We start from the raw sequence: 57671 nt of genomic DNA, 5'->3' as shown, positions 1-57671 counted from the left end.
CCAGGTGTAGCGGGCGCCGAGGCCGGATTCGGGCCCGGTGTAGGTGCGGGCCAGCTGCGGGTCGGCGTCCTCCCAGGGCGACCACAGTCGCCACTGGCGGAAGTTGTCGATGAAACCGTGGATTCGCGCGGGGTCGGCGGCGATGGTCGTGCGCCGGGTCACCTCGAAGTCGCCCATGCGCAGCAGCCTAAGCCCGACCGGTGACAATTTCGTGGCGCGCGCGGACCGCTGTGTCGGCTGGTCCGCGCGAACCGGGAGCCCGTCGGCGCACTCGCCTACGATGACTTGCGGCATGTCTGCACAGCACCTCGGCCCGGACGGGCCGCATTCCACCGTGTCGGTGGCGGTTTCCCACCCGGTCGTGGGTGTGCTCGGCGTGATCGCGATCCGGCGCGGCGAGGAGCTGGTCGCGCTGCCCGGCGCCCGGGCGCGGGTGCTGCTCACCGCGCTGGCGGTGCGGCCGGGCCGGGCCCGCAGCGCGCAGAGCCTCGTCGACGAAGTGTGGGGCGATCAGCCGCCTCGCGCACCCATGAACGCGCTGCATACCCAGGTCTCCCGGCTGCGGGCGCTGCTGCCCGAGGGCGCGCTGGAGATCGGCCCGGCCGGGTATCGGCTCACCCTGCCCACCGACGCCGTCGACCTGACCGCGGCCGCCGCTCTGGCCCGCCGGGCCGACGAACTGCTCGCGGCCGGTGACATCGACGCCGGTCTGACCGCGATCGGTGCCGCGCGTGCCCTCTGGCGTGGTGAGCCCGGCGCCGACCTGCCCGACTCCGGCCCCGCCGAGGACCTGCGCGCCGCCGCCGGCCAGCTGGGCCGCGACCTCACCCGCGTCGCTCTCGCCGCCCACACGGCCCGTGGGGACCTGGCCGCCGCGCTGCCCCTGGCCCGCGCCGAAGCCGCCGCGAACCCACTGGACGAGGCTGCCCACACCACCCTCATCCGGCTGCTCGCCGCCGACGGCCGCGCCGCCGACGCCCTCGACACCTTCGCCGCCTACCGGATCCGCCTGATCGAGGAACTCGGCGCCGACCCCGGACCTGCGCTGATCGCCTTGAACACCGCCGTCCTGCGCGGCGAACCGATCGAGCTGCCGGGAGCCCGCTCAGTGCGCTCCGGTGCCGTCACCCAGCCCGGCGAGCAGGCGGTCGCGCGCACCGGGCCGACCCCTCCGGATCCCCCCGCACGCCCCCAGGCCGCCGCCGTGCCCGGCCACGGCGAGCCCCGATCGCCAGTTGAGCCCGGAACCGCAGACGCCCACGGAACAGCAGACGCGTCCGGCCCGGCAAGCCCGGCCCGAACACCCGACACTTTCGGCCACCCGGGGGACCTGCTCGACGCGGCCGGTACCGCGGGCCCGGCGGGCGCGTACGGAACGTCCGGTACCGCGGGCCCGGCGGGCGCGTACGGAACGTCCGGTACCGCAGGCTCGGCGGGCGCGTACGGAACGCCCGTGACGGCAGGCTCGGCGGGCGCGTACGGAACGTCCGGTATGTCAGGCGCGGTGGATGGGGGCGCCGTCGCAGGTGTGGTCGACGCGAGGGCGGCCGAGGGCCGCACGCCGTCGCTGTCCGCGCTCGGCTTGCGTGCCGCGCCCAACGAGCTGCTCGGCCGGGCCGCGGATCTGGACGCGATCGCCGAGCTGACCCGGCGCTCGCGGGTGACGACCGTGCTCGGACCGGGCGGCACCGGCAAGACCAGGGTCGCGAACGCGGTCGGTGAGCGGTTCGCGGGCATGCTGCCGGTGGTGCTGGTGGAGCTGGCGCCGGTGCAGGCCGAGTCGGCGAGCACGAAGGCGCGGGCCGACATCGAGGCCGCCATCGGTCACGTGATGGGACTCGGTGAGGTGATGCGTGAGCCGGGCGGATTGCGGCTCGGCCTGCAGATCGACGCGCGCAGGCGGTTGCAGGAGGCGCTCGACGCCCGGCCGATGCTGCTGATCCTGGACAACTGTGAGCACGTGGTCGAGTCGGCCGCCGAACTCGTCGCCGATCTGGTCGGCAGCTGCGCGCAGCTGACCGTGCTCACCACCAGCCGGTCACCGCTGGCGATCACCGCCGAATCCGTCTACCCGCTGGCGCCGTTGGCGATCGACGCGGCGGGTTCGCCCGCGACCGACCTGTTCTCGGCGCGGGCCCGCGCGGTCCGCCCGGACGTGCGGCTGGACCCGGAGACCGTGGTCCGGCTGTGCCGCACACTCGACGGCCTGCCGCTGGCGATCGAACTGGCGGCGGCCCGGGTGCGCACGATGAGCGTCGCCGAGATCGAATCCCGCCTCGACCACCGGTTCGCCCTGCTGCGCAGCGGTGACCGGACCGCGCCGCACCGGCACCGCACCCTGCACGCGGTGATCGCGTGGAGCTGGAATCTGCTCGACCCCGATCAGCAGGTGGTGCTGCGCAGGCTGTCGCGGTTCCCGGGCGGATTCACGCTGTCCGCGGCCGAGGTGGTCGGCGCGGGGCCCGAGGTACCCGACGTGGCCGCCGCCATCGAGGGCCTGGTGGGACAGTCGCTGCTCACCGTGCTCGACGATCCCGACGGCACCGGCATCCGCTACCGCATGCTCGAGACGGTGCGCGAATTCGGCGCCGAACAGCTCGACGCGATCGACGCCACCTCGGCGGGCGCCGAGACGGCGCTGGTGCGTGATCGGATGGCCCGCTGGGCCCGCGGATTCGTGCGTGAGGCCGTCGCAAAATACCGGGCCGGGGAGCAGGTTCCCGTCGTGCTGGCGGTGACCGCCGAACTCGACAACCTGGTCGCCATCCTGCGCACCGCCACCGCGCACGCCGACGTCGAGACCGTGTACACGGTGTTCCCGGTGACCGCGACCGTGTGGGTGATGCGCGGCGCGCACCTGGAGTTCATCGGCTGGGCGGTGCGCCTGGTCGCGATCGCGCCGCCCACACCCGTGTCCGGGCTGGACGCGGATCTGCAGATGGTGACGCACATGCTCACCTGCCTGCATCTGATGTTCCACAACGGCGGTGACGTCCGCCCGGTCGCGATTGCCCGGCTGCGTGCCCGGCGGCTGCTCGCCCACCCCGGCCTCGATCCGGGGCTGCGCCTGCTCGGCAGGCTGATCACGGTGCGGCTCAACCGCGGACGCATCGGCAGGCTGCTCGCCGACGGCGTCCGCTCGCCGGAGCCGACCGCGCGCGTGGCCGCGCTGGTGGCCCGCGCCAACTTCTGGGAGAACGCGGGCAATGTGGTCGGGTCGACCCGGGACTCGCTGCTCGCGCTGACCGATCTGGAGAGCGGGGACGTCTGGGGCACGTCCATGGTGTGCCAGCACCTGGCCCAGCTGTGCGGCCAGTCCGCCCGCTACGCCGAGTCGGTCACCTACTACCGCCGCGCGCTGACCCAGATGCATCGCCTGCGGGTGCACGACGAGATCCTGGAGAGCCGCTGCTACCTGGCCGCCGCCCTGATCGGCTGCGGCCGGCGCGAAGAGGCGAGGGCGGAACTCGATCTCGTCGTCCACTCCGCGGACTCCGGCCTCGGCCAGGTCGACGACCCCACCATCCGCCGCAACCACCGGCTCTCCGGCGTCGCCACCGCGCTCGCCGAACTGGAGCTCGCCGACGGCGAGATCGACGCGGGCCTGCGGCACTACCGCCGCTCGCTGGAACTGATCGGCTGGCCGGAATTCGAGCTGAGCCCCGGCCCGGGCGCGATGATGGTGTCGGCCGCCGCGGTCAGCGCGCACGTCCTGCACGGCAGGGCCGCCGACGCCGCGGACCTGGTGACCCAGATCGTCGCGACCACCGACCGGCGGTTGTCGCAGTACCTGGACCTGCCGCAGATCGGCGGGGTCGCCTGCGCGGTCGGCTCCTATCTGCTGGCGACCGAACCGGGTCGTCCGGAAGGACTCGAACTGCTCACCCTCGCGGTGACTTCGGTGGCCCGGCAGGACTATCCGTCGATGGAGATGGCGCGCCACCTCGCCTTCCACCGCGACACGGTGGGCGCGGAAGCGCTGGCCGAAGCCGTGCGGCGGTCGACCGGCATCCGCCGTCTCGACGCGGCCGCCCGCATCGTCGCGCTCACCATCGGCCTGGACCGACGCGACAGCGGCACCCGACCCTGACGGGTCGGATGCCGCTGGGGGCGTGCCGGATTCAGGCCCGGCGCATGTAGGCGCGGACGGTGAGCGGCGCGAACACCGCGATCACCAGCAGCGAGCCGAGCAGCGACCACACCAGGTCACTGCTGTAGATGTTGGCGTTCATCAGGTCTCGGCAGGTGTTGACCATGTAGTACACCGGATTGGCGTGGTTGATCGCCTGCATCCAGCCCGGCATGGTGCTCACCGGGGCGAAGGCGCCGGACATGAACGTCAGCGGGAACATCACCATCATCGAGATGCCCTGTACCGACGCGGCGCTCTTACCGGTGACGCCGACCAGCGCCCACACCCAGCTGATGGCGAACGAGCACACCACGACCACCAGGCAGGCCGCGACGACGCCGGCGAAGCCGCCACCGGGCCGGTAGCCCAGGCACAGCCCGACGATGATCGTCAGCGTGGAGGCGATGCCGTAGCGCACCATGTCGGCCAGCAGCGCGCCCGCCAGGGCCGAGACCCGGGCGATGGGCAGGGATTTGAAGCGATCGAACACGCCCTTGTCCATGTCCTCGCGCAGCTGGGTGCCGGTGACCACCGAGGTGAGCACGACGGTCTGCACGAGGATGCCGGGGATGAGGACGGGCAGGTAGTTGTCGACGCTGCCCGAGATCGCGCCGCCGAAGATGTAGGTGAACAGCGCGGTGAACAGGATCGGCTGCACTGTCACATCGAACAGCTGCTCGGGATTGTGCTTGATCTTGAGCAGGCCGCGGTAGGCCATGGTGAACGAGGTGGAGATCGTCTCGCGCAGGCCCACCCGGTCGCTGACCTGGGCGACGTCGGGGGTGGCCGCGGGAGCGGTGAGGACAGCGGTCATGCCGCGCTCCGTTCGGTGTCGTCGGATTCGTCGGCCGGGTGGCCTGTGATGGTGAGGAAGACCTCGTCGAGGGTGGGCTTGGAGACGGTGATCTCCTCGACCCCGATCTCCCAGTCGCGCAGGCGGATCAGCAGGTCGGCGGTGAGGTTCGGATCCGGCAGCGGCGCGGTGAGCCTGCCCGCCTCCGGGCTGATCTGCGCGGCCACGCCGAGGAAGTCGCCGACGATGCGGCGGGCCTCGTCGAGCTGGGCGCGGTCGAGCAGCGTCAGGTGCACCGAGGAGCCGCCGATGGAGGCCTTGAGCTCGTCGGCGGTGCCGTCGGCGATCACCCGGCCGTGGTCGATCACCGCGATCCGGTCGGCCAGCTGGTCGGCCTCGTCGAGGTACTGGGTGGTCAGCAGGACCGTGGCGCCCTCGCGGACCAGCCTGCGGATGGTGTCCCACATCTGCGCGCGGGTGCGCGGATCGAGACCGGTGGTCGGCTCGTCGAGGAACAGCAGGGGCGGGGTGGAGATCAGGCTAGCCGCGAGGTCCAGCCGCCTGCGCATGCCGCCGGAGAAGTTCTTCAGCGGCTTGTTCGCGGCCTCGGCGAGGTCGAACTCGTCGAGCAGTTCGACGGCCCTGCGGCGGGCGTCGGCCCGGCTCAGGCCGAGCAGCCGGGCGAAGATGATCAGGTTCTCGGTGGCGGAGAGTTCCTCGTCGACCGAGGCGTACTGGCCGGTGACGCCGATCAGCGAGCGCACCGCGTTGGGCCGTTCGACCACGTCGTGGCCGAAGATCCGCGCGCTACCGCCGTCGGGACGCAGCAGCGTCGCCAGCATCCTGATGGTCGTCGTCTTGCCCGCGCCGTTCGGTCCGAGCACGCCGTAGACCGAGCCGCGCGGCACGGCCAGGCTCACTCCGTCCACGGCGCGCTGCTTGCCGAACACCTTGACCAGGCCGTCCGCCTCGACGGCCGGTGCTGTGGTGGGTGTGTAAGTCATGCGACCTACGGTGCCGGGCCCGTCTTGCACGGCCCTTGCGTGGCGATGGCGTCGGCCACGCAAGGGGACGGGGAGTCAGTGTCGCGAGTTCGCCAGCAAGTGTTCGCGCAGGGCCACCCGGTCGGGCTTGCCCGGACCGCGCAGCGGGAGTTCGGCCAGCACCGCCAGCTCCCGGGGCGCGGCGATGGAGTCGAGTTCGGCCACCACATGCGCCCGGATCTCGTCCAGGGTCGGCGCGGCGCCCGGCGCGGGCACGATGGCGACCGCCACCCGCTGACCCAGCCGTTCGTCGGGCAGACCGAGCACCACGCATTCGCTGATCCCGGGGTGATTGGCCAGCACGGCCTCCACCACCTGCGGAATCACCAGCAGGCCGCCGGTCATGATGGCCTCGTCGAGACGACCGGTGATCGAGAGCACGCCGTCGGTGTAGACGCCCGCGTCCTCGGTGCGGAACCAGCCGGGCTCGGCGAAGGCCGGATGATCGGGCAGGTTGCGGTAGCCGCGCGCGATCATGGCGCCACCGAGCAGGACCCGGCCGTCCTCGATGCGCACCTCGGTGCCGTCCAGCGGCACGCCCTCGTAGACGCAGCCGCCGCAGGTCTCGCTCATGCCGTAGGTGCGCACGACGGTGATGCCCGCCTCGCGCGCGCGTTCGTAGACGGGCAGCGGCGTGGCCGCCCCGCCGACGAGCACGCCGTCGAGCTCGGCCAGCGCCTTGGCCGCCACCGGCGAATCCAGCGACTTGATCAGCTGCGTCGGGACCAGCGCGGTGTAGCGGCGCGGCCCGCGCATCGCGGCGACCGCACCGGCCAGCGCCTCGGGCAGGAAACCACCCGACACGTCGAGGACCGTCGGTTCGGTTCCGGCCAGGATGCTGCGCAGCAGCACCTGGATGCCGGCGATGTGATGGGTCGGCAGGGCCAGCAGCCAGCTGCCCGGCCCGCCGAGCCGGTCGTGGGTGGCGTTTCCGCTGGCCCGCAGGGCCTCCGCGCCCAGCAGCGCGCCCTTGGGGATGCCGGTGGTGCCCGAGGTGGTCACCACCAGGGCCACGTCGTCGTCGATCGGGTCGCCAGGCTTCAGCGCGTCGGAGAGCCTGCGCGCCTCACGGCGATCGGTCGTGGGGATGGGCAGCCAGGCCGGGCCGTTGCCGTCGAGGGCCTGGCGCAGATGGGGAAGCACTTCGCCGACACCGGAACCGGTCGGCATCTGCAGCGTCCGCAGTGTCCTACTCACGCCACCACCTCCCGATACAGCCTGTTGCGCTCCCTCACGGCTTCGATCGTGTCATGTGGCCGACGAGACCCGGCCAACGGGTCGGTTTGCCGGGAAACGGTACGAAAGGCATAGCGGCTGCGATTCAGTAGACGGACAGAACTCGCACTGCGGTCCGGACGACGACGGTCGGGCGCTTGCTCGCAGCTATCGTGCGCGGCCGGACCCGGTTCGGCAACTCGGGTCCGGCTCCACAGCCCCTCGTTCACTCCGCCGACCAGCGCGGATCCCGCCGAATCGGGTGTTCGGCGGGAACCTGTACCAGCACGATGGCCACGCCGTCGGGGTCACGCAGCCACATCTCCCACAGACCCCACGGCTCGAGCACGGGCGCGCGCTCGATCGGAATTCCCTTCAGCGCCAACTCCGCCGCCGCGTCGGCGACATCGCGCACCTGCAACCAGATCGCGCCGTCGAAGCGGCCGGGTTCGCCGCTGCCACCGTGCGCGGCGACCTCGAGCAGCCCCTGACCGGCGAAGAACACCGTGCCGCCCGGGTACTCCCTGGCGATCGCCAGGCCGAGGCCGTCCCGGTAGAACGCCAGCGTGGCGGCATAGTCGCTGGGCCGCACGATGATCCGGCTGTTGAGAATGTCCATGGCAGTCCGTTCTCAGAAGTACCAGGGGTAGGGGGTCCAGTCGGGCTCGCGCTTCTCCAGGAACGAGTCGCGGCCCTCCACGGCCTCATCGGTCATATAGGCCATTCTGGTCGCTTCGCCCGCGAAAAGCTGCTGGCCGACCAGGCCGTCGTCGAGCAGGTTGAACGCGTACTTCAGCATCCGTTGCGCCTGGGGCGATTTGCCGTTGATGTCGGCGGTCCACTCCAGGGCGACGTTCTCCAGTTCGGCGTGGTCGACGACCTTGTTCACCGCGCCCATCTGGTGCATCTCCTCGGCCGTGTACGGCCTGCCGAGGAAGAAGATCTCGCGGGCGAACTTCTGCCCGACCATCTTGGCCAGGTAGGCGCTGCCGTACCCGCCGTCGAACGAGCCGACGTCGGCGTCGGTCTGCTTGAACCGCGCGTGCTCGCGCGAGGCCAGCGTCAGATCGCAGACCACGTGCAGGCTGTGGCCGCCGCCGGCCGCCCAGCCGTTCACCAGCGCGATGACGACCTTCGGCATGAAGCGGATCAGCCGCTGCACCTCGAGGATGTGTAACCGGCCCGCGCGGGCCGCGTCGACGGTGTCGGCGGTCTCGCCGCTGGCGTACCGATAGCCGTTGCGGCCGCGGATGCGCTGGTCGCCGCCGGAGCAGAAGGCCCAGCCGCCGTCCTTCGGGCTCGGTCCGTTGCCGGTGAGCAGCACCGCGCCCACATCCGAGGACATCCGCGCGTGATCGAGCGCACGGTAGAGCTCGTCGACGGTGTGTGGACGGAACGCGTTGCGCACCTCCGGCCGGTCGAACGCCACCCGCACCGTGCCCTGCTCGATATGTCGGTGGTAGGTGATGTCGGTCAGGTCCTCGAACCCGGGGACGGGCCGCCACAGCTTCGGATCGAAAGTCACGACCACGATTATTGCCCTACCGTCCGGCGGACCGGTACGAGGTCGTAACACCGCAGCTCGAGCGGTCGGCGCGTGTTTCGCCGACCCTGTGCGTATAGTTGCGGCTGCTCGTTCAACGAACCGATCCGGAGGAACCTGAAAGTGGTTGCAGCGCTGTCTGAATCCCTGCTCGACGACACCAAGCGTCCGGCTTTCCTTGCCGACGCCGTCGAGGTTCTCGACGCCGAGGTCTCGGACAAAGGTGGTGCGTCCGGCCTGGCCGTGAAGGGTGGCTACGCGGCGGTCAAGAAGATCAGCCCGACCATCGTCCCCGACGCGCTGGCCTCGCTGGCGCCGAAGCTGCTCGACCAGCTCCAGCCGTACTGGGCCGAATTCACCACCTCGGGCACCGGCACCTTCGCCGACCTGCTGACCTCGAAGTCCGACGAGGTCGCCGAGTCGCTGCTGGCCGTGACCGACGCCCGCGCCGACGCGTCGAGCCGTCCCGCCCTGCAGAAGGTGTACTCCTCCATGCGTGGTTCGGCCAAGAAGCACGTCGTCGAGGCCCTGCCGCGCGTGGCCGACCTGGTGCAGAAGCACGCGGGCTGAGTCCCCAGCGGGGCGGCCCCCGCGCTGAGATCGTCACGAGAGGCCGGTGCGTGATCGGGTGTCCACCCGGATCGCACCGGCCTTTCGCGTGCCGGGGTGACCACACTCACGCCGGTTTCCGCCGCGCGGGCGCAGGCCCGGTCGGAGCGTGATTCCGGGCGCCGGGCTGTGAGCGAGCACACCCCCGGGGTGAACAGCAGGAAAAATGCGGGTTGCCGTCTTTTCCGTCGGCTCGCGAACGACTGGCTAATGCCGCATCCGATCGATTACGTTGCCCTCGAGCGGTTCGATACAGCTATTTCCCCGGAAATGTTCCTTCCGCTCGGTACGGACGTAAATGACTGCATTGCGCAGGTCGAAAGGAAGTCAGGTTTCATGATCTCTCGCAAGACCCTCGCCGCCGCCGGTTTCACCGCTGCCGCCGCCGTCATGCTCGTCGGCCCGGCCGCCGCCAACGCCGAGACGGGCTCGGGCACCGGATCCGCCGAGCTCGCCGGGCTGTCCTCGGGCTCGGCCGACGTGCTCAGCGGCTCGGCCGCCGGTTCGAGCGTGCTGGAGTCCGGCAGCGGTGCCGTCGACAGCGCCACCTCCGCGGTGCTCAACATCATCGAGTCCGTGACCGGCCTCCAGGGCCTCGCCGCGCCCGCCGAATGATCTGATCGTGCAGTGCCGGCCGCTATTGTTCGACGCGGCCGATAAATCCGGCGGCGGGTGCCGAACCCGCCGCCGGATTTCTTTTCTTTTACCTTCTTATTGCAAAGCTGTGAAAATGCGAGAACCTGTGTCCGGCTATTCTCCGGTATTCGTCGGCCGTGTTCATGGTGGTGCCCTGCGCGGACCCGGTGACGTAGACAACGCGGGCCGGGGGCAGACGGGTGCCGACCGGTCTGACAGTCTGGGATTGTGAATCCGTCAACTGCGCAGGCACGAGTGGTCGTCGACGAGCTCGTGCGCGGCGGCGTCCGCGAGGTGGTGCTGTGTCCCGGATCGCGTAACGCCCCACTGGCCTTCGCCCTGCAGGCAGCCGACGCGGCGGGCCGGTTGCGGCTGCACATGCGCATCGACGAGCGCACCGCGGGCTTCCTCGCGGTCGGCCTGGCGGTGTCGTCCGGACGGCCGGTGCCGGTGGTGATGACCTCGGGTACCGCCGTCGCCAACCTGGGCCCCGCGGTCCTGGAAGCCAACTACGCGCGGGTGCCGCTGATCGTGGTGAGCGCCAACCGGCCCTACGAGATGCTGGGCACCGGCGCCAACCAGACCGTGGAGCAGCTCGGGCTGTTCGGCTCGCAGGTGCGCGCCACCATCAGCCTGGGTCTGGCCGAGGCCGAGGCGGGGGAGTCGGTGTACCCGCGCCAGAACAGCGTGTGGCGATCCTCGGTGTGCCGGGTGCTGGCCGCGGCCCGCGGCACCAGATCCGGCAACGCCGGGCCGGTGCAGTTCGACATCCCGCTGCGGGAACCGCTGGTGCCGGAGCTGTCCGACGATCCGCTGCCCGCAGGCCGCGACGCCGACCGGCCGTGGACCGCCACCCAGTACGCCACCCTCGACGTGCCCCTCGACATCGACCTGACGCCCGACACGGTGGTCATCTCCGGTCACGGCGCGCGGTTGCTGCCCGAACTCGCCGAGCTGCCGACGGTGGCCGAACCCACCGCACCCATGCACGGCCCGGCCCTGCACCCGCTCGCGCTGCCGCTGCTGAAGCCGACGCAGGCGATCATCACCGGCAGGCCCACCCTGCACCGGCAGGTCTCGCGGGTACTGGCCGATCCCGAGGTCACCGTCTTCGCGCTCACCACCGGTCCGCGCTGGCCCGATGTCTCCGGCAATGTCGTCGGCACCGGTACCCGCGCGGTCACCACCGGCGCGCCGCGACCGGAATGGCTCACGCGCTGCGCCGAACTGAACCGGCAGGCCCAGGACGTGGTGCGCGACGAACTCGCGACCCATCCCAAGGCCACCGGCCTGCATGTGGCGGCCGTCGTCATGGACGCGCTGCGGGAGGGCGATCAGCTGCTGCTCGGTGCGTCCAATCCGGTGCGCGACGCCGCGCTGGTCTCCCATCCCCGGCCCGGCGTGCGGGTGCTGTCCAACCGCGGCGTCGCCGGGATCGACGGCACCGTCTCCGGCGCGGTCGGCGCGGCACTGGCCCATCCGGGTCGCACGGTCGCGCTGATGGGCGACCTCACCTTCCTGCACGACGCGTCCGGCCTGCTCATCGGACGCGGCGAACCGCGCCCCGACAACCTGACGATCGTGGTCGCCAACGACGACGGCGGCGGCATCTTCGAGCTGCTCGAACAGGGCGACCCGCAGTACGCGGGCGTCTTCGAGCGGGTCTTCGGTACCCCGCACGGCATGGATCTGGCCGCGCTGTGCGCGGCCTACCGCATCCCACACCGGCAGGTGGACCCCGAGGAACTGGCGGTCGAACTGACCGCGGACGCGCACGGGCTGCGCGTGCTCGAGGTCGCCACCGAGCGGTCCAGCCTGCGCGAACTGCACGCCACCGTGCGCGCGAAGATCGAGGGCTAGGGCTCCTCGCCCTCGTCGAATTCGTCGTCGTAGGGGACCTCGATGGTCTGCTCGAGCACATCGGCCGGATTGGCTCTGTCGGCGTCGCGGTCGACGGTGGCGGCCACCTCGTCGGAGTATTCGGCGGTGTCGAGGTACGCGGGATCGTCCGGATCGTTGCCGGCGAAGGCGGACTGCTCCTGCTCGATCCGGTCGGCCTCGGGGACCTCGTCCAGCGGTCGGGCGGATTCGTAGTCGATCATCGGGTGCTCCTCGGTCGGCGGTCGCACGGGTGTCGCTGATCGTTCCGCCTACCAGGGTGCGCCGATCCCGGCCGCTCGGCAACCCGCTCGGCGATGAGTTCGCGGCGCCCGTGTCGTCTGTACCGGTGTAGGAGTCCGTCTCGTTCAGGAGCGCCCATGGAACCGCAGTTCGACTTCGCCCCCGCCGCCCACACTCTCGGCGCGGTGGTCGCCGGGATCGCCGACGACCAGCTCGACGCGCCCACCCCGTGCGCCGACACCTCGGTGCGCCAGTTGCTCGCCCACGTCGTCGGGCTGACCGAGGCCTTCCGGCAGGCCGCCACCAAGGAATCCGCGGGCAACTCCGCGCCGCCGAGCCTGGACGACGCGTTGCCCGCCGAGTGGCGCGCGCTGATCCCCGCCCACCTCGCGGCGCTCACCGAGGCCTGGCGCGTCCCGGCCGCCTGGGACGGCGACGCGGAGGCGGGCGGCGTGGTGATGCCCGCGCCCGTCATGGCGATGGTCGCGCTCGACGAGGTCACCATCCACGCGTGGGACCTGGCCAGTGCCACCGGGCAAGCCGTGACCGTCGATCCCGGCTACCTGCCGATCCTGCACGAATTCCTGCGCGACACCGACCCGTCGGGCACGCCCGGTCTGTTCGGCCCGGTGGTCGCGGTGCCCGACGACGCGCCCGCCCTCGAACGGCTGCTCGGTCTGACCGGGCGCGACCCCGGTTGGCGCCTCGCTGCGGACCGGGGGGTTTGATACGGTCGCAGCACGTTCGACGTAAAACCTGGGGGGTTTTGTTGTGCTGCAAGTTGTTCTGATTCTGATGGGCCTGGCCGGGTTGTTCTCCTGGATGGCCTTCACCAGTGGCAGTGCGGTGGTGGGGGTGATCTTCGCGCTGCTCGCGCTCGCACCGATCATCGCGATCGTCGTCGTGACGGTGCGCAAACGCACCGGCGCCACCGGTCCGCTGTTCGGCAGGCAATCGCGCGCGGTGGGGGTGATCGCGCTGGTCGTCGTCCTCGGCGCGGTGGGCTACGCGGTGTACTGGACGTTCTGGACGCCCAAGGCGTACGAGGGCACGCTGGCCGAAGTACGCGACATGGAGTCGGCCTGTCACGACATGGGCGGGAAGTTCTTCCCCGGCTCGGCCGAATTCACCGGGCCCGCACCGCATCCGGTGGTCGCCTTCGTGCAGGACCAGGTCGGCGTCTCGCAGGCGGAGCTCGGCGGTTCGCAGACGCCGCGCGAATGGGGCGGCAGCGGCCTGAAACCGGCCGATGTGCAGCTCATCGCCTGCCTCGACGAACCCGACGACGGCCCGTTCCTCACCGACTGCAAGTTCACCAGCAGCAGCCTGCCGCTCTACCAGGGCCGCTACGAGGTGACCATCCGCGAGGCCAGGACCGGCCGCGAGGTCGCCACGGTGCGGATGTCGGGCAAGTCGACGCCCGACTGCCCGTATTCGGTGCTCACCAAGGGCGAGGACCCGAAGATCCACACCGAGCCCGATCTCGCCGAATACCAGCGCGTACTGGGCGGATTCGTCACCAAGTAGCTAGCGGACGAAGGCGCCCCCGATGGTGGCGAGGGTGGCCGCCCGCGCCGACTGGTCGGCGGCCGCCTCGTCGATGGGGTCGCCGCTGGCCAGCAGCCGGTAGTACAGCGGCGCGGAAACCGCCGACAGCACCGCCCTCGGGTCGGTGCCCGGCGGCGCCTCGCCGCGCTCGACGGCGGCCGCCACGCACGGCGCCCACTCGGTGAGCCGGGTGTCGTAGAAGGTGTGCAGTGCGGTGGCGGTGAGTTCGTCGGCGGTGGCCGCGGCGATGACCGCGCGGAACAGGTTGCCCTGGCGGGGATCGGCGAGGGTCTGCGCGACCAGCCGGGCGTTGGCGGTGAGGTCGTCGAGCAGGCTGCCCGCGTCGGAGCGGGGCAGCGACGTCTCGGCCATGTCGACGAGCAGATCGGCGACCAGGCCCGCCGGGGTGCGCCAGCGGCGGTAGACCGTCGTCTTGCCCACGCCCGCCGTCGCGGCGATCTCGGTGAGATCGAGCTGGGCGAAGCCGCGATCGGCGAGCAGGTCCCCGGCCACCTGCAACACCGATTCGCGGACCCGGGCGGTGCGCCCACCTGGGCGAACAGAGCCCGGCCAGGCGATGTCGTGATTCATAACGGAACTCCAGTTTCATTTAGCGCGCGACAGGTGTACTGTCCGAAGTGTTAACGGAACTATAGACCCTTTAGGAGTTCTCATGGAGTACCGGCGGCTCGGCGCATCGGGTCTGATGGTTCCCGCGCTCGGTTTCGGCGCGGGCACCTTCGGCGGACGCGGCGCCCTGTTCAGCGCCTGGGGCGACACCGACGCGGCGCAGGCCAGGCGTCTGGTCGACATCAGCTTGGAGGCGGGCGTCACGCTCTTCGACACGGCCGATGTCTACTCCGAGGGCGCCTCGGAGGAGGTGCTCGGCGCGGCGATCAAGGGCCGGCGCGAGCAGGTGCTGCTGTCCACCAAGTCGGCCCTGCCCACCGGTCCCGGCCCGCACGAGGCGGGCGCGGGCCGGGCCCGGCTGATCCGCGCGGTCGAGGCGTCGCTGCGCCGCCTCGATACCGACTACTTGGACCTGTTCCAGCTGCACGCCTTCGACGCGGGCACCCCGCTGGCCGAAACTCTCACCGCGCTGGACGATCTCGTGCGGGCGGGCAAGATCCGCTACGTCGGCGTCTCCAACTTCGCCGGCTGGGAACTGATGAAGACGCTGTCCACGGCCGAGGCGCTCGGCCTGGAGAAGCCGGTCGCGCACCAGGTGTACTACTCGCTCGTCGGTCGCGACTACGAGTGGGAACTGATGCCGCTGGGCGTCGATCAGGGTGTCGGCGCGATCGTGTGGAGCCCGCTGGGCTGGGGCAGGCTCACCGGCAAGGTGCGCCGGGGTCAGCCGCTCCCCGCGGGCAGCAGGCTGCACGAGACCGCGCAGGCGGGTCCGCCCGTCGAGGACGAGCACCTCTACGACATCGTCGACGTGCTCGACCGGATCGCCGAGGAGACCGGCCGCAGCGTCCCGCAGATCTCGCTCAACTGGCTGCTCACCCGGCCCACGGTCGCCAGCGTTCTCATCGGTGCCCGCAACGAGGAGCAGCTACGCCAGAACCTGGGTGCCGTCGGCTGGCAGCTCGAGCCGGAACACCTGGCCGCGCTCGACGCCGCCAGTGCCACCACGCCGCCGTACCCGTACTACCCGTACCACCGGCTGCCCGACTTCGCCCGGCTGAACCCGCCCGCGGTCCGGGCGGCGTGAATCAGTACACGTCGCGGACGTAGCGCTTCTCGGCGACGAGCTGCTTCTTGAAGGCCAGGGCGCCCGCCTCGTCCAGCTTGCCGTGGATCCGGGCGATCTTCAGCAGGGTGTCGTCGACGTCCTTGGCCATCCGGGCGGCGTCACCGCACACATAGAAGTAGCCGCCCTCGCGCAGCCACGACCACAGCTCGGCGCCGTGCTCGATCATCCGGTGCTGCACGTAGATCCGCTCCCGCTGGTCACGGGAGAAGGCCAGGTCGAGACGGGTCAGGAAGCCGGAACGGAACATGTCCTCGAGTTCGGTCCGGTAGTAGAAGTTCTGGGCGGCGTGCTGGTCGCCGAAGAACAGCCAGTTGCGTCCGGTCGCCCCGACGGCCCGGCGTTCGTGCAGGAACCCACGGAAAGGAGCGATGCCGGTGCCCGGACCGACCATGATCATCGGGGCGTTCGGGTCCAGCGGCGGCCGGAAATGCGGTGCGCGCTGCAGGAAGATCGGCACCTCGGCGCCGGCCCGATCGGCGAGGAAGGTCGAGCACACTCCGCCGCGGCGCGCGGTGTCGCCGGCCGGTTCGCCGTAGCGAACCACACCGACGGTCAGCTGTACCTCGTCCGGGGTGGTCAGCGGGCTCGATGAGATCGAATACTGGCGCGGCTGCAGCTTTTTCAGCGTGCCGAGCCAGTCGACCAGGTCGGTGCGCACCGGGAAGTCACGCAGCACGTCCACCGCCTGGCGGTCCCACAGATAGTTGGCGAGCTCGTTGCGGTTGTCCCGGCGCAGCAGCTTGGCCAGCTGGGGGTGTGGGTTGCGTTCGGCGATGAAGCCGAGCAGGTCCTGGCTCACCTTGGTGATGTCGTAGTGCGACCGCAGCGCCTCGGTGAGGGTGAGTTCACGGTCGTCGAGTTCGATCACGCGGCGACCGTCCAGGCCGGTGGCGGTCAGCCACTCGGTGACCAGCTCGGGGCCGTTGGCGGGCAGCACGCCGAGCGAATCGCCGACCTCATAGCTGGCGTCCAGGTCGTGCAGGTCGAAACCGAAGCGGCGCACCTCTTTCGGCGAGCCGGGCGAGCTGAGGATCTCATTGCGCATGAGCGTCGCGCGCACCGGGGAGTGGCGGGTGAACGGTGCGGGTGCAGACCGCTGGGCGCGGGCGGGTGCGGGGGTGGGGGTGGGTGCGAGTGGGCGTTCCAGCACGATCGCTCCGCCACGGCCCGCAGGCTGCGGCAGCGTGGGGCCCGACACCGGCTGCGGGGCGGGGGAACCGAGGCCGCCGGAGCCGGGCTCGTCCGGCGCGGTGGAGTCGTCCGGGGCGGCGCTGCCGAGTGCGGCGAGCACCTCGTCGAGCCAGCGGTCGGCGGCGTCGGCGAAATCGGGCTCGCTGTCGACGCGGGCCGCCAGCGGCTTGGCGCCACGTTCGGCGAAGAGCCGGTCGAGTTTGCGGCCGTGGCCGCAGAAGTCGTCGTAGGACGAGTCGCCCAGGGCGAACACCGCGTAGCGGACACCGTTGAGCCGGACGATGCTGTCCTCGAGGCGGGTCCAGAAGTCGGCGCCGTTGTCCGGCGGGCCGCCATCGCCGAAGGTGCTGGTGACCAGGAGGATGTCGCCGGTCAGCGCGGACAGTTCGCAGGAATCCATGTCCAGCAGCGTGGGCAGGAAGCCGGCGGCCGACAGGCGTGCGGCGACGGTGGCCGCCAGCTCCTCGGCATTGCCCGTCTGGGAGGCCCACAGCACGGTCACCGGGGCGGCGGGCGTGGGCTCGGTGGCGGGGTCGGCCGCCGTGCGTGAGTACATGCCGGCCAGCAACCCGTCGACCCACAGCCGGGACTGCGCCGACAGCGGTGCGCCGGCCGGTAGCACCGGCTGGCCGGTCACCGGCAGCGATTGCAGGGCGGCCAGGTAGCCGCCGAGGTAGATGCGTTCGGTTTCGCTGAGCGTCGGCGCGGTGCCCGCGTCCAGGCCGAGGATCCCGGCCAGCGGGTGCGGGCCCGGCTGCGCGGGCAGCTGGACGGGCTGGGCCGGTGCCTGCTCGGGCGCGGTGGCCGGGCCCACCCGGCGCAGCGCCACCGCGCACGCCTTGAACTCCGGCTGGAGCGAGGCGGGGTCGACGGCGTCGTTGGTGACCGCGTTGATCGTCAGATATTCGCCCTGTTCGTCGTTCCAATGGAAAGGAGCAAAGCAATCACCGGGACGAACCCGATCACTGATCTGCACCGGCAGCACGGCGCGGCCGCGGCGCGAGGCGATCTCGAGCTGATCGCCGGAGGCGAGGCCGAGGCGCTGCGCGTCGTCGGGATGCACCTCGACGAACGGCGTGCCGTTGAGCTTGGTCAGCTTGGCGACCTTGCCGGTCTTGGTCATGGTGTGCCACTGATGCTGCAGGCGGCCCGTGTTCAGCAGGAACGGATAGTCGTCGTCGGGCAGCTCGGCGGCGGGCAGGTGCGGGCGCGCGAAGAACACGGCCCGCCTGCTCGGGGTCGCGAAGGCCAGGCGCGGCACGGTGCCGTCGGCGGCCGTGTGCAGCGGCTGGTGCACACCGTCGTTGACGTAGCGGATCGGGTTGCGCGGCGTCTCGGCGTCGGCGCACGGCCACTGCATCGGGCCCTCGCGCAGCCGGTCGTAGCTCATGCCGCTCAGGTCGTAGCCGGTGGCCGGGTTGGTGAAGCGGCGCAGTTCGTCGAACACGTCGGCGCTGGAGGCGAAGTCGAAGCCGGGGAAGCCCATGGCCGTGGCGACCTGCGCGATCAGCAGCCAGTCCGGGCGCGCGTCGCCGACCGGGTCCACCGACTGCCGCAGCAGCGTCACGTTGCGTTCCGAATTCACCATCACCGCGTCGGCTTCGGCCCACAGTGTGGCGGGCAGCAGCAGGTCGGCGTAGGCGTTGGTGGCCGTTTCGGTGTAGGCGTCCTGCACCACCACCAGTTCGGCCGCTTCCAGCCCCGCGATCACGGTCTTGCGGTTGGCCACGGTGGCGACGGGGTTGGTGCAGATGATCCAGGCGCCTTTGATCTCGCCGTCGGCCAGCCCGCGGAACATGTCGATGGTGCCGGGGCCGGCCTCGGTCCGCAGTGTGCCCGCGGGCAGGTCCCACGCGGTCTCGACGAAGGTGCGATCGGCGGGGGAGAGCAGGCTGCGCTGACCGGGCAGGCCGGGGCCCATGTACCCCATCTCGCGGCCGCCCATGGCGTTGGGCTGGCCGGTGAGCGAGAACGGACCGCTGCCGGGGCGGCAGATGGCGCCGGTCGCCAGGTGCAGGTTGACCAGGGCGTTGGTGTTCCAGGTGCCGTGGGTGGACTGGTTCAGTCCCATCGTCCACAGCGACATCCACTCACCCGCCTCGGCGATCATCGTGGCCGCGGTCCGGATGTCGGCCTCGGCCAGCCCGGTCAGCTCGGCGACCCGGGCGGGCGGGTAGTCGGCGAGGAACTCGGGCATGGCGTCCCAGCCCTCGGTGTGCTCGGCGATGAAGCCGGCGTCGATCGCGCCGTCGGCGACGAGCAGGTGCAGCAGGCCGTTGAGCAGTGCCAGGTCGGTGCCGGGCGCGATCTGCAGGAACAGGTCGGCGCGCGCCGCGGTCTCGGTGCGGCGCGGGTCCACCACGATGAGCTTGGCGCCCGCCTTGAGCCGCTCGGCCATCCGCAGGAACAGGATCGGGTGGCAGTCGGCCATGTTCGCGCCGGAGACGAAGAACAGGTCGGCGTGTTCGAAGTCGTCGTAGGAGCCGGGCGGGCCGTCGGCGCCGAGCGACTGCTTGTAGCCGGTGCCGGCACTGGCCATGCACAGCCGCGAATTGGCCTCGATGTGTTTGGTGCGCAGGTAGCCCTTGGCCAGCTTGGTCGCCAGGTACTGGGCCTCCAGCGACATCTGCCCGGAGACATAGAGGGCGATGGCGTCGGGGCCGTGCTCGTCCAGGATCGCGCGCAGCCGGGCCGCGGTCTCGTGGACGGCCTCGTCGACCGGGAGCGGCACGGGCACCTGGCCGCGCTCGGGGCGGTGATAGGCGGTCTCCATGCGACCCGGCGCGGCCATCATCTCGGCATGGGTGGCGCCCTTGGTGCACAGCCTGCCCGCGTTCGCCGGATGCAGCTTGTCGCCGCTGACCTTCGCGATCAACCGCGCGCCCGACTGATCAGTCTTGGTCTGGACGCTGATGCCGCAGCCGACGCCGCAGTACGAACACTGTGTCCGCACAGTGTCCGCGTCGCGGAAGTCAGCTCCTGTCATGGCTCCGATCATCCGCACCTGTCGTTGCGCTCGATTTACCGAACGTTATGTCCAGGTGACAATCGACCTCACACGTCAGAATTTTCCCTGTGAGGTCGCGCCGTGAATATCGGCCCTGATCAGGGCGCATTCCGGTGGGCGGGCACGGTGACGCGGCGGCCCGGGGTGACGGGACTCACCCCGGGACATCCGGGTGCGTCAGCCCAGTTTGTAGCCGCGGTGCAACGCCACCACGCCACCGGTGAGGTCACGCCACTGCACCGAATCCCAGCCCGCGTCGGCCACCCGCCGGGCCAGCCTGCGCTGGTTCGGCCACGCGCGGATGGACTCGGCCAGGTACACGTACGCGTCCGGATTCGAGCTGACCGCGCGCGCCACCCGCGGCAGCGCCTTCATCAGGTACTCCATGTAGACCGTGCGGAACGGCCCGAACACCGGGGTGGAGAACTCGCACACCACCAGCCGGCCACCCGGCTTGGTCACCCGCAGCATCTCGCGCAGCGCCAGATCGATGTCGGCCACATTGCGCAGGCCGAAGGAGATGGTCACCGCGTCGAAGGAGTCGTCGGCGAACGGCAGCGCCATCGCGTCGCCCGCCACCATCGGCACCTGCCGGAACCGGCCCGCGGACAGCATGCCCTGGGAGAAGTCGGCGGCCACGCACCAGGCACCGGACTTGCCCAGCTCCACCGTGGAGACGCCGGTACCGGCGGCCAGGTCGAGGACCCGCTCACCGGGACGCAGCCCGAGCGCGCGTCGCGTCGCCCACCGCCAGTATCGATCCTGGCCCGCGGAGATGACCGTGTTGGTGAGGTCGTAGCGCTTGGCCACTCCGTCGAACATCGACGCGACCTCGTGGGGTTGCTTGTCCAGCGAAGCCCGAATCGGTTCCCGCTGCTCTGTTGTCGCCACGAATCGAGCTTATCCGCCCGCGCTCGCGCGCCTCTAGGCCGAGCGCGGCAATCGGTGGCGGATCCCCGTCACATCGGTGTAGTGCGTCATCAGCTCGGCGCAGATGGCCGGCCAGGTGCGGTGCAGCACCGATTTGCGGGCCGCCGCCGCGAACCGTGCGCGCTGTCCGGGATCGCGCAGTGCCGACACCGCGCTCGGCAGCAGCTCGGCGAACCGGTCCACCGGCAGCAGGTATCCGTTGCGGCAGTGCGCGATCAGATCGCGCGGCCCGCCCGCGTCGGGCCCGATCACCGGGACCCCCGAGGACAGGGCCTCCTGCACGCCCTGGCAGAAGGTCTCGTGCTCGCCGGGATGCACCATCACATCGAGGCTGGCGTAGTGCGTGGCCAGTTCGGTCCCGCCCAGCTCGCCGGTGAACACCGCGTTCGGCAGCAGCCTGCCCAGCCGCGCCCGTTCCGGCCCGGCGCCGACCACGACCAGCTGGATCGACGGGTCACCGGCCAGCGCGGCCAGCCGTTCCACGTGCTTCTCCGGAGCGAGCCTGCCCACGAAGCCGACGACCAGCTTGTCCGTGGCGCCCAGCCAGCTTGCGCGCAGTGCGTCGCTGCGGGCGGCGGGGTCGAACCGGCCGATGTCGACGCCGCGGCCCCAGCGGTGCACCCGCGGGATGCCGTGGTCGGCCAGGTCCTGCGCGGCGGCCGAGGACGGTGCCAGCGTGCGCGTCGCGCCCTCGTGGATCCGGCGCGTCCACGCCCAGGCCGCCCGGGTGGCCAGGCCCAGCCCGTAACTCTTCGCGAATCCGGCCACATCGGTCTGGTACACCGCGATCGAGGGCAGATCCAGCCGGGTCGCCGCGGCCAGGCCGCCCGCGCCGAGCAGGAACGGCGAGGCCAGGTGCACCACATCTGGGTCGAAGGCGGCGATCGCGGCGGTGATGCCCGGCTGCGGCAGCCCCACCGGCAGCGAACTGACCTTCGGCACCATCATCGCGGGCACCCGGTGCACCGGGAATCGGCCGTGGAAGCGGGGTGCGGGCGCGACGCCGCGCAGCGTGTCCGGCGCCACGATCATCGCCTCGTGTCCGTGCTCGTCCAGATGGTCGAGCACCCGCAACACCGAGTTGACGACGCCGTTCATGTTCGGCAGGAAGGACTCCGCAACGATGGCTACGCGCACCGTCCCAGCCTGACCGCCGGACCGCGCGAGCGCCCCACACCGACGTGACGCCGGGACGAACAGCAGGGAAAGTTACGCCTCGCGCCGCTTGCGCCGGATCAGCCACAGCACGGGCAGCGCCACCGCCCAGACCACCACGATCACCGACGCCGCCGGGATGATCGCCACCCTGGCATCGCGCCCGGCGACCCGCACCAGGTCGGGATCACGCGTGCTGTATTCGACATTGATGCGCTGACCCGCGGTGAGATTGGTCGGGTACAGGATGCCGACCTTCGGATTGTGGGTGACGCTGTCGGGCGTCACGTACATGACCGCCGAGCGCAGCCTGCCCGCCGAGAGCACCTCCCCGGAGGTGGTGCCGCGATGATGCTCGATCTCGAAGTCGTTGCGCCAGGCCGCGAGTACCAGCAGCACCATCATCACGCTGATCACGGTGGCCACGGCCAGCACGGTCGCGCGCACCCGTCGCAGGCGCTTGGACCGCCGGTCCGACAGGCTCACATCCGACACCCGGCACACAGTACCGTTGCCGCCATGTCCCGAAAATTCAGCTTCACCGTGCCCTACGCAGTCCCGGTCGAAGATCTTCACCGGGCACTCGTCGACGATGCGGTCTGGCAGGAGCGATTCGCCTCCGCCGAGACCGCGACCCTGGAACTCTCCCATCCCGACGGACCGGGTTCCATTCGCCTCCATATGACCGAAACGCCGGGTCAGGACAAGGTTCCCGGCCTGGTGCGCAAAGTTCTCAAGAGCGATCTGGTGCTCTCCCGCACCGACAACTGGCAGCCGCTGCAGGGCGAGGTCGCCAAGGGCAGCTTCACCGGCCGCACCGGTGGCATCAACACCGAGATGTCGGGCACCTACGAACTGCGCCCGACCGCCGAGGGCAGTGAGATCGAGGTCGTCGGCACCGTCACCGTGAAGGTGCCGCTGGTCGGCGGCGCCATCGAGCCACTGGCCGAGCAGCTGCACCAGCGGGTGCTCAACAGCGAGCGCAAGTTCATCGAGAGCCGCTTCGCGACGAAGTGACGGCCCGGGTGCCGCCCGTATCGCCGGGCGGCACCCACGGCTCAGGCGCTCGGTTCGACCAGAACCAGCCAGTTGCCCGAGTTGTCCCGGATGATCGCCTCGGTCCCATACGGTCGCGCCGCGGGCGGCTGAACGAACTCCACGCCCTTGGCGGTGAGCTCCTCGAAGGTCTTCTGGCAGTCCGCGGTGCGCAGTCCGAGGGCACCGTGGGTGCCATCGGCGAGGGCGCGCCGGATGGCGTCGGCCAGGTCGTCGGTGAGCGGCGGGCCGGGCACCATCAGGGTGACCTCGAGTTCGGTGTGGTCGGGGTGGGCGATGGTGACCCAGCGGAACCCGTTGTCGCCCATGCTCACATCCGCGGTCTCGACGAAGCCGAGCTTGTCGAGGTACCACTGCTTGGCGGCATCCTGATCGGTCACATACACCGTGACCAGGGAAACGTTCGTGATCGTCGTCATGATCCGAGGCTAGGACGGGTCGGGGCCGCTCGGCTTCTCCGAAATTGCGGTGTCGCGCCGGACCCGGTCCGACAGCCCGTGCATGAAGACGTAGCAGCCCGGAATGTGTGGCGCGCCGTCGGCGAACCGAGCTTGGTATTCGCTCGGTGTCACCCCGACGAGCTGCCGGAACTTGCTGCTGAACGAGCCGAGACTCGAGTACCCGACCAGCATGCACACCTCGGTGACGGTCAGATTGGTCGCCCGCAGCAGGTCCTGCGCCCGCTCGATCCGCCGCTCGGCCAGATATGCCACCGGCGTACGTCCGTAGACGGCGGCGAACGCGCGCAAGAAGTGGTACTTCGACACCCCGGCGGCCCGGGCGAGTTCGTCCAGCTCGAGCGGGTCCGCGTAGCGCTTGTCGATCAGGTCGCGCGCCCGGCGCAGATGCGGCAACAGGGCCAGGACCGGACGTCGCGCGGTGCCGCTCACCATGGCCCCGCGCTGGGGGCCGTGCCGTGGATCGTCCGGCGGGCGGTCATCGGCTCACGAGAACGGGGGCAGCTCGTCGGAACGCAGCGAGGCCCGGCCCGCGGCCCGCCAGGCGCGGGCGGTGAGGTCGACGTCTTCGTCGGTGACCAGATTGCCCATCACCCGAACGGCCGTGCGCTGCAGGAACTTCGACCGCATCACCGGCGGACCGCCCAGCGGGACCATCTTCGTGTGGGTGGCCAGCCCCGCCAGCCTGCGCGCCACCGAGAAGGTGCGGCCGTAGCGTTCGCGCAGCAGCCGCGGCCACACCGTGCTCAGATCGGGCTCGTCGAGCAGCCCGGCCAGCATGTGCCCGCCTTCCAGGCCGTAGTCGATGCCCTCGCCGTTGAGCGGGTTCACGCAGCCCGCGGCGTCACCGACCAGCGCCCAGTTCACCCCGGCCACGTTCGACACCGCGCCGCCCATCGGCAGCAGCGCCGAGGCGACGGCACGCAGCTCGCCCTCGAGCTCCCATTCCTCCCGCCGCAGCCGGGTGTAGTGCTCGATCAGCGGCTTGAGCGCGATGTGCGAGGGCCGCTGCTCGGTCGCCAGCGAACCCACGCCGATGTTCACCTCGCCGTTGCCCAGCGGGAAGATCCAGCCGTAGCCGGGGACCAGCTCGTCGGCGGCGTTGCGCAGTTCCAGGTGCGAGGAGATCCACTGGTCGTCGCTGCGGCCGGACTTGATGTAGGCGCGCGCGGCGGTGCCGTAGGCGTAGCGGCGATGCCAGGTGCGGCCCAGCTGCTTGCCGATGGGGGAGCGGACGCCGTCGGCCACCACCAGGACTCGGCAGCGCACGGTGTGGGTGGCCTCGCCGATCCGCACCGTCACCCCGGTGACCCGCTCGCCGTCGCGCAGTACCTCGGTGACCTTCGCGCCGTCGACCATCCGCGCGCCGGATTTGATCGCGGTCTCGCGCAGCTTGTCGTCGAGTTCGGTTCGGGGGACGGCGCTCCCGTAGGTCGGGAACGACCCGCCCGGCCACGGCAGCAACGCTTCCCGGCCGAATCCTGCCATCCGCAGGCCGTGGTTCACCGTGTGCGCGCGCAGCCACTCGCCCAGACCCAGGTGTTCCATCTCGGCGGTGGCGCGCGGGGTCAGCCCGTCGCCGCAGGTCTTGTCCCGGGGGAAGACGGCGGAATCGAGCAGCAGCACATCGCGTCCGGCCCTGGCGGCCCAGGCCGCCGACGCCGACCCGGCGGGCCCGGCCCCCACGACGAGCACCTCGACGGTGGCGGGCAGCGGAGCGCGGTCGGCGGGGGTGAGATCCGGTGAACCCATGGCTCAATACTGGCACCCCCGGCCGCTGTGCGAGAGTGTCGGGTACACCGGGAATAGTCACTGTGTGACCGTGTTCATCGGCCCTGGCGCCGGAACACGCTAGGTTGCTACCCGTCGGGGTCGGACGCATCGCTGGGAGAAGATAATGAGCACATCGGCTGTGAGCGACGAGAGCACCGTGGTTGCCGGGGTAGATCTCGTCGATCCCGAACTCGCCGCCACCGTGCGCGACGGCCTGGCCGCGGTCGAGAAACTGCTCGTCGACGAACTCTCCGACGGCGAGGAATTCCTGCAGGAAGCGGCGCTGCACCTGGCGCGCGCCGGCGGTAAACGGTTCCGTCCGCTGTTCACCGTGCTCACCGGTCAGCTCGGCCCCAATCCCACCGATCCGGCGCTGGTCACCGCGGGCACCGTGGTGGAGCTGGTGCACCTGGCGACGCTCTACCACGACGACGTCATGGACGAGGCGCCGCAGCGGCGCGGCGCGGTGAGCGTCAACGCGCGCTGGGGCAACAACATCGCCATCCTGGCCGGCGACTACCTGTTCGCCCACGCCTCCCGCCTCACCTCCACCCTCGGCCCCGACGCGGTCCGCATCATCGCCGAGACCTTCGCCGAGCTGGTCACCGGCCAGATGCGGGAAACCATGGGCGCCAAGCAGTCCCAGGATCCGGTGGAGCACTACCTGCGCGTGGTCTGGGAGAAGACCGGGTCGCTGATCGCGGCCGCGGGCCGGTTCGGCGGCACCTTCTCCGGCGCGGGCCCCGAGCACGTCGAACGGCTGGCCCGGCTCGGCGACGCGGTGGGCACCGCCTTCCAGATCTCCGACGACATCATCGACATCTCGTCCTCGGCCGAGCAGTCCGGCAAGACCCCCGGCACCGATCTGCGCGAGGGTGTGCACACCCTGCCGGTCCTCTACGCGCTGCGCGAGTCCGGCCCCGACAGCGACCGCCTGCGCACGCTGCTCGACCACCCCCTGGAAACCGACGCCGAGGTCGACGAGGCGCTGGAACTGCTGCGTCGCTCACCCGGCATGGCCAAGGCCAAGGCCAAGCTCCAGGAATACGCCGACCTCGCCGACGCCGAACTGAGCGCCCTGCCCGCGGGCCCGGCCAACGAGGCACTGACCCGCCTGGTCCGCTACACCATCGAACGGGTAGGCTGAGCAGGAACTATCCCAGCTGCACACACGTTCTACCTCCATGCCCAATGGGATCAAGACGTTTGGATTGATGGTCGGGCTGTCGGCGCTGATCGTCGCCATCGGGGCGATGTTCCGCAGCCCGACAATCCTGATCATCTCGGTCGTGCTCGCCGTCGGCATGAACGCCTACGCCTACTTCAACAGCGACAAGCTGGCCTTGAAGGCGATGCACGCGCAACCGGTCAGCGAACTCGAGGCGCCGGTCATGTACCGGATCGTGCGCGAGCTCGCGACGACGGCCAGGCAGCCCATGCCGCGGCTCTACATCAGTCCGACCAACGCGCCCAACGCGTTCGCCACCGGCCGCAATCCCCGGCACGCCGCGGTGTGCTGTACCAGCGGCATTCTGCAACTGCTCGACGAGCGGGAGCTGCGCGCGGTGCTCGGGCACGAGCTGTCGCACGTCTACAACCGCGACATCCTGATCTCGTCGGTGGCGGGCGCCATGGCCTCGATCATCACCGGCCTGGCCAATATGGCCTTCTTCGCCAGTTCGTTCGGCAGCAGGGACGGTCAGGGCCCGAACATCATCGCCGTGCTGCTGGTGTCGCTGCTCGGCCCGATCGCCGCGGGCCTGATCAAGATGGCGGTGTCGCGCTCCCGGGAGTACCAGGCCGACCAGTCCGGCGCCGAACTCACCGGCGACCCGCTGGCCCTGGCCTCGGCGCTGCGCAAGATCGAACGCGGCGTCCAGGTGGCCCCGCTGCCGCCGGACCCCAAACTCACCAGCGAATCGCACCTGATGATCGCCAACCCGTTCCGCGCCGGCGACCGCATCGCGCGCTGGTACAGCACGCACCCGCCGATGGACGAGCGCATCAAGCGACTCGAGGAGATGGCGGGCGGCACCCACCGTCACCACTGAGGTGACCACCACGTTTTCGGCCGCCTCGCCGCCGAGTAGCGAGACGTAACGCCGAAGGCGAAGTATCGCTGCTCGGCGGCGAGGTCACCAGGCCGAAAACCCGCGGCGCCAGCCGCCAAATTATCTATAGTTCACGAACTGCAGGGCGATCCCGAAGTCCTCGCCCTTGAGCAGGGAGATCACGGCCTGCAGGTCGTCGCGCTTCTTGCTGCTCACCCGCAGCTCCTCGCCCTGGATCTGCGCCTTCACGCCCTTGGGGCCCTCGTCGCGAATCTTCTTGGAGATCTTCTTGGCCTTCTCCGCGTCGATGCCCTGCACCAGCGTGCCGGTGATCTTGAACACCTTGCCCGAGGCCTGCGGCTCGCCGGCGTCGAACGCCTTCAGCGAGATGTCGCGGCGGATGAGCTTCTCCTTGAACACCTCGAGCGCGGCCTTCACCCGCTCCTCGGCGTTGGCGGTGAGCACGATGGCTTCCTCGCCCGACCACGCGATCGCCGCGTCGGTGCCCTTGAAGTCGTAGCGGGAGTTCAGCTCCTTCTCCGCCTGATGCAGCGCGTTGTCGACCTCCTGGCGATCGACCTTGCTCACCACGTCGAATGACGAATCGGCCACACTGCGCTCCTGTCCCTCAGGGTCTGACAACGGTTGGACCGGCGTGTACCGGCCGCCGAGACAGTTGTACCCGCATCCCCTCGCCGACCGTGCTCGCAGGGTCGTTGTGCAGGCGGTTTGCATTGTGGGTGTGGGTTCGTTGTAAGCTGCTCAGCGCACCGGAAACGGCGCACAAGGCAGATTGCCCGAGCGGCCAATGGGAGCAGACTGTAAATCTGTCGGTGAAAGCCTACGTAGGTTCGAATCCTACATCTGCCACATCGAACCCCGTCGATCATCAGATCGGCGGGGTTCTTTGGTATCCGGGGCAGGGCTGGAGCCGCTCGATACCGTGCGCCCGTGCGATGCTGTCGGCCTAGATGCCCAAAAACGGCCCTTGATCAGGCGATTTGGTAGTGCTGCGGGGTAGTGTGTAATCTCGTTCAGGACGCCGGAGCACGGAGTCAGCCTGACCGGTTCGCCGGTACAGACTCTGTGCCACGTAGTCATGCCCCCTTAGCTCAGTCGGCAGAGCGTTTCCATGGTAAGGAAAAGGTCAACGGTTCGATTCCGTTAGGGGGCTCGCCGGATTGCCGGTGGTTGCCGACTTTCCCGCCGGCCCACCGTAATAGGTCCGCCGTGGCGGTGTAGCTCAGTCGGTAGAGCAAACGACTCATAATCGTTGTGTCGCCGGTTCAAGTCCGGCCATCGCTACCAATAACGACTCAGCCCAGACCGGAAAGAAGGCATATCGTGGCCGCGAAGTCCACCGATGTCCGGCCAAAGATCACCTTGGCCTGCGAAGAGTGCAAGCACCGCAACTACATCACCAAGAAGAACCGGCGCAACGACCCGGACCGCCTCGAGCTGAAGAAGTTCTGCCCGAACTGCGGAACCCACCGGGCGCACCGCGAGTCGCGCTGATTCACCACAGCATTTGCCGAAGGCCGGACGAGAGTCCGGCCTTTGTGCGTTTCCGGGCCGGAACGGGCCCGTCGGCGGCCGGGTGATTACACCCCCGGACGGCGTTGTGATCGGCTACGTGTGAGTAAGGTCCAGGGTGTGACAGTGAACACCGGAACTGACGAAGCGGTATCCGCCGCAGCCGCCGCGCCCTTCGATCCCGCCGCGCACGCGGCGTCGATGGTCGGCCACCACTACCGCGTCGACGACTTCTACGAGGTCGGCCGCGAGAAGGTGCGCGAATACGCCCGCGCCGTGCAGGACTACCACCCGGTGCACTGGGACGAAGACGTCGCGCGCGAGTACGGCCACGACGGCCTGGTGGCCCCGCTCACCTTCATCTCCCTGGTCGGCATCCTGGCCCAGCGCAAGCTGTTCGAGCAGATCGTCACCGGCTACGACCTGAGCCAGATCATGCAGACCGACCAGATCCTGGAGATCCACCGCCCGATCCGGGTGGGCGACCAGCTCACCTGCGACGTGTACCTGCATTCGTTCCGCCAGGCGTTCGGCGGCGACATCATCGTCACCAAGAACATCGTCACCGCGCAGGACGACGAGCTGGTGCTCACCACCTACACCACCCTCATCGGCCGCAGCGGCGGTGACATCGATCCCACCATGTCCGACGCGGTGCGCGGCGTGCTCATGCACGGCCTCGGCGAGGAGGATCCCGAGCGGCAGGTGCCCCTGGACGCGCACGCGGAGATCACCCCCGACCCGGTCACCCGGGACCCTCAGCCGTACGTCAGTACGCGCGCCCTGGCCTTCGACAGCATCGCGGCCGGCGACGAACTGCCGCCGCGCACCGTCCGGCTCACCCGGGGCGACCTGGTGAACTACGCGGGCGTGTCCGGCGACGCCAACCCGATCCACTGGAGCGACGAGATCGTCAAGCTGGTCGGCCTGGACAACGTGGTCGCGCACGGCATGCTCACCATGGGTCTCGGCGGCGGTTTCGTCACGTCCTGGCTCGGCGATCCCGGCGCGGTGAAGGAGTACAACGTCCGGTTCACCAGCCCGGTCTACGTGGGCGCGGACGCCCCGGCCGAGGTCGAGTTCACCGGTAAGGTGAAATCGGTCGATCCGGAGGCCAGGACCGCCGTCGTCGCCATCACGGCGAAATCGGCGGGCAAGAAGATCTTCGGGCGCGCCACGGCAACCGTTCAGCTGTCCTGACCTGGTCGGCTGTCCCGGATTGGCGGATTCGGCACGCGGTAACGTACACTCGGGACTCTGGGGTCACCGGCTGCTGCGCGCTGATCTTCCCGGGGATCTGATCCCCACGGAAGCGGCGCGCATGTTGTGTGACACCAGAGCTCGATAAATGAATATCGACTGTGGTTGGACATCCACAGCTCAGACGTAACAGTCCGGGTTGGTCCAACCGAAGGGGCGTAGCTCAATTGGCAGAGCAGCGGTCTCCAAAACCGCAGGTTGCAGGTTCAAGTCCTGTCGCCCCTGCCCTGAATGCCAGCGACGAGGAAGGATCGACGTGAGCGAGCGAAGCGAGCGAGCCATCAGGCCAGCGCGCTTCGCGCACGGCGGGTCCGAGCGAAGCGAGGAGACGACGTGAGCGACGAGCGGGATACTCGCGCCGACGACGGCGACGACACCACCGCCGCTGCCACTCGGCCGAGCGGCAAGCGGACAGCTCGCCGTGCGCGCACGTCGGACGCTTCGACCGACACCGGTTCGGTGGCCACGCTGGACCGACCGTCACGTAAGTCGGACAAGTCGGCCGACAAGGCCAAGGCGGGCAACCCGTTCAAGCGGCTGATCAAGTTCCTGCGAGAGGTCATCGCGGAACTGCGTAAGGTGATCTGGCCCAACCGGAAGCAGATGGTCACGTATACGGCCGTCGTTCTGGTGTTCGTGGTCTTCATGGTCGCGTTCATATTCGGGCTGGATACGGCGTTCATCAAGGGTGTCGACTGGCTGTTCGGCTGATCGCCGACACCGACGCCGGTAGCCGATCCCGGGCCGGAACGGCGGAGTGTGCGCTCCGCGCCACCGACCCGGCCCAGAGGATGTAGTGACGACACAGGAAGCGAGTGCCTCAGTGACCACCCCGGAGAACGAAACAAACGACGAGTTCCCGGTCGACGACGCCGTGGCGGAGACCGCCACCGACGAGGTCGAGGCCACCACCGAGAGCGCTGATGCCGACGACGCCGTCGTCGAGGAAGTCGCCACCGAGGAAGACCCCGACGCCGACCCGGTCGAGTCGATGAAGGCGAAGCTGCGGCGTGTCCCCGGCGACTGGTACGTCGTGCACTCCTACGCCGGCTACGAGAACAAGGTCAAGACCAACCTCGAGACCCGCGTGCAGAACCTCGGCCTCGAGGACTACATCTTCCAGGTCGAGGTGCCGACCGAAGAGGTCACCGAGATCAAGAACGGCCAGCGCAAGCACGTCAACCGCAAGGTGCTGCCCGGCTACATCCTGGTCCGGATGGAACTGAACAACGAGTCGTGGGGCGCGGTCCGCAACACCCCCGGCGTCACCGGTTTCGTCGGTATGACCGGCGGTGGCCCCGGCGCCAAGCCCACCCCGCTGACCATCAACGAGGTCGTGAAGTTCCTGGTCCCGGCCGGTGCGCAGCAGAAGAAGGCGGCCGCGGCGGCGACGTCGTCGACCGGTGCCGAGTCCACCGGCGAGGTCTCGGCCAAGCCGATCATCGAGGTCGACTTCGAGGTCGGCGAGTCGGTGACCGTGATGGACGGCCCGTTCGCGACGCTGCCCGCCAGCATCAGCGAGGTCAACGCCGAGCAGCAGAAGCTCAAGGTGCTCGTCTCGATCTTCGGTCGTGAGACCCCGGTCGAGCTGAACTTCACCCAGGTCTCCAAGATCTAGTTCGAACCAGCTTCGCGACGGCACCGCTTCGGCGGTGCCGTTGTCGTTGGTGGACCCTCCCCGCCCGCGGTGGCCGTGTCGCGGTTCGGTAGAGTGTGACAGTTCGTGTGTAGACCCGCGCCAGGCGTTTTCCGCCCGGCGTCGTGGTCGTGCGCGAATGCCGGGTTTGGACCCGGCGTGGGAGCGATCCCGCAACAGGCTTACGGCAACCGTAAGGAACCCGAAACCCAAGGAAGAAAGATGCCCCCCAAGAAGAAGAAGCTCGCCGGGATCATCAAGCTGCAGATCCAGGCCGGCGCCGCGAACCCGGCTCCTCCGGTCGGCCCCGCGCTCGGTCAGCACGGCGTCAACATCATGGAGTTCTGCAAGGCGTACAACGCCGCGACCGAGTCGCAGCGTGGCAACGTCATCCCGGTCGAGATCTCGGTGTACGAGGACCGGACGTTCGACTTCAAGCTGAAGACCCCGCCCGCCGCGCGTCTGCTGCTCAAGGCCGCCGGTGTGCAGAAGGGCTCGGCCGAGCCGCACAAGACCAAGGTCGCCAAGGTCACCATGGACCAGGTCCGGGAGATCGCCAAGACCAAGGCCGAGGATCTCAACGCCACCGATCTCGATCAGGCCGCGAAGATCATCGCCGGTACCGCCCGTTCGATGGGTATCACCGTCGAGGGCTGAGCGAACTCTCGCTCCATGTGGGAGGGCCGGCCAGGCCCGGAAACCACATCTGACACCAGCACATTAAGGACAGAAAATCATGGCAAAGCGAAGCAAGGCGTATCTCGCCGCTGCTGAGAAGGTCGATCGCGACAAGCTGTACTCCCCGCTGAGCGCCGCGCGCCTGGCGAAGGAGACCGCGACCACCAAGACCGACGCGACCGTCGAGGTCGCCGTCCGTCTCGGCGTGGATCCCCGTAAGGCCGACCAGATGGTCCGCGGCACCGTCAACCTGCCGCACGGCACCGGTAAGACCGCCCGCGTCATCGTGTTCGCCGCCGGCGAGAAGGCCGCCGAGGCCGAGGCCGCCGGTGCCGACGCCGTGGGCGCCGAGGACCTGATCGAGCGGATCCAGGGCGGCTGGCTGGACTTCGACGCCGCGATCGCCACCCCGGACCAGATGGCCAAGGTCGGCCGCATCGCGCGTGTCCTGGGCCCGCGTGGTCTGATGCCGAACCCGAAGACGGGCACCGTCACCAACGATGTGACCAAGGCCGTCAACGACATCAAGGGCGGCAAGATCAACTTCCGCGTCGACAAGCAGGCCAACCTGCACTTCGTCATCGGCAAGGCCTCGTTCGACGATGCCAAGCTGGTGGAGAACTACGGTGCCGCGCTGGACGAGATCCTGCGTGTGAAGCCGTCGACCGCCAAGGGCCGCTACGTCAAGAAGATCACGGTTTCGACCAACACCGGACCGGGCATCCCGGTGGACCCGAACCGCACCCGCAACCTCCTCGACGAGGATGCGTGAGCTTCTCCTGACAGGTAGCTCCTGATCGACCGCGAGGGTGGGAACGCACTGCGTTCCCACCCTCGCGGTTTTTCCGGGTCAGTTCTGGTCGTCGTCGGTCTTGGTGCGCCAGCCGAGCAGCACCGAATCGCCGCCCTGCGGTTTCCACGGCAGGAAGATCGCCACGATGATCGCGCACACCAGCACCGCGCCCGCGGCGACGAGGGAGGCGGCGTGCGCGCCCTGGAGCGTCGCGGACTTCATCGCGACGATGAGGTTCTCGCGCTGGGTCTCGAAGAACGGGGCCAGTTCGCGTTTGCGCAGTTCGAGCACGCTGAGCGGGCTCGCCTTGACCAGTTCCTTCTCGCGTTCGTTCATGATGCCGACCGGGATGGCGTCGATTCTGGAACCGATCCGGCTGGTGTAGTACGAGGCCACGATGGAGCCGAGCACGGCGACGCCGAGGGTGCCGCCGATCTCCCTGGTGGTGTCGTTGACCGCCGACCCCGCGCCCGCCTCGTCCAGCGGGAGCGAGGACATGATCGATTCCGTCGCCGGGCCCTGCACGATGCCGAGGCCCAGCGCCATGAACACCATCGACGGCAGCACCCCGATCAGGTAGGTGCTGTCCACGGTGACCTGGCCGCCGAGATAGAGCCCGAGCCCGGTGAGCAGCAGGCCGATCACCAGGACCGCGGTCGTGCCTACGCGCTGTGCCAGCAGCGTCGCCACCGGCGCGCCGATCGCGACCGAGAACGCGAAAGGCAAAGACGCGATACCGAATTCGAGTGGCGTGTATTCGCGCACGCCCTGGAAATACTGGGTGATCAGGAACAGGAAGCCGAACATCGAGAAATACCCGATCGCGATGGCCAGGGCGGGCAACGAGAATCGGCGATTCCGGAACAGTCGCATATCGAGAATCGGTGCGGCGGAACGCAATTCCCAGACGACGAACGCGGCGAGCAGCAGGGCGCCGAGGGTCGCGGTGCACAGGGTGGTGAGCGAGAGCCAGCCGTTGTGCGGCGCCTCGATGATCGCCCACACCGCCAGCGTGATGCCCGCGATCGAGAGGAAGATGCCGGGCAGATCCAGCCTGCCGACCTGCTCGGCGCGTGATTCCGGCACCCAGATCAGCGTCGCGACCAGCGCGACCAGCGCCACCGGCACATTGATCCAGAACACCGAGTGCCAGCTGAAGTGTTCGAGCAGCCAGCCGCCCGAGATCGGGCCGATGGCGATGGCGAAGCCCGCCATCGCGGTCCAGGCGGCGATGGCGAGCGCGCGTTCGCGCTTGTCGGTGAAGATGTTGATGATCAGGGCCAGGGTGGCCGGGAAGACGGCGGCGGCGAAGACGCCCATGGCCGCGCGAGCCGCGATGACCTGCGTCATCGAGCCGGCCAGCGCGCCGCCGACCGACATCACCGCGATGCCGATCAGGCCGACGACCATGATCCGCCTGCGGCCGTAGCGGTCGCCGAGGTTGCCCGCGGCGAGCAGGAGTCCGGCGAAGGTGAGGGTGTAGGCGTCGACGACCCACTGCAGGCCGGACACCCCGGTCTGGAGCTGGACGCCGATCGAGGGCAGGGCGACATTGACGATGGTGTTGTCGAGCACCACCAGCAATTCGGCCAGGCAGATGACGAGGAGCGCGAGGAAGCGCTGCGGACGCCGGTCCAGCAGCACTGATGGAGCGACTATGGAGGTTGCCATAGTTTCCGAGTGAAGCAGATTACTGTCACCCTTCGTAACACCTTCTCGGTGGGATTCCGGCCACAAGTGCCGATGGAAGTGACCTGGGTCACTCCGAATTCGGCGAATGGGGGTGGCCGAGACCCGTTTTGGCAGATAGGGGTGGGTGCAGGTACAGTGGACTCCGGTCATCGACCTGTTCGATGACTACCCATTCGTTCTACCGAAGACCGTTGGTCGTCGATGTCGCTCGCGCGATGTCGATCGAAGGTCCGGCGACATTGCCGGCGGCCCACGCAGGGAGAGCTGAGGCCGATCTTTCGCGCCCCGGTACGCCTTGCGTCCGGGGCGTTAGTTTTGTCGCCGGCCCCTGAATTCGGTAGTGCGCGTTCACGAACCGACATCAGAGAGGAGGCGAAGTATGGCGAAGCCTGAAAAGGTCACCGCTGTCGCGGAGATCGCGGAGCAGTTCAAGAACTCCACGGCCACCGTTGTCACGGAATACCGTGGTCTGTCGGTCGGCAAGCTCACCGAGCTGCGTCGCGCGCTCGGCGCCGATGCCACGTACTCCGTCGCCAAGAACACCCTGGTCAAGCTCGCGGCCGCGGAAGCGGGCGTCGAGGGCCTGGACGACTTGTTCGTCGGACCGACCGCCATCACCTTCATCCAGGGTGAGCCGGTCAACGCCGCGAAGGCGCTCAAGACCTTCGCCAAGGACAACAAGGCGCTCGTCATCAAGGGCGGCTACATGGACGGCGCTGCGCTGTCCGTGTCCGAGGTCGAGAAGATCGCCGACCTGGAGACCCGCGAGGTCCTGCTGGCCAAGCTGGCCGGCGCGATGAAGGGCAACATGTCCAAGGCTGCCGGGCTGTTCTCGGCTCCCGCAGGTCAGGTGGCCCGTCTGGCCGCCGCGCTGCAGGAGAAGAAGCAGGCCGAAGGCGCTGCCGAGTAATACCCCCGCTCGGGTGTTACCGCCCGCGCACACAGACATTCACCACCGAAAGGAACAATCATGGCCAAGCTGTCCACCGAAGAGCTGCTCGACGTTTTCTCGGAGATGACCCTCCTGGAGCTGTCCTCCTTCGTGAAGGCGTTCGAGGAGAAGTTCGAGGTCACCGCTGCTGCCCCCGTCGCCGTTGCCGCCGCGGGTGCCGCCCCGGCCGCCGCTGACGCCGCCGAGGAGCAGGACGAGTTCGACGTCATCCTCGAGGGTGCGGGCGACAAGAAGATCCAGGTCATCAAGGTGGTCCGTGAGATCGTCTCCGGCCTGGGCCTGAAGGAAGCCAAGGACCTGGTCGAGGGTGCCCCGAAGCCGATCCTGGAGAAGGTCTCGAAGGAGGCCGCCGAGGCTGCCAAGGCCAAGCTGGAAGAGGCCGGCGCCAAGGTCGCGGTCAAGTAATTCCGCGCTTCGCGTTTTGCGAACGGGCGGCCCTTTCGAGGGCCGCCCGTTTGTCATTTTTCCCGACATGGGAAGGTGATACGCGCTGTATCGACAGGGCGGGTTACTCTTCGGTCATGTAGGGGTGTGCCCCGTCTCACTGATGGGATACAGTGACCGGACCCACAGTGTCGTGACGCACCGCCGTGATGTGAGCGCGCGGTCAGCAGGGTGGGGTGCTCGCAGGGAACAATGGAGGTAGCGTGGGCGTCGAGGTCAGGACCGAGGGTGTAACCAAATCATTCGGTTCGCAGCGAATTTGGCAGGACGTGTCGATCACGCTCCCTTCGGGTGAGGTGAGCGCTCTGCTCGGCCCTTCTGGTACGGGTAAGTCGGTGTTCCTGAAGTCGCTGATCGGCCTGCTGCGGCCCGAGCGCGGCTCCATCTTCATCGATGGCACCGATATCACCACCTGCTCCAACAAGGAGCTCTACGAGATCCGCAAACTGTTCGGCGTCCTCTTCCAGGACGGCGCGCTGTTCGGCTCGATGAACCTGTTCGACAACATCGCCTTCCCGCTGCGGGAGCACACGAAGAAGTCGGAAACCGAGATCCGGCAGATCGTGATGGAGAAGCTCGAGCTGACCGGTCTGCTCGGCGCCGAGGGCAAGCTGCCCGGCGAGATCTCCGGCGGTATGCGCAAGCGTGCCGGCCTGGCCCGCGCCCTGGTGCTCGACCCGCAGATCATCCTGGTCGACGAGCCCGACTCCGGTCTGGACCCGGTGCGTACCTCGTACCTGGCGCAGCTGCTGCTGAACATCAACGCGCAGATCGACGCCACGATCCTGATCGTGACCCACAACATCAACCTGGCTCGTACCGTGCCGGACAACATCGGCATGCTCTTCCGCCGTCAGCTGGTCATGTTCGGCCCCCGCGAGGTGCTGCTCACCAGCGACGAGCCGGTGGTCAAGCAGTTCCTCAACGGCCGCATGATCGGCCCGATCGGCATGTCCGAGGAGAAGGACGAGGCGCAGATGGCGCGCGAGCAGGCGCTCGTCGACGCCGGTCACCACCACGGTGGCGCCGAGGAGATCGAGGGCATCATCCCGCAGATGAAGGCGGAGCCGGGCATGCCGGTTCGCCAGGCGGTCTTCCGCCGTCAGGCCCGTGTGCGCGAGATCATGCACACCCTGCCGCACGCCGCCCAGGTGGCGATCCGGGAGTCGCTCGACCAGTCCGACGACACCCAGGTGATGGCCGCCTACGGCAGCGAGCACCCCACCCAGTCGTTCGACACGAAGACGATTCCGCACGGCCAGATCAACGGCTGAGCGAGTTTCTCGCGTAGGTGGAGCCCCGGCCCTCACGGCCGGGGCTCCGCGGCGTTCCGGGCCGGAAAACAACGTCTGAACGGCGGTTTCCCTGGTTGGCGTCTGCGGCGTGTCGCGGGTAAAATAGCCGCGGTTCCGGCGGGGGATGCCCAGCGCGGCAGGCGATCTCACTTCTCGGACAGGCGCGGCCGCGGCACTTGACGAGGCGCGCGCGAACCGTCACCCTATTCACAGCAGCGTCAGCTGTTACAGGGGCTCCAGCGCCCAGGCGCCCGACGCGGCCAGCGTCACGGGAGTTCGGCGCGTTTGCCGTGTGAGCAGTCGCACGGATGGTATGTTGACACCCCTCTCTCTGTGGGTGTAAGTTTGGACGTTGCGCTGGCTGCCTCCTGTCCACACCTTGATTCGCACACGAAAGTTCCACCTTCCGGTGTTACTTCCGATGCTGCCTGTTCGGGTTTCGTTCGGGTTGTAACCAGCGGAATTCGTAGCAGACAAGCGACGGTCGCGGACCACCACGCGACGCGCGTGAGGTGCTGGAAGGACGCATCTTGGCAGTCTCCACCCAGACCAAGGCTGGAATCCCCGGAGCCCCGTTGAGGGTTTCGTTCGCGAAGATCCGTGAGCCCTTGGAGGTGCCCGGACTTCTCGACCTACAAACGGACTCGTTCGCCTGGTTGGTCGGTACCCCCGACTGGCGTGAGAAGGCGGCCGCACGCGGCGACGTCGGTCTCGCAGGCGGCTTGGAGGAGGTGCTCGAGGAGCTCTCGCCGATCGAGGACTTCTCCGGTTCGATGTCCCTGTCGTTCTCGGACCCGCGCTTCGAAGAGGTCAAGGCCTCCATCGAAGAGTGCAAAGAGAAGGACATGACCTACGCGGCGCCGCTGTTCGTCACCGCGGAGTTCATCAACAACAACACCGGTGAGATCAAGAGCCAGACGGTCTTCATGGGTGACTTCCCGATGATGACCGACAAGGGCACGTTCATCATCAACGGCACCGAGCGCGTCGTCGTCTCGCAGCTGGTGCGTTCGCCCGGCGTCTACTTCGATCACTCGATCGACAAGGGCACCGAGAAGGACCTGCACAGCGTGCGCGTCATCCCGTCGCGCGGCGCGTGGCTGGAATTCGACGTCGACAAGCGCGACACCGTCGGCGTGCGCATCGACCGCAAGCGCCGTCAGCCGGTCACCGTGCTGCTGAAGGCGCTGGGCTGGACCACCGAGGAGATCGTCGAGCGTTTCGGCTTCTCCGAGATCATGATGTCCACCCTGGAGAAGGACAGCACGCCCGGCCAGGACGAGGCGCTGCTCGACATCTACCGCAAGCTGCGTCCGGGCGAGCCGCCGACCAAGGAGTCCGCGCAGACCCTGCTGGAGAACCTGTTCTTCAAGGAGAAGCGCTACGACCTGGCGCGCGTCGGTCGCTACAAGATCAACAAGAAGCTCGGCATCCACGTGCACGAGCCGGTCACCAGCTCGGTGCTGACGAAGGAAGACATCGTCACCACCATCGAGTACCTGGTGCGTCTGCACGCCGGTGATCGCAACATGACCGCCCCCGGCGGCGAAGAGGTCCCCGTCGAGATCGACGACATCGACCACTTCGGCAACCGTCGTCTGCGCACCGTCGGCGAGCTGATCCAGAACCAGATCCGCGTGGGCCTGTCCCGCATGGAGCGCGTGGTCCGCGAGCGGATGACCACCCAGGACGTCGAGGCGATCACGCCGCAGACCCTGATCAACATCCGCCCGGTCGTCGCCGCGATCAAGGAGTTCTTCGGAACCTCCCAGCTGTCGCAGTTCATGGACCAGAACAACCCGCTGTCGGGTCTGACCCACAAGCGCCGCCTGTCGGCGCTGGGCCCGGGTGGTCTGTCCCGTGAGCGCGCCGGCCTGGAAGTCCGAGACGTCCACCCGTCGCACTACGGCCGCATGTGCCCGATCGAGACCCCGGAAGGCCCGAACATCGGCCTGATCGGTTCGCTGTCGGTGTACGCGCGGGTCAACCCGTTCGGCTTCATCGAGACCCCGTACCGCCGGGTCGTCGACGGCAAGGTCACCGACGAGGTCAAGTACCTGACCGCCGACGAGGAAGATCGCTACGTCCGCGCGCAGGCCAACTCGCCGGTCGACGCCGAGGGCCGCTTCATCGAGGACCGCGTCCTCGTGCGCCGCGCCGGTGAAGAGGTCGAGTTCGTCAACCCGTCGCAGGTCGACTACATGGACATCTCGCCGCGCCAGATGGTGTCGGTCGCGACGGCCATGATCCCGTTCCTCGAGCACGACGACGCCAACCGTGCCCTCATGGGCGCGAACATGCAGCGTCAGGCCGTGCCGCTGATCCGTTCCGAGTCCCCGATCGTGGGCACCGGCATGGAGCTGCGCGCCGCGGTCGACGCCGGCGATGTCGTGGTGAACGAGAAGCCGGGTGTGGTCGAGGAGGTCTCGGCCGACTACGTCACCGTGATGGCCGACGACGGCAGCCGCAAGTCCTACCGGATGCGCAAGTTCAACCGCTCCAACCAGGGCACCTGCTCCAACCAGCGTCCGATCGTGGACGAGGGCCAGCGGGTGGAGAAGGGGCAGGTCCTCGCGGACGGCCCCTGCACCGAGAACGGTGAGATGGCGCTCGGCAAGAACCTTCTTGTCGCCGTCATGCCGTGGGAAGGCCACAACTACGAGGACGCGATCATCCTGTCGCAGCGCCTCGTGGAAGAGGACGTCCTCACCTCGATCCACATCGAAGAGCACGAGATCGACGCCCGCGACACCAAGCTGGGCGCCGAGGAGATCACCCGGGACATCCCGAACGTCTCCGACGAGGTGCTGGCCGACCTGGACGAGCGCGGCATCATCCGCATCGGCGCCGAGGTTCGCGACGGCGACATCCTGGTCGGCAAGGTCACCCCGAAGGGCGAGACCGAGCTGACCCCCGAGGAGCGCCTGCTCCGCGCGATCTTCGGTGAGAAGGCGCGCGAGGTGCGCGACACCTCGCTGAAGGTGCCCCACGGCGAGTCCGGCAAGGTCATCGGCATCCGCGTGTTCTCGCGCGAGGACGACGACGATCTGCCTCCCGGCGTGAACGAGCTGGTCCGCGTCTACGTGGCCCAGAAGCGCAAGATCCAGGACGGCGACAAGCTCGCCGGTCGCCACGGCAACAAGGGCGTCATCGGCAAGATCCTCCCCACCGAGGACATGCCGTTCATGCCCGACGGCACCCCGGTCGACATCATCCTGAACACCCACGGTGTTCCGCGTCGTATGAACATCGGCCAGATCCTGGAGACCCACCTGGGCTGGATCGGTAAGGCCGGCTGGAACGTCGACGTCGCCGCCGACGGCACTCGCCCCGACTGGGCGCAGTCGCTGCCGGAGGAGATGCTGGGCGCCCCGGCCGACTCCAACATCGCGACCCCCGTCTTCGACGGTGCCCGCGACGAGGAGCTGACCGGTCTGCTCGGCTCGACCCTGCCCAACCGCGACGGTGAGCGCATGGTCGACGAGAACGGCAAGGCGACCCTGTTCGACGGCCGCTCCGGCGAGCCGTTCCCGTACCCGGTCGCGGTCGGTTACATGTACATCCTGAAGCTGCACCACCTGGTCGACGACAAGATCCACGCCCGTTCGACCGGCCCGTACTCGATGATCACGCAGCAGCCGCTGGGTGGTAAGGCGCAGTTCGGTGGTCAGCGTTTCGGTGAGATGGAGTGCTGGGCCATGCAGGCCTACGGCGCGGCGTACACGCTGCAGGAACTCCTGACCATCAAGTCCGACGACGTGGTGGGCCGCGTGAAGGTCTACGAGGCGATCGTCAAGGGCGAGAACATTCCGGAGCCGGGCATTCCGGAGTCGTTCAAGGTGCTCCTCAAGGAACTCCAGTCGCTGTGCCTCAACGTGGAAGTGCTGTCCTCGGACGGCGCCGCGATCGAGATGCGTGACGGCGACGACGAGGATCTGGAGCGCGCCGCGGCGAACCTGGGCATCAACCTGTCCAGGAACGAAGCGGCCACCGTCGACGATCTGGCGAACTAGGTGGTATGCGCGGTGCGGGCTCGCCCGCACCGCGCACCGCGCACGATCAACTAGTGAACTTTTGCTCGAATTCGACCCGAACAGGGGAAAGGAAGTTACGTGCTAGACGTCAACTTCTTCGATGAACTCCGGATCGGCCTGGCCACCGCCGAAGACATCCGCCAGTGGAGCTATGGCGAGGTCAAGAAGCCGGAGACCATCAACTACCGCACGCTCAAGCCGGAGAAGGACGGGCTCTTCTGCGAGAAGATCTTCGGCCCCACCCGGGACTGGGAGTGCTACTGCGGCAAGTACAAGCGCGTCCGCTTCAAGGGCATCATCTGTGAGCGCTGTGGCGTCGAGGTGACTCGCGCCAAGGTGCGTCGTGAGCGGATGGGCCACATCGAGCTGGCCGCGCCCGTCACCCACATCTGGTACTTCAAGGGCGTTCCGTCGCGCCTCGGCTACCTGCTGGACCTGGCGCCGAAGGATCTCGAGAAGATCATCTACTTCGCCGCCTACGTCATCGTCGGTGTCGACGAGGAGCTGCGCCACAACGAGCTCAGCACCCTCGAGGCCGAGATGGAGGTCGAGAAGAAGGCTGTCGCCGATCAGCGCGACGCCGACCTCGAGGCCCGTGCGCAGAAGCTGGAAGCCGACCTGGCCGAGCTGGAGGCCGAGGGCGCCAAGTCCGACGTGCGCCGCAAGGTCAAGGACGGCGGCGAGCGCGAGATGCGTCAGCTGCGCGACCGCGCCCAGCGTGAGCTGGATCGTCTCGACGAGATCTGGACCACCTTCACCAAGCTGGCCGTCAAGCAGCTCATCGTCGACGAGGTGCTCTACCGCGAGCTCGTCGACCGCTACGGCGAGTACTTCACCGGCGCCATGGGTGCGGAGTCCATCCAGAAGCTGATGGAGAACTTCGACATCGACGCCGAGGCCGAGAACCTGCGCGAGACCATTCGCTCGGGCAAGGGCCAGAAGAAGCTGCGCGCGCTCAAGCGGCTCAAGGTCGTCGCGGCCTTCCAGGCCAACGGCAACTCGCCCATGGGCATGGTGCTCGACGCTGTTCCGGTGATCCCGCCGGAGCTGCGCCCGATGGTCCAGCTCGACGGTGGCCGTTTCGCCACCTCCGACCTGAACGACCTGTACCGCCGCGTGATCAACCGCAACAACCGCCTCAAGCGACTGATCGATCTGGGCGCGCCCGAGATCATCGTCAACAACGAGAAGCGGATGCTGCAGGAGTCCGTCGACGCGCTGTTCGACAACGGCCGTCGTGGTCGCCCGGTCACCGGTCCGGGTAACCGCCCGCTGAAGTCCCTGAGCGACCTGCTCAAGGGCAAGCAGGGTCGTTTCCGTCAGAACCTGCTCGGCAAGCGTGTCGACTACTCGGGCCGTTCGGTCATCGTGGTCGGCCCGCAGCTCAAGCTGCACCAGTGCGGTCTGCCGAAGCTGATGGCGCTCGAGCTGTTCAAGCCGTTCGTCATGAAGCGTCTGGTCGACCTGAACCACGCGCAGAACATCAAGTCCGCCAAGCGGATGGTCGAGCGTCAGCGTCCCCAGGTGTGGGATGTCCTCGAAGAGGTCATCGCCGAGCACCCGGTGCTGCTGAACCGCGCGCCCACCCTGCACCGCCTGGGTATCCAGGCCTTCGAGCCGCAGCTGGTCGAAGGCAAGGCCATCCAGCTGCACCCGCTCGTGTGTGAGGCGTTCAACGCCGACTTCGACGGTGACCAGATGGCCGTGCACCTGCCGCTGTCGGCGGAGGCGCAGGCCGAGGCGCGCATCCTGATGCTGTCGTCGAACAACATCCTGTCCCCGGCGTCGGGTCGCCCGCTGGCGATGCCGCGTCTGGACATGGTGACCGGCCTGTTCTACCTGACCCGTCTCGACGAGAAGGGTGTCGGCACCTACCAGGCCGGCGGCAAGGACGAGCCGGAGTCGGGCGTGTACTCCTCGCCCGCCGAGGCCCAGATGGCCGTCGACCGCGGTGAGCTCACCGTGCGTTCGATGATCAAGGTGCGTCTCACCGAGCAGCGCCCGCCGCGCGAGATCGAGGCGGAGCTGTTCCCCGAGGGCTGGCACCGCGGCGACGCGTGGCTGGCCGAGACCACCCTCGGTCGCGTGCTGTTCAACGATCTGCTCCCGGCGGACTACGCGTTCATCAACGAGCCGATGCCGAAGAAGCGGCAGGCCACGATCATCAACGATCTGGCCGAGCGCTACCCGATGATCGTGGTCGCGCAGACCGTCGACAAGCTCAAGGACGCCGGCTTCTACTGGGCCACGCGTTCGGGTGTCACCGTCTCCATGTCGGACGTGCTCGTTCCGCCGGAGAAGGCCGAGATCATGGAGCGGTACGAGGCCATGGCGGATCAGATCGAGAAGAAGTACCAGCGTGGTGCTCTCGATCACCAGGAGCGCAACAACGCCCTGGTCAAGATCTGGCAGGAAGCGACCGAAGAGGTCGGTACGGCGCTGCGTTCGCACTACCCGGCCGACAACCCGATCATCACGATCGTCGACTCGGGTGCGACCGGTAACTTCACCCAGACTCGTACCCTCGCCGGTATGAAGGGTCTGGTGACGAACCCGAAGGGTGAGTTCATCCCGCGCCCGATCAAGTCCTCCTTCCGTGAGGGCCTGACCGTGCTCGAGTACTTCATCAACACCCACGGTGCTCGTAAGGGTCTGGCCGACACCGCGCTGCGTACCGCCGACTCGGGTTACCTGACCCGTCGTCTGGTGGACGTCTCGCAGGACGTCATCGTGCGCGAGCACGACTGTGGCACCGAGCGCGGCATCGTCGTGCCGATCGCGGAGAAGCAGGCCGACGGCTCGCTCATCCGGGACGCGCACGTCGAGACCTCGACCTACGCGCGCACCCTGGCGACCGACGCGGTCGACGAGAAGGGCAACGTCGTCGTGGCCAAGGGCGCCGATCTCGGCGACCCGGCTCTGGAGGCGCTGCTCGAGGCCGGTATCACCGAGGTGAAGGTCCGCTCCGTGCTGACCTGCACCACCGGCACCGGCGTCTGCGCCACCTGCTACGGCCGCTCGATGGCCACCGGCAAGCTGGTCGACATCGGCGAGGCCGTCGGCATCGTCGCCGCCCAGTCCATCGGTGAGCCCGGTACCCAGCTGACCATGCGTACCTTCCACCAGGGTGGTGTCGCGGGTGACGACATCACCGGTGGTCTGCCGCGTGTCCAGGAGCTCTTCGAGGCCCGTGTCCCCAAGGGCAAGGCGCCGATCGCGGAGGTCTCGGGCCGGGTGCGCCTGGAGGACGACGACCGCTTCTACAAGATCACCATCATCCCGGACGACGGTTCGGACGAAGTGGTCTACGACAAGCTGTCGAAGCGTCAGCGTCTGCGTGTGTTCAAGCACGACGACGGCACCGAGCGCCTGCTGGCCGACGGTGACCACGTGGAGGTGGGTCAGCAGCTGCTCGAGGGCGCTGCCGATCCGCACGAGGTGCTGCGCGTGATGGGTCCCCGTCAGGTGCAGGTCCACCTGGTCCACGAGGTCCAGGAGGTCTACCGCTCGCAGGGTGTGTCGATCCACGACAAGCACATCGAGGTCATCGTGCGCCAGATGCTGCGTCGCGTGACGATCATCGATTCGGGTGCGACCGAGTTCCTGCCCGGTTCGCTTACCGAGCGCGCCGAGTTCGAGGCCTCGAACCGTCGCGTGGTGGCCGAGGGTGGCGAGCCCGCCTCCGGCCGTCCGGTGCTGATGGGTATCACCAAGGCGTCGCTGGCCACCGATTCGTGGCTGTCGGCGGCCTCCTTCCAGGAGACCACCCGAGTGCTGACGGACGCGGCCATCAACTGCCGCTCCGACAAGCTGATCGGCCTGAAGGAGAACGTGATCATCGGTAAGCTCATCCCGGCCGGTACCGGTATCAACCGCTACCGCAACATCCAGGTGCAGCCGACCGAAGAAGCCCGTGCCGCCGCGTACGCGGTGCCGTCCTACGACGACACCTACTACTCGCCGGACAGCTTCGGCTCCTCCACCGGTGCCGCGGTGCCGCTGGACGACTACGGCTTCAGCGACTACCGCTAAGCAGTAACCCGAACGCCCCGCTCCTTCGCCAGGAGCGGGGCGTTCGTCGTTTCCGGATCAGCGGACGCGTGGGCAGACTTTGCCCGCGATGTGACAGCGTTCCTCGAATCCAGGGGGTAGCCACGAGCCGCTGATCAATTGCGGGTGATGGGGAAATCTCGCATGGCCGGCGACGAGGAATATCGGTGTCGCCCACGGTGTCGCCAATTCCAGATAGTGCGATGTGTTCGCTTCCGTGAACCGGATTCGCAGCCGGTCGGGTTGCGTCAGCTCGAGGTGTTCCAACGCCGCGAGCGGGATTCGCGAGGAGCGGTATTGGTTGGTGAGGTGAATGCGGAGATTCGTGAGGGTGATGGTGCCGCTCGGCTCGGCGAACCAGCGTGGTTGCATCGCCTGATCACGCGCCGCAGCCGCCGCGGCGTTCGCGGCTCGAGCCGCCTCGGCCGCCGCTCGCACCATATGGACCGCCATATGTTCGTTCCGACGGCGAGCGTTGAAAGCCGCGGCGTTCGCCGCCGTACGGGCCCGCTGCATATCGCGGACCGAGCTGCCGCGCGGCGGTACGACGACCGGGGCGTGGGGGACGACAGCCGCGATCACCGGGGTGGCGACAGCGGGCGGCGGAGGCGGCAACTCCGGACTGCGAAACGCCGCCCACATTCCCTGACCCTCCCCGAAGCAGGTCTCCTGCTCGTCCAAGACGATCGAGGTCGTGTGCGGCGCGAGCGCCGCCATCCCACCCTCCCGGAGCCGCGACAGCATCTCGCAGGCGTATATCAGATGGTCGTCGACCCAATTCCAGCCGACCTGAGCGGCCAGCGCCCGTTCGATATCTGCCATCGGATCGTGCACTTTCACCACCTGAGTCACGCCACACCGGGCCATTCAGAATAGCGATGCTGTCAGGTTGCGGGTGTGCGTTTGCCTGCTCGGCGGGCGAAGTCGTCGAGTGCGTCGAGGACTTCTCTCGCCTGCCAGAGGCGATTGCGGCGCATGCCGGTGAATTCGGTGAGTACGCCGACGTCGACGAGGGCGTTGATGGCGCGTACCGCATTGGAGTCGGTGATGCCGAGTGCGTCGGCGGCGGTGGTGGCGTCGAAGACCGGTTGGCGCAGGGCGACGTCGATCAGGCGCCACGGGGTGGATCCGCGACGGGCGCGGACAACCGATTCCCACCGTTCGCGGATTCGGTGGATGTCGGCCACCAGCAGACGGGCGTTGCCGAGTGCGATCAAGGTGGCTTCGGCGACTTGGTGCACGATCGGCGCCAGGTCGCCGGCCCGATAGGCGGTGAGTGCGGCGAAGTAGTCGTCGACGCGGGTCAGCAGTCCGGCGGCGATCGGGACTGTCGCCTGCTCGGTGACGCCCTTCGACCGCAGCATCGCGTGCATCATTGCCCGTCCGGTCCGCCCGTTGCCGTCGATGAACGGGTGGATCGTCTCGAATTGCGCGTGCGCCAGGGCGGTGTGGGCCAGCGCTGGGATGTCGTCGCGCCGGATGAACCGGAGCAGATCGTCGATCGAACCCGGTACGCGGGCATGATGCGGAGCGACGAAGGCCGCACCATGCGGGCCCACATTGTCACCACCGATCCACACCTGCTGGGAGCGCCACCGCCCGGCCGATTCGGGCTCGTGCACCATCAGCGCGGCGTGCATCTCCAGGAGCAGACGCTCGTCGATCTCGCCGGCGACGTTCATCGCCGTCCGCATCGCCCGGACATTGCCGACGATCTCGACCGCGTTGCGCTGGTCGGTGCCGCCGATCTCCGCCAGCGCGATCGCCTTGGCTCCCGAGGTCAGGTGTTCGATCTGGGAGGAGGACGCGGATTCGGTTCGCAGCAGGATGGCGCCGAACGGCGTGAGGTCGGCACCGACCAGGGTGTCGAACCTGGTTATCTCGACGGTGGCTGCATCGGCGGCGGCCAGGACGTCCGAGGGTAGGCAGACGGACTGTTCGGCGATCGGCGGTGCTATCGCCGCTCGATAAGGGCCTGCGTGGCGTTCCCGCACCCGGCGTGACAGTAGCTCGACCGGAATCGTCGGAGTCCAGTCGTGGGACTCCCAGGTGACAGACGGCCACGCAGCATCTGACGACATTGTGCCAATTTATCATCAAATACTAGCTATCTGATGATACTCCGCGCGGTAAGCATCAAGCTTCGGTGGATTCCGGGCGGCGGGAAGGGGCGGGGCGGGCGTGGGTGGCGTAGAGGGTGAGGCCGACGAAGGTGAGGCCGCCTACGAGGTTGCCTACCACGGTGGGGATTTCGTTCCAGATCAAGTAGTCGGTGAGGGAGAAGTCGCCGCCGAGGAGGAGGCCGGAGGGGAACAGGAACATGTTGACGATGGAGTGTTCGAAGCCCATGTAGAAGAAGAGCATGATGGGCATCCACATGGCGATGACCTTGCCCGACACCGAGGTGGACATCATGGCGGCGACCACGCCGGTGGAGACCATCCAGTTGCACAGGACCGCGCGGATGAACAGGGTGAGCATGCCCGCGGCGCCGTGTTCGGCGTAGCCGACGGTGCGGGCCTCGCCGATCTCGCCCAGTTTCTGGCCGACGGCGCTGGGGTCGAGGGAGAAGCCCATGGTCAGGATGATCGCCATCATCACCGCGACGGTGAACGCGCCGGCGAAGTTGCCGATGAAGACCAGGGTCCAGTTACGCAGCATCGAGCGCACGGTGACGCCGCGGCGCTTGTCGAGCAGGGCCAGCGGTACCAGCGTGAAAACGCCGGTGAGCAAGTCGAATCCGAGTAGGTAGAGCATGCAGAAGCCGACCGGGAACAGCACCGCGCCCAGCAGCGGCTCGCCGGTGTTGACGGTGATGGTGACCGCGAACGCGGCGGCGAGGGCGAGGATCGCGCCGGCCATGTAGGCGCGGATCACGGTGTCGCGGGTGGACATGAACGCTTTGGCCTCGCCCGCGTCGATCATCTTCCCGACGAAATCGGCCGGATTCAGATAGGACATGCAACCCCTTCGTAGTTCTTCCAGCACAGTAGTTTTCGCCGCCGAGATTGCCTGGCGATCACTGAAGGTTGCCGCTGCGTAAATAGTGGTATGCCACTATGGCGGCTGAATCCGGCCGGGTGGCAGGCTGGCGGAGTCCCCGATCTCAGGAGCCCGCATGCAACCGATCATGAGCAAGTCCGACGCCGCCGACCTCGTCGTCGCCGCCCGTATCCGCAAGGGCCTCACCTGGGCCGCCATCGCGGAATCCCTCGGCGCGCCGCTGGTCTGGACGACGGCGGCGCTGCTCGGTCAGCATCCGATGACCGCCGAGCAGGCGGCGGCGGTCTGCGCGCTGCTCGACCTCGACGAGACCGTCGCCGAGAGTTTGCGGCTGCAGCCCTCGCGCGGAGCCGACCCGGCGCAGCTGGCCGATCCCACGATCTATCGCCTCGTCGAAGCGGTCTCGGTCTACGGCCCGGCGCTCAAGGCGCTGATCCACGAGGAATTCGGTGACGGCATCATGAGCGCCATCAACTTCAACATCGACATCGCCCGCCGCCCGCACCCGGACGGTGACCGGGTGGTCATCACCCTCGACGGCAAGTTCCTCGACTACCGCTGGTGAACCGGGACTCGCTAGCCGTGATCCTCAGCTTCCCGACGGGTCAGGCACGGCCGGCAACCCCACCTCGGTGAATCGCCGGAAACGCAGCATCCGCCGAGGATGATCTCGCCCCGCCGGTCGGCTTCGACCGCTGCCGGGGTGGGGAATCCGTAGGTGATCTCGATCATCGGTCCGGCGCATTCCGGGCAGGGTGGAGCGTCGTCCTGAGTAGTGGGCACCGGTCAAGCTTGCCGGATCGCTCGTTGTCGCAGAGCCGAATCACGGCGGTTGGCGCGGCGTCGGGGCGGGGGCCGACAGCTCAGGCCTCGGGCCGCACCGGAACCTCGGCGGCGGTGCGGGCCTCGGGGTCGCCGACCGGGAGGGGTTCGGGTTCGCCCAGCCGGACGATCACCACGCCGACGAGAATCAATGCGCCACCGAGCAATTGGATGGGCCGCGGAGCTTCGCCGAGCAGCGCCCAGGCGAACAGCAGGGCGGCCAGGACTTCGGTGAGGGCGACGAAGGAGGCCAGGCGGGAGCCGAGGCGGCGGGTGGCGGCGATGCCGGTGACGTAGGCGATCGCGGCGGTGACGATGCCGATCAGCAGGATCGGGATCCACCACGGCGCGCTGAAGTCGTCGAAGACAACCGTCGCGGTGGTGGCGCGCAATGGCACGATGCCGATCAGGCCGGCCAGGACCAGCGTGATCCCGCCGATCAGCAATCCGCCCGCGGCCAGGACCGTGCCGGGCAGATCGTCGCCCTGCGCGGAGAGGACGAAGTACGCGGCGGCGCCGATCATCGCGGCCAGCGCCCAGGTGACGCCGACCGGGTCGGTCGTCACGCCGGCGAGGATGTCGAGCACCAGCAGCAGTCCGGTGATGCCGAGCGCGGCGCCGGCGAGGGTGGCCGCGCCGGGCCGTTGGCGGTGGCGCGCCCACATCCAGCCGACCACGGCGATCGGCGCGGTGTATTCGATCAGCAGCGCGGCGCCGACCTCCATGTGCGCGACGGCGTTGAAGTAGGCGAGCTGGGTGCCCGCGACGGCGAGCAGTCCGTAGAGCCCGATCAGAGTCGCGTTGGCGCGCACCAGATTCCAGTTGCCGCGTAGCTGGGGCAGGGCGATCGGGAGCAGGACGACGCCCGCGAGCAGCACGCGCGCGGCGACCACGGCGGCCGCGCTCCAGCCCGCGTTCATCAGTCCGCGCGCGAGTGGGCCGGACAGGCCGAACGAGGTGGCGGAGGCCAGCGCGAAGAGCAGGCCGGTACGGATCCGGCTGCTCGCCAGTCCGTCATGGGTCAAAGTCACCATGACTAATGACGGTAAGCAGGCTGCGGTAATATGTCAACGTGGTTTTCGCTCATGACACCGAGGCGGCGCTGCTGGCGGCGGTCGAACTGGTCAATTCCGCGGAGGACCCGGACACCCTCACCGGCACGGACCAGCTCGACGAGTTCTTCGTGCGGCACGTCTACACGGGCGCGCACACCGGCGACGCGACCGAACTGGCCGCGGTCCGCGCCCTGCGCGCGCCGCTGCGCCGGATGCTCACCAGTGACCGGGACCGCGCGGTCACCCTGGTGAACGAGACCCTCGCCGAGCATCGCGCGCTACCCCAGCTGGTCCGGCACGGCGACGTCGACTATCACGTGCACGCCGTCGCGCCCGAGGCCCCGCTCCCGGTCCGCATCGCCGTCGAAACCGCCATGGCGATGATCGACCTGATCCGCGCCGACGACCTGAGCCGGCTGTCGATCTGCGCCGACGACACATGCGACGGACTGGTCTTGGACCTGTCGCGCAATCGCTCCCGGCGCTACTGCAGCACCGCCTGCGGCAACCGCAACGCGGTGGCCGCCTATCGCGCCCGGCAGCGGTGATCGGGCCGCGACGTCACAGCGGGCGGCGCACCTTCGGGCATTTCTTGCCCGCCAGGTGACACTTCTCCTCGAATCCCGCGGGCAGCCAAGCCCCGGTGCGCAACAGCGGATGCTGCGGAAAATGCTGGAGCGCCGCGGTGATGAAAATCAGTGGCGCCCAGGCACTTCTGACCTGCAACTGCTGCATGGTCCCGCTGCGATCGGGGAACCGGCAGCCGACCAGATCGGGTGCGGTGAGGTCGATGCCCTCCAGGGCCGACCAGTGCAGCGAGAACGCCCGGTCCGGGTTGGCCAGGTGCATCCGCCGGTTCGAGATCATCGCGGTGCCCGGCCGTTCGGCGACCCAGCGTGGTTGCGCGGCGGCTTCGGCCCGCAGCCGCCGCGATTCGTTGCGGACCGCGTTGCCCAGGTGCGCGACCGCGCCGAGCGGGGTGCGCCCGTCCGCGTGCGCCTGTCCGCGCGTCCACCGGCCGTCGCCGATCCCGCGCCAGGTGAACCAGTGCACGCCACCGTCGGCGAAGCAGGTCTCGCCGGGCTCGGTGCGCACCCGGGTGGCGGCCGCCGGGATCTGCGTGGCCCGCCCGTCGGCGAGCAGCTCGGCCACCCCGCACGTGTACAGCAGGTAGTCGTCGAACCAGGTCCATCCGGCCTGTTCGGCCAGGGCCCGATCGATTTCGGCCAGCGGGTCGAACACGTCCCTCACCACCCACTCACAGCATGCGGATTCTCTGCTGTCAACGGTAGCGGAGCCGCGCTCAGCGCTCGCTGTCGAGCGCGGCCATCTGGGCGGGGGCGTAGCGCTCACCGGCGACCGCCGAGGCCGGGGCGACGGCTTCCAGCTCCGCCAGTTCCGCCGGGGTGAGCGTGAGCGTGAGCGCGTCGAGCGACTCGGTTAGCCGGGCCCGGGTGCGCGCGCCGATCACCGGGACGATGTCGTCCCCGCGGCTCAGTGCCCAGGCGATCGCGAGCTGCGCCACCGAAACTCCACGGGCCGCCGCGATACCGGCGAGCGCCTCGACCAAACGCAGGTTGCGCGTGAGGTTCTCGCCCTGGAAGCGCGGGCTGTGGGTGCGGAAGTCCGTGGCGTCGGTGGGTGCGCCGCCCGCGCGGAAGGTGTCGCTGAGCAGGCCGCGCGAGAGCACGCCGTAGGCGGTGATGCCGACGCCGAGTTCCCGTGCCACCGGCAGGATCTCGTCCTCCACACCGCGGGTGAGCAGCGAGTACTCGATCTGCAGGTCGACGATCGGGTGCACGGCGGCGGCCCGGCGCAGCGTGTCGGCGCCGACCTCGGACAGGCCGATGTGGCGCACGTAGCCCGCCGCGACCAGCTCGGCGATGGCGCCGACGGTGTCCTCGATCGGCACGTCGGGGTCGAGCCGGGCGGGGCGGTAGATGTCGACGTGATCGACGCCGAGCCGGGTCAGGCTGTAGGTGAGCGAGTTGCGGACCGCGGCGGGCCTGCCGTCGAAGCCGGCGAACGAGCCGTCGGGACCGCGCAGGGCGCCGAACTTCACGCTCAGCACCACGTCCTCGCGGGCGCGTTCGGCGATGGCCTTGCCGATCAGCAGTTCGTTGTGGCCGGCGCCGTAGAAGTCGCCGGTGTCGATCAGGTTGATTCCCGCGTCGACGGCGGCGTGCAGGGTGGCGGTGGATTCACGGTCGTCGGTGGCGCCGTACATGCCGGACATGCCCATGGCGCCGAGGCCGATGCGGCTGACGCGGGGACCGGTGGCACCGAGGGTGGTCGAGTCGTGTGGGGAGTTCGTCATGGCTCCAGCCTGCGCGGGCGGAACCGGGCGCGGCAGAGAGCGCACATCGGGGGATCGCCGGTCCCTGGCTGAGGGGCGCCGGTTCGCGCACCATGGAGAGATGGACCGCACCGAGCTCGCCGACTTCCTGCGCAGGCGCCGTGAACAGCTCACGCCCGCCGACGTCGGCCTGCCGCCGGGGCTGCGCAGGCGCACGCCGGGGTTGCGCCGCGACGAGGTCGCGCTGCTCAGCAGCATGTCGACCGACTACTACACCCGGCTGGAGCAGGCGCGCGGTCCGCGCCCGTCGACCCAGCTGCTCACCGCGCTGGCCAGAGCGCTGCGCCTGAGCGCCGACGAGCGTGACCACCTGTTCCACCTGTGCGGGCATCCGTCGCCGGACCGCGAGCTGCGCGACAAGCATGTCGGGCCCGGGCTGCTGCACATGCTGGCCAAGCTCGACGACACCCCGGCCGCGGTGATCACCGAACTCGGCGAAGTGCTCGTGCAGAACCGCATGCACACCCTGCTGGTGGGCGACCACGGCGACCGCACCGGACCGGATCGCTACTACACCTGGCGCTGGTTCACCGATCGCGGCGCCAGAGCCGTCTTCCCGGAGGAGGATTGGGATCGGCTCAGCCGCAGTCACGTCGCCGATCTGCGCGCCACCGCCGCGCGCCGGGCCGACGATCCCGAGGTGGTCGCCTACATCGCCGAACTACGCGGCGCCAGTGCCGAATTCGAGGCGCTGTGGAACGAACACGAAGTGGCGGTGCGGGTCACCGACGCCAAACGGTTCGTGCATCCGGAGGTGGGGCTGATCGACACCGTGTGCGAGGTGCTCGTCACCAGGAACGCGGCGCAGCGGCTGCTCGTCTATCTGCCCCGGCCCGGCACCGACGCCGCCGAGAAGATGGCGCTGCTCGGCGTGATCGGCACGCAGCGCCTCAGTCCCGCCTAAGGCTCAGGGCGCGCCGGTGACGTAGGCGATGGCGGTATCGATCGCGGGCTGACCGCCTGCCAGCGCGTAACCGGCCAGCGCGCCGATCGCGGCGCCCGCCACGGTCGCCACCGGCACGGTGATGAAGTCGAGCACGAACAGCCCGAGCGGGAAGCCGAGGACGAATCCGATGGCGGCGCCGATCACCGCGCCCTGGATGATCTCCGGCTGCAGCCGCTGGGTCTCGGCGAAGAAGCGCTCCTGCGCGCTGATGTCACGCACGGGGGTGTCGGATTCGCCGACCGGGGTCAGGGTGAGGCTGGTGCCCGCGGCGTCGATGGTCGGGGTGAGCGGCACCTCGTGCTCGCCGAGCCGCACCACCATCGGCAGCGCGGCGATCACCGCGCCCTCGGCGTCGGTCACGGTGACGACCTTCGCGTCGTGCACCAGCTGGAACCGGCCCGCGTCGAGCGTGGTCACCACGGCACGCCGATTCTCGGACGCCCCGACCTGGTAGTTCACGGACTTGTCGACACCGCGCAGCTGGATGCCGGGCTGGGTGCCCGGCGTGCTGCCCGGCTGGGCGGGCTCGGTGGTCGGTGCGGGCAGCGGCGTGATGCCGGGCTGGGTGCCGGGCTCGGCGGCGCCGACTCCCGAGCTCGCCAGGGTGACGCCCACCGCCAGCAGCGCCGCGCCGATCACAGTGCCGATCCTCATCCGCCAAGCCTCCCGCAGCGTCATCCGGGACCGAATCGTCCCGTTTCGTCGCGGCAAACCTAACCGCTGGGCGGCGTTTCGGAAAGTCGCGGCGGCGGGGCGGTTCCGGTCAGCGCGCCGCGGTGGACGGGTGGACCGCGCCGCCCGGACGACGGGCGAAGTCCGGCGCGTGCTCGGGGCGGATGCCGATCCCGCCGAGGTACGCGGCCAGCCCGGCCAGCATCGGCACCGAATCGACGACCCGCAACGGCAGCGGAGCCGTGCGCAGGGTCCCGCGCAGCGCGGGCGCGATGAGCATCTCGTGCTCGCCGCGCTGGGATCGCTGGGTGAAGTTGGCGGGCAACATCCGCCTGCGCTGCACCTTGTTCAGGTCGGCGGGGGAGACCGCGCGGTCGAGTAGTGGGCCGGCCAGGATGCGCGCCGCGGCCACGGCGTCCTGGATCGCGAGATTGACCCCGACGCCGCCCACCGGCGACATGGTGTGCGCGGCGTCGCCGATGCACAGCAGCCCCGGTACGTACCAGCGCTCGAGCATGCCGACGGTCACCTCGAGCAGCTTGACGTCGTCCCAGGAGCCGATGGCGGCGGTCGCGGCGGCGGGCCAGCCGAACAGTTCGGTGACGCGATCCCGCAGCCAGTCCACCTCGTGCGCGGCGCGCAGCTGCGCGTCGCGGCCCTTCTCGATGATGTAGCCGGTCTGGTAGTAGTCGCCGCGATCGATCGCGACGGCGGAGTTCCCGCTGGTGAAGCGGGCCTGCACGGCGCCGCCTTCGGTGTCGCCGGGCGATTTGGGGATGCGGAAGAACCACATGTCCATCGGCACGTCCTCCATCCGCTGACGCAGACCGGCGGCCGCCCCGGCCACCGAATCGCGGCCGTCGCAGGCGAGCACGAGATCGGCGCGCAGGGTGTGCTCGGTGCCGTCGGTGTCCAGGTAGCGCACGCCGGTGACCGTCTCGGCCTCGTGGGTCAGCCCGACGACGGTGGCGTTCATCCGCAAGGTGAACGTCGGTTCCGCGGCGGCGGCGCCGGCGAGCAGGTCGAGGAAGTCCCACTGCGGCACCATCGCGATGTGCCGGTACCGGCCGGGGATCCTGGTGAGGTCGGCGGCCACGACCATCCGGTCGCCCGCGTACATGTGCATGCGGGTGAGCGCGGACTGGGGGAGGCGGGCGAAGTCCTCGCCCAGTCCCAGTTCGTCGAGCAGCCGGACGGTCGACGGGTGGACGGTGTCGCCCCGGAAGTCGCGCAGGAAGTCGGAGTGTTTCTCCAGCACGGTGACCCGCACGCCCGCCCTGGCCAGCAGCAGTCCCGCCATCATTCCGGCGGGTCCGCCGCCCACGATGCAACAGGTGGTCTTGTCCACGAGATCCCCCTCGAACGTCGTTGTCTACGACGCAGCGTAGTAGTGAAAGCCCTGGCGCGTCCAGGGTTTCGGCGGATCGGCTCTTGACGCGCGTGCCCGGCCGCGCAATACTGAACTAGATGGTTCAGTATGACTTCCTGGATGCCTCGTTCGGGGCGCTCGCGGATCCCACCAGACGGGGCATCCTCGAGCAGCTCGGACGTGGGCCCGCCAGCATCAGCGAGCTGGCCGAACGCTTCGACATGACCCTGACCGGCATGAAGAAGCACATCGGACTGCTCGAGCGCGCGGGCATGGTGGTCACCGAGAAGCGTGGCCGGGTCCGGTACTGCCGGATCGGCGACCACGTCTTCGATCGGGAGGTGGCCTGGATGCAGGGCTATCGGCAGATGCTCGAAGCCCGGATGGACCGTCTCGGAGAATTCCTCGAACGAACGGAGCCAGAGCAATGAGCACAACCACCGACGACGCCGTCATCACCTCGACCTCGGACCGCGAGGTGCACATCGAACGCGACTTCGACGCACCGCTGGACCGGGTGTGGAACGCCTACAGCCGGATCGAGCAGCTGTCGCGCTGGTGGGGTCGCGGCCACGTGGTCGACGTCGAACGCTGGGAATTCCGCAAGGGCGGCCACTGGCGCTTCGTCGAGCACGACGGCGACGAGTCCTACGGATTCGAGGGCCGCTTCCGCGAGATCACCCCGAAGGAACGGATCGTGCAGTCCTTCGAATGGGACGGCATGCCCGCCCACATCTCGATCGACTCCACCACCTTCGTCGACCTCGGCAACGGCCGCACCCGGGTGATCACCGACAGCATCTTCCACACCGCCGACGAGTGCGCGGGCATGCTCGCCTCGGGTATGGAGACCGGCCTCAACGACAGCTACCGCGCCCTCGACGCGCTGCTGGCCGACGGCCGCTGAGCCGGATGCCGGGTCCGCATCGGCCGGACCCGGCGGACTCAGTGGTGAGTGCAGCCGGTGGCCCGCTTGCGCGGCTTCAACCGCAGCGGCGGCAGCGGCGGGGCCGGGATGCGCTCGTCGGGCGCGTGGCCGGGCACCTCGCCGAACCGGCTCGTATCGCGGGTCTCCCAGGCTTCGCGGGCCGCGATGATCTCCTCGTGGCTGCGCCCGACGAAGTTCCACCACATCACCAGCTCCTCGCCGAACGGCTCGCCGCCGATCAGCGCGAAGTGCGCGCCCTCGGTGCTCGTCAGGCGCAGTTCGGCACGGTCGGTGCCGAGGTACAGCAGCGGTCCCGCGGTGAGCTCGGTGCCGTCCACCACGACGGTGCCCGCGACCACCAGCACCGCGTGCTCGAAGGCGCGTTCCAGCGGCAGCCGCGCCTCGGCGCCGGGGTCGAGCACGATATCGGCCCCGACGATCGGGGTGTAGGCGTGCGCCGGTGAGGTGACCCCGCCCAGCGAGCCGATCAGGACCGTGGCGCGCAGGCCCGGTTCCTCGTACACGGGCAGTTCACGATGCTGCTCGAAGTGCGGCTCGACGCCGGTCGCGGTGCCGGGCAGGGCGATCCACAGTTGCAGGCCGTTACCCGCGTGGGCGCCGGGCACGCCGAATTCCGAGTGCGCGATGCCGCGCCCGGAGGTCATCAGGTTCAGCTGGCCCGGCTCGATCTCGACATCGGAGCCCACCGAGTCGCGGTGCCGGATCCGGCCGTCGAATGGCCAGGTCACCGTCTGCAGCCCGATGTGCGGGTGCGGGAGGATGTCGGGGGAGGCGCCGGTCTGCTTGACCGTCGGCGAGCCGAATCGGTCGAGGAAACACCACGCGCCGACGGTCGGCAGATCACGTTGCGGCAGTGTGCGTTCCACATAGACGCCACGCACCCCGCCCAGCGGCACCTCCCTGGCCGGGTACAGCTCGGCGATCGGTCCCGGACTCGGCGACGGTTCGCACAGCGCCTCGGCGGGATCGAGCTCCAGATCGCTCACTTGGCGATGCCCTTGCCCACCACGTGCGCGTCGTACTCGGGGTGCTTGTCCAGCCAGCCGCGGATGAACGGGCAGTGCGCGGTGATGGTGCGGCCCCGCGCGATCACGTCCTCGACGGCCAGCCGG

Annotated in this window: 52 protein-coding genes, 4 tRNA genes and 1 pseudogene (1 of these 57 running past the window's edge); 30 read left to right on the top strand and 27 right to left on the bottom strand. The window is 68.9% G+C overall.

All coding sequences use genetic code 11. The features are described 5' to 3' along the window. On the bottom strand, positions 1-177 hold the start of the coding sequence (locus tag EL493_RS00285) for an SRPBCC family protein (RefSeq protein WP_019049427.1). The gene continues 282 nt to the left of window position 1, outside the view; 177 of the gene's 459 nt are visible here — the first part of the coding sequence; the start codon lies at positions 175-177; its stop codon lies off the left edge, out of view. A gap of 115 nt (positions 178-292) precedes the next feature. Between EL493_RS00285 and EL493_RS00280 the strand changes: the two genes are divergently transcribed. Then, a complete protein-coding gene (locus tag EL493_RS00280; protein ID WP_022566188.1) occupies positions 293-4090 on the top strand; it encodes an AfsR/SARP family transcriptional regulator in 3798 nt (1265 codons plus the stop codon). 31 nt (positions 4091-4121) lie between these two features. Here EL493_RS00280 and EL493_RS00275 read toward each other — a convergent pair whose 3' ends face one another. From EL493_RS00275 to EL493_RS00255, 5 genes are all read right to left on the bottom strand, one after another. Further along, positions 4122-4946, bottom strand: coding sequence for an ABC transporter permease (locus tag EL493_RS00275; protein WP_019049425.1), 825 nt, complete (start codon positions 4944-4946; stop codon positions 4122-4124). Next, positions 4943-5929, bottom strand: a complete 987-nt coding sequence (locus EL493_RS00270; protein ID WP_019049424.1) for a daunorubicin resistance protein DrrA family ABC transporter ATP-binding protein — start codon at positions 5927-5929, stop codon at positions 4943-4945. The genes EL493_RS00275 and EL493_RS00270 overlap by 4 nt, the downstream gene beginning before the upstream one ends. Positions 5930-6004: 75 nt before the next feature. Then, positions 6005-7138 carry an o-succinylbenzoate--CoA ligase gene (gene menE / locus EL493_RS00265; protein WP_019049423.1) on the bottom strand — a complete coding sequence of 378 codons (1134 nt, stop codon included), beginning with the start codon at positions 7136-7138 and terminating at the stop codon, positions 6005-6007. Positions 7139-7409: 271 nt separating this feature from the next. Beyond that, entirely contained in the window at positions 7410-7802 is a 393-nt protein-coding gene (locus EL493_RS00260; RefSeq protein ID WP_019049422.1) for a VOC family protein, read from the bottom strand. A 12-nt stretch (positions 7803-7814) separates the two neighbouring features. Then, positions 7815-8708: a 1,4-dihydroxy-2-naphthoyl-CoA synthase gene (locus EL493_RS00255; RefSeq protein ID WP_030201205.1), complete on the bottom strand. Its 894-nt coding sequence runs from the start codon at positions 8706-8708 to the stop codon at positions 7815-7817. Between the two features lie 141 nt (positions 8709-8849). On the opposite strand from EL493_RS00255, the gene EL493_RS00250 reads away from it, so the two are divergent. The 3 genes from EL493_RS00250 to menD all read left to right on the top strand — a co-directional run bounded on the left by EL493_RS00250 (position 8850) and on the right by menD (position 11831). Continuing rightward, positions 8850-9296, top strand: a complete 447-nt coding sequence (locus EL493_RS00250; RefSeq protein ID WP_019049420.1) for a DUF6918 family protein — start codon at positions 8850-8852, stop codon at positions 9294-9296. Positions 9297-9671: 375 nt separating this feature from the next. Continuing rightward, a complete protein-coding gene (locus EL493_RS00245) occupies positions 9672-9950 on the top strand; it encodes a hypothetical protein (protein WP_019049419.1) in 279 nt (92 codons plus the stop codon). A gap of 249 nt (positions 9951-10199) precedes the next feature. Beyond that, positions 10200-11831 carry a 2-succinyl-5-enolpyruvyl-6-hydroxy-3-cyclohexene-1-carboxylic-acid synthase gene (gene menD / locus EL493_RS00240; protein ID WP_030201202.1) on the top strand — a complete coding sequence of 544 codons (1632 nt, stop codon included), beginning with the start codon at positions 10200-10202 and terminating at the stop codon, positions 11829-11831. Here menD and EL493_RS00235 read toward each other — a convergent pair. After that, positions 11828-12073, bottom strand: coding sequence for a hypothetical protein (locus EL493_RS00235; RefSeq protein ID WP_022566190.1), 246 nt, complete (start codon positions 12071-12073; stop codon positions 11828-11830). The genes menD and EL493_RS00235 overlap by 4 nt on opposite strands. Positions 12074-12229: 156 nt before the next feature. Between EL493_RS00235 and EL493_RS00230 the strand changes: the two genes are divergently transcribed. Then, positions 12230-12820 carry a TIGR03086 family metal-binding protein gene (locus EL493_RS00230; RefSeq protein WP_019049416.1) on the top strand — a complete coding sequence of 197 codons (591 nt, stop codon included), beginning with the start codon at positions 12230-12232 and terminating at the stop codon, positions 12818-12820. Positions 12821-12863: 43 nt separating this feature from the next. Then, positions 12864-13619: a hypothetical protein gene (locus tag EL493_RS00225; protein WP_019049415.1), complete on the top strand. Its 756-nt coding sequence runs from the start codon at positions 12864-12866 to the stop codon at positions 13617-13619. On the opposite strand, the gene EL493_RS00220 is transcribed toward EL493_RS00225, so the two are convergent. Next, positions 13620-14231, bottom strand: coding sequence for a TetR/AcrR family transcriptional regulator (locus EL493_RS00220; RefSeq protein WP_019049414.1), 612 nt, complete (start codon positions 14229-14231; stop codon positions 13620-13622). Positions 14232-14313: 82 nt separating this feature from the next. Here EL493_RS00220 and EL493_RS00215 point away from each other — a divergent pair, with 82 nt between their 5' ends. Then, positions 14314-15357, top strand: coding sequence for an aldo/keto reductase (locus EL493_RS00215; protein ID WP_019049413.1), 1044 nt, complete (start codon positions 14314-14316; stop codon positions 15355-15357). A 1-nt stretch (position 15358) separates the two neighbouring features. Here the strand turns inward: EL493_RS00215 and EL493_RS00210 are convergent, their stop codons facing one another. From EL493_RS00210 to EL493_RS00195, 4 genes are all read right to left on the bottom strand, one after another. Further along, positions 15359-19588 (bottom strand): bifunctional nitrate reductase/sulfite reductase flavoprotein subunit alpha, encoded by a 4230-nt coding sequence (locus EL493_RS00210; RefSeq protein WP_019049412.1) that lies wholly within the window; start codon positions 19586-19588, stop codon positions 15359-15361. Between the two features lie 186 nt (positions 19589-19774). After that, a complete protein-coding gene (locus EL493_RS00205; RefSeq protein ID WP_019049411.1) occupies positions 19775-20419 on the bottom strand; it encodes a demethylmenaquinone methyltransferase in 645 nt (214 codons plus the stop codon). Between the two features lie 102 nt (positions 20420-20521). Next, complete coding sequence (locus EL493_RS00200) at positions 20522-21664, bottom strand: glycosyltransferase family 4 protein (RefSeq protein ID WP_022566193.1); 1143 nt, start codon at positions 21662-21664, stop codon at positions 20522-20524. A 72-nt stretch (positions 21665-21736) separates the two neighbouring features. Continuing rightward, the gene (locus EL493_RS00195; RefSeq protein ID WP_019049409.1) at positions 21737-22177 is read right to left on the bottom strand and encodes a DUF3592 domain-containing protein; all 441 of its coding nucleotides are present in this window, start codon (positions 22175-22177) and stop codon (positions 21737-21739) included. Positions 22178-22201: 24 nt separating this feature from the next. Here EL493_RS00195 and EL493_RS00190 point away from each other — a divergent pair, with 24 nt between their 5' ends. Continuing rightward, positions 22202-22699, top strand: coding sequence for a DUF2505 domain-containing protein (locus EL493_RS00190; protein ID WP_019049408.1), 498 nt, complete (start codon positions 22202-22204; stop codon positions 22697-22699). 41 nt (positions 22700-22740) lie between these two features. Here EL493_RS00190 and EL493_RS00185 read toward each other — a convergent pair whose 3' ends face one another. From EL493_RS00185 to EL493_RS00175, 3 genes are read right to left on the bottom strand one after another with little or no spacing between them, the layout of a single operon-like run. Then, positions 22741-23157: a VOC family protein gene (locus EL493_RS00185; RefSeq protein WP_019049407.1), complete on the bottom strand. Its 417-nt coding sequence runs from the start codon at positions 23155-23157 to the stop codon at positions 22741-22743. A gap of 9 nt (positions 23158-23166) precedes the next feature. Next, positions 23167-23631, bottom strand: coding sequence for a helix-turn-helix transcriptional regulator (locus EL493_RS00180; RefSeq protein WP_019049406.1), 465 nt, complete (start codon positions 23629-23631; stop codon positions 23167-23169). A 51-nt stretch (positions 23632-23682) separates the two neighbouring features. Further along, on the bottom strand, positions 23683-24948 hold the full coding sequence (locus EL493_RS00175; protein ID WP_019049405.1) for a geranylgeranyl reductase family protein: 1266 nt from the start codon (positions 24946-24948) through the stop codon (positions 23683-23685). Positions 24949-25093: 145 nt separating this feature from the next. On the opposite strand from EL493_RS00175, the gene EL493_RS00170 reads away from it, so the two are divergent. Next, positions 25094-26116 carry a polyprenyl synthetase family protein gene (locus EL493_RS00170; protein WP_030201198.1) on the top strand — a complete coding sequence of 341 codons (1023 nt, stop codon included), beginning with the start codon at positions 25094-25096 and terminating at the stop codon, positions 26114-26116. 37 nt (positions 26117-26153) lie between these two features. Then, on the top strand, positions 26154-27020 hold the full coding sequence (gene htpX / locus EL493_RS00165; protein ID WP_022566195.1) for a zinc metalloprotease HtpX: 867 nt from the start codon (positions 26154-26156) through the stop codon (positions 27018-27020). 120 nt (positions 27021-27140) lie between these two features. On the opposite strand, the gene EL493_RS00160 is transcribed toward htpX, so the two are convergent. After that, positions 27141-27632 (bottom strand): YajQ family cyclic di-GMP-binding protein, encoded by a 492-nt coding sequence (locus EL493_RS00160; protein ID WP_019049402.1) that lies wholly within the window; start codon positions 27630-27632, stop codon positions 27141-27143. Between the two features lie 175 nt (positions 27633-27807). Between EL493_RS00160 and EL493_RS00155 the strand changes: the two genes are divergently transcribed. The 10 genes from EL493_RS00155 (at position 27808) to rplA (ending at position 32899) form a co-directional block, all read left to right on the top strand. Then, a tRNA-Tyr gene (locus tag EL493_RS00155) sits at positions 27808-27890 on the top strand. A 231-nt stretch (positions 27891-28121) separates the two neighbouring features. Then, positions 28122-28194 (top strand) — tRNA-Thr (locus EL493_RS00150). A gap of 58 nt (positions 28195-28252) precedes the next feature. Next, a tRNA-Met gene (locus EL493_RS00145) sits at positions 28253-28328 on the top strand. A gap of 36 nt (positions 28329-28364) precedes the next feature. After that, on the top strand, positions 28365-28535 hold the full coding sequence (gene rpmG, locus EL493_RS00140; RefSeq protein ID WP_019049401.1) for a 50S ribosomal protein L33: 171 nt from the start codon (positions 28365-28367) through the stop codon (positions 28533-28535). A gap of 144 nt (positions 28536-28679) precedes the next feature. Continuing rightward, complete coding sequence (locus EL493_RS00135) at positions 28680-29753, top strand: fused (3R)-hydroxyacyl-ACP dehydratase subunits HadA/HadB (RefSeq protein ID WP_019049400.1); 1074 nt, start codon at positions 28680-28682, stop codon at positions 29751-29753. 212 nt (positions 29754-29965) lie between these two features. Next, positions 29966-30038, top strand: a tRNA-Trp gene (locus EL493_RS00130). Positions 30039-30146: 108 nt separating this feature from the next. Then, on the top strand, positions 30147-30524 hold the full coding sequence (gene secE / locus EL493_RS00125) for a preprotein translocase subunit SecE (RefSeq protein ID WP_019049399.1): 378 nt from the start codon (positions 30147-30149) through the stop codon (positions 30522-30524). 112 nt (positions 30525-30636) lie between these two features. Continuing rightward, entirely contained in the window at positions 30637-31431 is a 795-nt protein-coding gene (nusG, locus tag EL493_RS00120; RefSeq protein WP_019049398.1) for a transcription termination/antitermination protein NusG, read from the top strand. A gap of 240 nt (positions 31432-31671) precedes the next feature. After that, entirely contained in the window at positions 31672-32106 is a 435-nt protein-coding gene (rplK, locus tag EL493_RS00115) for a 50S ribosomal protein L11 (RefSeq protein ID WP_019049397.1), read from the top strand. Between the two features lie 79 nt (positions 32107-32185). Continuing rightward, entirely contained in the window at positions 32186-32899 is a 714-nt protein-coding gene (gene rplA / locus EL493_RS00110) for a 50S ribosomal protein L1 (RefSeq protein ID WP_019049396.1), read from the top strand. Positions 32900-32977: 78 nt separating this feature from the next. On the opposite strand, the gene EL493_RS00105 is transcribed toward rplA, so the two are convergent. Further along, complete coding sequence (locus EL493_RS00105) at positions 32978-34591, bottom strand: MFS transporter (RefSeq protein ID WP_030201193.1); 1614 nt, start codon at positions 34589-34591, stop codon at positions 32978-32980. A 400-nt stretch (positions 34592-34991) separates the two neighbouring features. On the opposite strand from EL493_RS00105, the gene rplJ reads away from it, so the two are divergent. The 5 genes from rplJ (at position 34992) to EL493_RS00080 (ending at position 45369) form a co-directional block, all read left to right on the top strand. Next, entirely contained in the window at positions 34992-35522 is a 531-nt protein-coding gene (rplJ, locus tag EL493_RS00100; RefSeq protein ID WP_019049394.1) for a 50S ribosomal protein L10, read from the top strand. A 60-nt stretch (positions 35523-35582) separates the two neighbouring features. Next, the gene (rplL, locus tag EL493_RS00095; RefSeq protein WP_019049393.1) at positions 35583-35969 is read left to right on the top strand and encodes a 50S ribosomal protein L7/L12; all 387 of its coding nucleotides are present in this window, start codon (positions 35583-35585) and stop codon (positions 35967-35969) included. A gap of 242 nt (positions 35970-36211) precedes the next feature. After that, positions 36212-37282: an ABC transporter ATP-binding protein gene (locus tag EL493_RS00090; RefSeq protein WP_022566197.1), complete on the top strand. Its 1071-nt coding sequence runs from the start codon at positions 36212-36214 to the stop codon at positions 37280-37282. A gap of 533 nt (positions 37283-37815) precedes the next feature. Further along, the gene (gene rpoB, locus EL493_RS00085) at positions 37816-41316 is read left to right on the top strand and encodes a DNA-directed RNA polymerase subunit beta (protein ID WP_030201190.1); all 3501 of its coding nucleotides are present in this window, start codon (positions 37816-37818) and stop codon (positions 41314-41316) included. Positions 41317-41415: 99 nt separating this feature from the next. Then, positions 41416-45369 carry a DNA-directed RNA polymerase subunit beta' gene (locus EL493_RS00080; protein WP_019049390.1) on the top strand — a complete coding sequence of 1318 codons (3954 nt, stop codon included), beginning with the start codon at positions 41416-41418 and terminating at the stop codon, positions 45367-45369. A 57-nt stretch (positions 45370-45426) separates the two neighbouring features. Here the strand turns inward: EL493_RS00080 and EL493_RS00075 are convergent, their stop codons facing one another. From EL493_RS00075 to EL493_RS00065, 3 genes are all read right to left on the bottom strand, one after another. Continuing rightward, positions 45427-46239 carry a hypothetical protein gene (locus tag EL493_RS00075; RefSeq protein ID WP_019049389.1) on the bottom strand — a complete coding sequence of 271 codons (813 nt, stop codon included), beginning with the start codon at positions 46237-46239 and terminating at the stop codon, positions 45427-45429. Between the two features lie 32 nt (positions 46240-46271). Continuing rightward, positions 46272-47381: a Fic family protein gene (locus tag EL493_RS00070; RefSeq protein WP_019049388.1), complete on the bottom strand. Its 1110-nt coding sequence runs from the start codon at positions 47379-47381 to the stop codon at positions 46272-46274. Between the two features lie 142 nt (positions 47382-47523). Beyond that, the gene (locus tag EL493_RS00065) at positions 47524-48348 is read right to left on the bottom strand and encodes a formate/nitrite transporter family protein (RefSeq protein WP_019049387.1); all 825 of its coding nucleotides are present in this window, start codon (positions 48346-48348) and stop codon (positions 47524-47526) included. A gap of 157 nt (positions 48349-48505) precedes the next feature. Here EL493_RS00065 and cynS point away from each other — a divergent pair, with 157 nt between their 5' ends. After that, positions 48506-48955, top strand: coding sequence for a cyanase (cynS, locus tag EL493_RS00060; RefSeq protein ID WP_022566201.1), 450 nt, complete (start codon positions 48506-48508; stop codon positions 48953-48955). Between the two features lie 298 nt (positions 48956-49253). Here the strand turns inward: cynS and EL493_RS00055 are convergent, their stop codons facing one another. Next, a complete protein-coding gene (locus EL493_RS00055; protein WP_019049385.1) occupies positions 49254-50246 on the bottom strand; it encodes an EamA family transporter in 993 nt (330 codons plus the stop codon). A gap of 38 nt (positions 50247-50284) precedes the next feature. On the opposite strand from EL493_RS00055, the gene EL493_RS00050 reads away from it, so the two are divergent. Then, positions 50285-50815, top strand: coding sequence for a CGNR zinc finger domain-containing protein (locus EL493_RS00050; protein ID WP_019049384.1), 531 nt, complete (start codon positions 50285-50287; stop codon positions 50813-50815). Positions 50816-50828: 13 nt separating this feature from the next. On the opposite strand, the gene EL493_RS00045 is transcribed toward EL493_RS00050, so the two are convergent. Together EL493_RS00045 and EL493_RS00040 are read right to left on the bottom strand one after the other, a co-directional pair. Then, on the bottom strand, positions 50829-51521 hold the full coding sequence (locus EL493_RS00045; protein ID WP_040872650.1) for a hypothetical protein: 693 nt from the start codon (positions 51519-51521) through the stop codon (positions 50829-50831). A gap of 49 nt (positions 51522-51570) precedes the next feature. Beyond that, entirely contained in the window at positions 51571-52584 is a 1014-nt protein-coding gene (locus EL493_RS00040; protein WP_019049382.1) for an aldo/keto reductase, read from the bottom strand. Positions 52585-52684: 100 nt separating this feature from the next. Here EL493_RS00040 and EL493_RS00035 point away from each other — a divergent pair, with 100 nt between their 5' ends. Then, positions 52685-53527: a helix-turn-helix transcriptional regulator gene (locus EL493_RS00035; protein WP_019049381.1), complete on the top strand. Its 843-nt coding sequence runs from the start codon at positions 52685-52687 to the stop codon at positions 53525-53527. A 3-nt stretch (positions 53528-53530) separates the two neighbouring features. Here the strand turns inward: EL493_RS00035 and EL493_RS00030 are convergent, their stop codons facing one another. Next, positions 53531-54223, bottom strand: a complete 693-nt coding sequence (locus EL493_RS00030) for a hypothetical protein (RefSeq protein ID WP_019049380.1) — start codon at positions 54221-54223, stop codon at positions 53531-53533. A gap of 109 nt (positions 54224-54332) precedes the next feature. Then, positions 54333-55544 (bottom strand): FAD-dependent oxidoreductase, encoded by a 1212-nt coding sequence (locus EL493_RS00025; protein WP_051719442.1) that lies wholly within the window; start codon positions 55542-55544, stop codon positions 54333-54335. A 164-nt stretch (positions 55545-55708) separates the two neighbouring features. On the opposite strand from EL493_RS00025, the gene EL493_RS00020 reads away from it, so the two are divergent. Continuing rightward, positions 55709-56041, top strand: a complete 333-nt coding sequence (locus EL493_RS00020) for an ArsR/SmtB family transcription factor (RefSeq protein ID WP_019049378.1) — start codon at positions 55709-55711, stop codon at positions 56039-56041. Then, positions 56038-56517, top strand: a complete 480-nt coding sequence (locus tag EL493_RS00015; RefSeq protein WP_019049377.1) for an SRPBCC family protein — start codon at positions 56038-56040, stop codon at positions 56515-56517. Before EL493_RS00020 ends, EL493_RS00015 begins: the two co-directional genes overlap by 4 nt. A gap of 38 nt (positions 56518-56555) precedes the next feature. On the opposite strand, the pseudogene EL493_RS33695 reads toward EL493_RS00015, so the two are convergent. Continuing rightward, positions 56556-57365, bottom strand: a pseudogene (locus tag EL493_RS33695) (pirin family protein); the annotation flags it as partial. A 176-nt stretch (positions 57366-57541) separates the two neighbouring features. After that, positions 57542-57652 carry a GNAT family protein gene (locus EL493_RS33690; protein ID WP_331252056.1) on the bottom strand — a complete coding sequence of 37 codons (111 nt, stop codon included), beginning with the start codon at positions 57650-57652 and terminating at the stop codon, positions 57542-57544. Positions 57653-57671: the final 19 nt, after the last annotated feature.

The organism is Nocardia asteroides (genome assembly GCF_900637185.1).
Lineage (GTDB): Bacteria > Actinomycetota > Actinomycetes > Mycobacteriales > Mycobacteriaceae > Nocardia > Nocardia asteroides.
Note: the sequence above shows the minus strand (reverse complement) of the source record. Positions and strands in the feature narration are given on the sequence as shown.

Bases quoted from the DNA above. Each gene is read 5' to 3' on its own strand.
- EL493_RS00280 (WP_022566188.1), top strand. From the start codon at position 293: ATGTCTGCACAGCACCTCGGCCCGGACGGGCCGCATTCCACCGTGTCG.
- EL493_RS00275 (WP_019049425.1), bottom strand. From the start codon at position 4,946: ATGACCGCTGTCCTCACCGCTCCCGCGGCCACCCCCGACGTCGCCCAG.
- EL493_RS00270 (WP_019049424.1), bottom strand. From the start codon at position 5,929: ATGACTTACACACCCACCACAGCACCGGCCGTCGAGGCGGACGGCCTG.
- menE (WP_019049423.1), bottom strand. From the start codon at position 7,138: ATGCCGACCGGTTCCGGTGTCGGCGAAGTGCTTCCCCATCTGCGCCAG.
- EL493_RS00260 (WP_019049422.1), bottom strand. From the start codon at position 7,802: ATGGACATTCTCAACAGCCGGATCATCGTGCGGCCCAGCGACTATGCC.
- EL493_RS00245 (WP_019049419.1), top strand. From the start codon at position 9,672: ATGATCTCTCGCAAGACCCTCGCCGCCGCCGGTTTCACCGCTGCCGCC.
- EL493_RS00235 (WP_022566190.1), bottom strand. From the start codon at position 12,073: ATGATCGACTACGAATCCGCCCGACCGCTGGACGAGGTCCCCGAGGCC.
- EL493_RS00230 (WP_019049416.1), top strand. From the start codon at position 12,230: ATGGAACCGCAGTTCGACTTCGCCCCCGCCGCCCACACTCTCGGCGCG.
- EL493_RS00220 (WP_019049414.1), bottom strand. From the start codon at position 14,231: ATGAATCACGACATCGCCTGGCCGGGCTCTGTTCGCCCAGGTGGGCGC.
- EL493_RS00215 (WP_019049413.1), top strand. From the start codon at position 14,314: ATGGAGTACCGGCGGCTCGGCGCATCGGGTCTGATGGTTCCCGCGCTC.
- EL493_RS00210 (WP_019049412.1), bottom strand. From the start codon at position 19,588: ATGATCGGAGCCATGACAGGAGCTGACTTCCGCGACGCGGACACTGTG.
- EL493_RS00205 (WP_019049411.1), bottom strand. From the start codon at position 20,419: ATGTTCGACGGAGTGGCCAAGCGCTACGACCTCACCAACACGGTCATC.
- EL493_RS00190 (WP_019049408.1), top strand. From the start codon at position 22,202: ATGTCCCGAAAATTCAGCTTCACCGTGCCCTACGCAGTCCCGGTCGAA.
- EL493_RS00185 (WP_019049407.1), bottom strand. From the start codon at position 23,157: ATGACGACGATCACGAACGTTTCCCTGGTCACGGTGTATGTGACCGAT.
- EL493_RS00180 (WP_019049406.1), bottom strand. From the start codon at position 23,631: ATGGTGAGCGGCACCGCGCGACGTCCGGTCCTGGCCCTGTTGCCGCAT.
- EL493_RS00175 (WP_019049405.1), bottom strand. From the start codon at position 24,948: ATGGGTTCACCGGATCTCACCCCCGCCGACCGCGCTCCGCTGCCCGCC.
- EL493_RS00170 (WP_030201198.1), top strand. From the start codon at position 25,094: ATGAGCACATCGGCTGTGAGCGACGAGAGCACCGTGGTTGCCGGGGTA.
- htpX (WP_022566195.1), top strand. From the start codon at position 26,154: ATGCCCAATGGGATCAAGACGTTTGGATTGATGGTCGGGCTGTCGGCG.
- rplK (WP_019049397.1), top strand. From the start codon at position 31,672: ATGCCCCCCAAGAAGAAGAAGCTCGCCGGGATCATCAAGCTGCAGATC.
- rplA (WP_019049396.1), top strand. From the start codon at position 32,186: ATGGCAAAGCGAAGCAAGGCGTATCTCGCCGCTGCTGAGAAGGTCGAT.
- EL493_RS00105 (WP_030201193.1), bottom strand. From the start codon at position 34,591: ATGGCAACCTCCATAGTCGCTCCATCAGTGCTGCTGGACCGGCGTCCG.
- rplJ (WP_019049394.1), top strand. From the start codon at position 34,992: ATGGCGAAGCCTGAAAAGGTCACCGCTGTCGCGGAGATCGCGGAGCAG.
- rplL (WP_019049393.1), top strand. From the start codon at position 35,583: ATGGCCAAGCTGTCCACCGAAGAGCTGCTCGACGTTTTCTCGGAGATG.
- EL493_RS00065 (WP_019049387.1), bottom strand. From the start codon at position 48,348: ATGTCCTATCTGAATCCGGCCGATTTCGTCGGGAAGATGATCGACGCG.
- cynS (WP_022566201.1), top strand. From the start codon at position 48,506: ATGCAACCGATCATGAGCAAGTCCGACGCCGCCGACCTCGTCGTCGCC.
- EL493_RS00055 (WP_019049385.1), bottom strand. From the start codon at position 50,246: ATGGTGACTTTGACCCATGACGGACTGGCGAGCAGCCGGATCCGTACC.
- EL493_RS00040 (WP_019049382.1), bottom strand. From the start codon at position 52,584: ATGACGAACTCCCCACACGACTCGACCACCCTCGGTGCCACCGGTCCC.
- EL493_RS00035 (WP_019049381.1), top strand. From the start codon at position 52,685: ATGGACCGCACCGAGCTCGCCGACTTCCTGCGCAGGCGCCGTGAACAG.
- EL493_RS00030 (WP_019049380.1), bottom strand. From the start codon at position 54,223: ATGAGGATCGGCACTGTGATCGGCGCGGCGCTGCTGGCGGTGGGCGTC.
- EL493_RS00025 (WP_051719442.1), bottom strand. From the start codon at position 55,544: ATGATGGCGGGACTGCTGCTGGCCAGGGCGGGCGTGCGGGTCACCGTG.
- EL493_RS00020 (WP_019049378.1), top strand. From the start codon at position 55,709: ATGGTTCAGTATGACTTCCTGGATGCCTCGTTCGGGGCGCTCGCGGAT.
- EL493_RS00015 (WP_019049377.1), top strand. From the start codon at position 56,038: ATGAGCACAACCACCGACGACGCCGTCATCACCTCGACCTCGGACCGC.